The organism is Acidobacteriota bacterium, from assembly GCA_003696075.1.
Classification (GTDB): Bacteria; Acidobacteriota; Polarisedimenticolia; order J045; family J045; genus J045.
Map to the genome: position 1 here is coordinate 1 of RFHH01000164.1, position 57671 is coordinate 57671.

46 protein-coding genes and 2 pseudogenes (1 of these 48 running past the window's edge) are annotated in these 57671 nt (G+C 70.8%); 20 read left to right on the plus strand and 28 right to left on the minus strand.

From position 1 onward, the window contains the following. Positions 1-271 precede the first annotated feature (271 nt). Both D6718_10785 and D6718_10790 read left to right on the plus strand, forming a co-directional pair. Positions 272-511 (plus strand): annotated as a pseudogene (locus D6718_10785) (hypothetical protein). 690 nt (positions 512-1201) lie between these two features. Further along, positions 1202-2200 (plus strand): hypothetical protein, encoded by a 999-nt coding sequence (locus tag D6718_10790; protein ID RMG43968.1) that lies wholly within the window; start codon positions 1202-1204, stop codon positions 2198-2200. A 276-nt stretch (positions 2201-2476) separates the two neighbouring features. Here D6718_10790 and had read toward each other — a convergent pair whose 3' ends face one another. From had to D6718_10865, 15 genes are read right to left on the minus strand one after another with little or no spacing between them, the layout of a single operon-like run. Next, positions 2477-3556, minus strand: coding sequence for a 6-hydroxycyclohex-1-ene-1-carbonyl-CoA dehydrogenase (gene had / locus D6718_10795; GenBank protein RMG43912.1), 1080 nt, complete (start codon positions 3554-3556; stop codon positions 2477-2479). Next, positions 3553-5445, minus strand: coding sequence for a hypothetical protein (locus D6718_10800; protein RMG43913.1), 1893 nt, complete (start codon positions 5443-5445; stop codon positions 3553-3555). The genes had and D6718_10800 overlap by 4 nt, the downstream gene beginning before the upstream one ends. Next, a complete protein-coding gene (locus D6718_10805; GenBank protein ID RMG43914.1) occupies positions 5442-6254 on the minus strand; it encodes an ATPase in 813 nt (270 codons plus the stop codon). Before D6718_10805 ends, D6718_10800 begins: the two co-directional genes overlap by 4 nt. Next, the gene (locus tag D6718_10810) at positions 6251-7453 is read right to left on the minus strand and encodes a 2-hydroxyacyl-CoA dehydratase (protein ID RMG43969.1); all 1203 of its coding nucleotides are present in this window, start codon (positions 7451-7453) and stop codon (positions 6251-6253) included. The genes D6718_10805 and D6718_10810 overlap by 4 nt, the downstream gene beginning before the upstream one ends. Before the next feature lie 22 nt (positions 7454-7475). Beyond that, entirely contained in the window at positions 7476-8312 is an 837-nt protein-coding gene (locus D6718_10815) for a 2-hydroxyglutaryl-CoA dehydratase (GenBank protein ID RMG43915.1), read from the minus strand. Continuing rightward, positions 8299-10587 (minus strand): 2-dehydropantoate 2-reductase, encoded by a 2289-nt coding sequence (locus D6718_10820; GenBank protein RMG43916.1) that lies wholly within the window; start codon positions 10585-10587, stop codon positions 8299-8301. Before D6718_10820 ends, D6718_10815 begins: the two co-directional genes overlap by 14 nt. A 24-nt stretch (positions 10588-10611) precedes the next feature. Further along, a complete protein-coding gene (locus D6718_10825; protein ID RMG43917.1) occupies positions 10612-11379 on the minus strand; it encodes an enoyl-CoA hydratase/isomerase family protein in 768 nt (255 codons plus the stop codon). Between the two features lie 34 nt (positions 11380-11413). After that, a complete protein-coding gene (locus D6718_10830) occupies positions 11414-12157 on the minus strand; it encodes an SDR family oxidoreductase (protein ID RMG43918.1) in 744 nt (247 codons plus the stop codon). 15 nt (positions 12158-12172) lie between these two features. Continuing rightward, on the minus strand, positions 12173-13135 hold the full coding sequence (locus D6718_10835) for a hypothetical protein (GenBank protein ID RMG43919.1): 963 nt from the start codon (positions 13133-13135) through the stop codon (positions 12173-12175). Between the two features lie 21 nt (positions 13136-13156). Beyond that, the gene (locus tag D6718_10840) at positions 13157-14368 is read right to left on the minus strand and encodes a thiolase family protein (GenBank protein ID RMG43920.1); all 1212 of its coding nucleotides are present in this window, start codon (positions 14366-14368) and stop codon (positions 13157-13159) included. Positions 14369-14386: 18 nt separating this feature from the next. Then, positions 14387-15331: a xanthine dehydrogenase gene (locus tag D6718_10845; protein RMG43921.1), complete on the minus strand. Its 945-nt coding sequence runs from the start codon at positions 15329-15331 to the stop codon at positions 14387-14389. Next, the gene (locus D6718_10850; GenBank protein RMG43922.1) at positions 15279-15932 is read right to left on the minus strand and encodes a hypothetical protein; all 654 of its coding nucleotides are present in this window, start codon (positions 15930-15932) and stop codon (positions 15279-15281) included. Before D6718_10850 ends, D6718_10845 begins: the two co-directional genes overlap by 53 nt. Positions 15933-15934: 2 nt before the next feature. Continuing rightward, entirely contained in the window at positions 15935-16579 is a 645-nt protein-coding gene (locus D6718_10855; protein RMG43923.1) for a TetR/AcrR family transcriptional regulator, read from the minus strand. Between the two features lie 16 nt (positions 16580-16595). Continuing rightward, the gene (locus D6718_10860; protein RMG43924.1) at positions 16596-19451 is read right to left on the minus strand and encodes a 4-hydroxybenzoyl-CoA reductase subunit alpha; all 2856 of its coding nucleotides are present in this window, start codon (positions 19449-19451) and stop codon (positions 16596-16598) included. Continuing rightward, on the minus strand, positions 19448-20326 hold the full coding sequence (locus D6718_10865; GenBank protein ID RMG43925.1) for a xanthine dehydrogenase family protein subunit M: 879 nt from the start codon (positions 20324-20326) through the stop codon (positions 19448-19450). Before D6718_10865 ends, D6718_10860 begins: the two co-directional genes overlap by 4 nt. A 189-nt stretch (positions 20327-20515) precedes the next feature. Between D6718_10865 and D6718_10870 the strand changes: the two genes are divergently transcribed. Continuing rightward, on the plus strand, positions 20516-22564 hold the full coding sequence (locus tag D6718_10870) for an exo-alpha-sialidase (GenBank protein ID RMG43926.1): 2049 nt from the start codon (positions 20516-20518) through the stop codon (positions 22562-22564). Here D6718_10870 and D6718_10875 read toward each other — a convergent pair. Together D6718_10875 and D6718_10880 are read right to left on the minus strand one after the other, a co-directional pair. After that, positions 22483-23412 (minus strand): hypothetical protein, encoded by a 930-nt coding sequence (locus tag D6718_10875; GenBank protein RMG43927.1) that lies wholly within the window; start codon positions 23410-23412, stop codon positions 22483-22485. The two genes, D6718_10870 and D6718_10875, sit on opposite strands and share 82 nt — an antisense overlap. Before the next feature lie 1040 nt (positions 23413-24452). Beyond that, positions 24453-25061, minus strand: a complete 609-nt coding sequence (locus D6718_10880; protein RMG43928.1) for a LuxR family transcriptional regulator — start codon at positions 25059-25061, stop codon at positions 24453-24455. A 35-nt stretch (positions 25062-25096) separates the two neighbouring features. On the opposite strand from D6718_10880, the gene D6718_10885 reads away from it, so the two are divergent. The 4 genes from D6718_10885 to D6718_10900 are packed head-to-tail and all read left to right on the plus strand — an operon-like array spanning position 25097 to position 28200. Next, entirely contained in the window at positions 25097-25762 is a 666-nt protein-coding gene (locus D6718_10885) for a sigma-70 family RNA polymerase sigma factor (protein ID RMG43929.1), read from the plus strand. Next, positions 25759-26148 carry a hypothetical protein gene (locus D6718_10890; GenBank protein RMG43930.1) on the plus strand — a complete coding sequence of 130 codons (390 nt, stop codon included), beginning with the start codon at positions 25759-25761 and terminating at the stop codon, positions 26146-26148. The genes D6718_10885 and D6718_10890 overlap by 4 nt, the downstream gene beginning before the upstream one ends. Continuing rightward, the gene (locus D6718_10895; protein RMG43931.1) at positions 26145-26663 is read left to right on the plus strand and encodes a periplasmic heavy metal sensor; all 519 of its coding nucleotides are present in this window, start codon (positions 26145-26147) and stop codon (positions 26661-26663) included. The genes D6718_10890 and D6718_10895 overlap by 4 nt, the downstream gene beginning before the upstream one ends. A gap of 7 nt (positions 26664-26670) precedes the next feature. Then, a complete protein-coding gene (locus D6718_10900; GenBank protein RMG43932.1) occupies positions 26671-28200 on the plus strand; it encodes a M23 family metallopeptidase in 1530 nt (509 codons plus the stop codon). Positions 28201-28248: 48 nt separating this feature from the next. On the opposite strand, the gene D6718_10905 is transcribed toward D6718_10900, so the two are convergent. Continuing rightward, positions 28249-30459: a hypothetical protein gene (locus D6718_10905; GenBank protein RMG43933.1), complete on the minus strand. Its 2211-nt coding sequence runs from the start codon at positions 30457-30459 to the stop codon at positions 28249-28251. Between the two features lie 323 nt (positions 30460-30782). On the opposite strand from D6718_10905, the gene D6718_10910 reads away from it, so the two are divergent. Together D6718_10910 and D6718_10915 are read left to right on the plus strand one after the other, a co-directional pair. Next, positions 30783-31184 carry a hypothetical protein gene (locus tag D6718_10910; protein ID RMG43934.1) on the plus strand — a complete coding sequence of 134 codons (402 nt, stop codon included), beginning with the start codon at positions 30783-30785 and terminating at the stop codon, positions 31182-31184. Between the two features lie 128 nt (positions 31185-31312). After that, complete coding sequence (locus D6718_10915; protein RMG43935.1) at positions 31313-32239, plus strand: SAM-dependent methyltransferase; 927 nt, start codon at positions 31313-31315, stop codon at positions 32237-32239. A 16-nt stretch (positions 32240-32255) separates the two neighbouring features. Here the strand turns inward: D6718_10915 and glk are convergent, their stop codons facing one another. The 3 genes from glk to pabB are packed head-to-tail and all read right to left on the minus strand — an operon-like array spanning position 32256 to position 35607. Beyond that, positions 32256-33230: a glucokinase gene (gene glk, locus D6718_10920; protein RMG43936.1), complete on the minus strand. Its 975-nt coding sequence runs from the start codon at positions 33228-33230 to the stop codon at positions 32256-32258. Then, a complete protein-coding gene (locus D6718_10925; GenBank protein ID RMG43937.1) occupies positions 33227-34054 on the minus strand; it encodes a hypothetical protein in 828 nt (275 codons plus the stop codon). Before D6718_10925 ends, glk begins: the two co-directional genes overlap by 4 nt. Further along, positions 34051-35607, minus strand: a complete 1557-nt coding sequence (gene pabB / locus D6718_10930; protein ID RMG43938.1) for an aminodeoxychorismate synthase component I — start codon at positions 35605-35607, stop codon at positions 34051-34053. Before pabB ends, D6718_10925 begins: the two co-directional genes overlap by 4 nt. Between pabB and D6718_10935 the strand changes: the two are divergent. Further along, a pseudogene (locus D6718_10935) lies at positions 35387-36172 on the plus strand (hypothetical protein). The gene pabB and the pseudogene D6718_10935 overlap by 221 nt on opposite strands. An 11-nt stretch (positions 36173-36183) precedes the next feature. Here D6718_10935 and D6718_10940 read toward each other — a convergent pair. The 6 genes from D6718_10940 to D6718_10965 form a co-directional block, all read right to left on the minus strand. After that, complete coding sequence (locus D6718_10940; protein RMG43939.1) at positions 36184-36405, minus strand: hypothetical protein; 222 nt, start codon at positions 36403-36405, stop codon at positions 36184-36186. 362 nt (positions 36406-36767) lie between these two features. Beyond that, positions 36768-37913, minus strand: a complete 1146-nt coding sequence (locus tag D6718_10945) for a glycosyltransferase (GenBank protein RMG43940.1) — start codon at positions 37911-37913, stop codon at positions 36768-36770. After that, a complete protein-coding gene (locus tag D6718_10950; GenBank protein RMG43941.1) occupies positions 37910-38842 on the minus strand; it encodes a hypothetical protein in 933 nt (310 codons plus the stop codon). The genes D6718_10945 and D6718_10950 overlap by 4 nt, the downstream gene beginning before the upstream one ends. Further along, positions 38839-39888 carry a glycosyltransferase family 2 protein gene (locus D6718_10955; GenBank protein RMG43942.1) on the minus strand — a complete coding sequence of 350 codons (1050 nt, stop codon included), beginning with the start codon at positions 39886-39888 and terminating at the stop codon, positions 38839-38841. The genes D6718_10950 and D6718_10955 overlap by 4 nt, the downstream gene beginning before the upstream one ends. Further along, positions 39885-41102 carry a glycosyltransferase family 1 protein gene (locus D6718_10960; protein ID RMG43943.1) on the minus strand — a complete coding sequence of 406 codons (1218 nt, stop codon included), beginning with the start codon at positions 41100-41102 and terminating at the stop codon, positions 39885-39887. The genes D6718_10955 and D6718_10960 overlap by 4 nt, the downstream gene beginning before the upstream one ends. After that, complete coding sequence (locus D6718_10965; GenBank protein ID RMG43970.1) at positions 41099-42712, minus strand: DUF3473 domain-containing protein; 1614 nt, start codon at positions 42710-42712, stop codon at positions 41099-41101. The genes D6718_10960 and D6718_10965 overlap by 4 nt, the downstream gene beginning before the upstream one ends. On the opposite strand from D6718_10965, the gene D6718_10970 reads away from it, so the two are divergent. Both D6718_10970 and D6718_10975 read left to right on the plus strand, forming a co-directional pair. Beyond that, on the plus strand, positions 42261-43370 hold the full coding sequence (locus D6718_10970) for a GNAT family N-acetyltransferase (GenBank protein ID RMG43944.1): 1110 nt from the start codon (positions 42261-42263) through the stop codon (positions 43368-43370). The genes D6718_10965 and D6718_10970 overlap by 452 nt on opposite strands. Next, a complete protein-coding gene (locus tag D6718_10975) occupies positions 43367-44374 on the plus strand; it encodes a hypothetical protein (GenBank protein RMG43945.1) in 1008 nt (335 codons plus the stop codon). The genes D6718_10970 and D6718_10975 overlap by 4 nt, the downstream gene beginning before the upstream one ends. Here D6718_10975 and D6718_10980 read toward each other — a convergent pair. Beyond that, a complete protein-coding gene (locus D6718_10980; GenBank protein RMG43946.1) occupies positions 44292-45845 on the minus strand; it encodes a hypothetical protein in 1554 nt (517 codons plus the stop codon). The genes D6718_10975 and D6718_10980 overlap by 83 nt on opposite strands. Before the next feature lie 128 nt (positions 45846-45973). Between D6718_10980 and D6718_10985 the strand changes: the two genes are divergently transcribed. The 8 genes from D6718_10985 to D6718_11020 form a co-directional block, all read left to right on the plus strand. Continuing rightward, entirely contained in the window at positions 45974-46891 is a 918-nt protein-coding gene (locus D6718_10985) for a glycosyltransferase family 2 protein (GenBank protein RMG43947.1), read from the plus strand. Positions 46892-47195: 304 nt separating this feature from the next. After that, positions 47196-49460 carry a right-handed parallel beta-helix repeat-containing protein gene (locus D6718_10990; protein RMG43948.1) on the plus strand — a complete coding sequence of 755 codons (2265 nt, stop codon included), beginning with the start codon at positions 47196-47198 and terminating at the stop codon, positions 49458-49460. A 164-nt stretch (positions 49461-49624) separates the two neighbouring features. Beyond that, on the plus strand, positions 49625-51007 hold the full coding sequence (locus tag D6718_10995; GenBank protein ID RMG43949.1) for a phenylacetate--CoA ligase family protein: 1383 nt from the start codon (positions 49625-49627) through the stop codon (positions 51005-51007). After that, positions 51000-52535 (plus strand): hypothetical protein, encoded by a 1536-nt coding sequence (locus D6718_11000; GenBank protein RMG43950.1) that lies wholly within the window; start codon positions 51000-51002, stop codon positions 52533-52535. Before D6718_10995 ends, D6718_11000 begins: the two co-directional genes overlap by 8 nt. 36 nt (positions 52536-52571) lie before the next feature. Further along, positions 52572-53777, plus strand: a complete 1206-nt coding sequence (locus D6718_11005; protein ID RMG43951.1) for a UDP-N-acetylglucosamine 2-epimerase (non-hydrolyzing) — start codon at positions 52572-52574, stop codon at positions 53775-53777. After that, a complete protein-coding gene (locus tag D6718_11010) occupies positions 53774-55549 on the plus strand; it encodes a glycosyltransferase (GenBank protein RMG43952.1) in 1776 nt (591 codons plus the stop codon). The genes D6718_11005 and D6718_11010 overlap by 4 nt, the downstream gene beginning before the upstream one ends. After that, positions 55479-56702 carry a DegT/DnrJ/EryC1/StrS family aminotransferase gene (locus tag D6718_11015; GenBank protein ID RMG43953.1) on the plus strand — a complete coding sequence of 408 codons (1224 nt, stop codon included), beginning with the start codon at positions 55479-55481 and terminating at the stop codon, positions 56700-56702. Before D6718_11010 ends, D6718_11015 begins: the two co-directional genes overlap by 71 nt. Beyond that, on the plus strand, positions 56699-57671 hold the 5' portion of the coding sequence (locus D6718_11020) for a gfo/Idh/MocA family oxidoreductase (GenBank protein ID RMG43954.1). Its footprint extends 68 nt past the window's final position; 973 of the gene's 1041 nt are visible here — the first part of the coding sequence; it begins with the start codon at positions 56699-56701; the stop codon falls past the right edge of the window. The genes D6718_11015 and D6718_11020 overlap by 4 nt, the downstream gene beginning before the upstream one ends.

Consider the following 57671-nt stretch of genomic DNA (forward strand, 5'->3'; position numbering starts at 1 on the left):
CGCCGCCACCCAGGCCCGATCCGGGGGCACGAGCCGGGGATCCGCGTCCCGCTCCCGCACAGCCGTCCTCCCGGCGCCGGCAGGCGATTCTTCGAGGGCCCGGCGGGTTCCGGCTCCTCGAGCGCACCTTGCGACCGGCCCGGTTGTCCCCGGCGAGCGGTAGGGGTAGGTTTCCGGCGCGCGGCCGGTGCCCGCCCGGCGGAGGGTGTGGGTGCCGCTTCCCCACGTCGACCCTCTCCGCGCCGACTGCGGCCGCCGCCGGGGAGGGACGATGTCACCGAGAAGGTCTCCGGGAGGCGATGGCGCGAAGGCGCTCTGCCGGCTGCTGCTCGCGTTCTGTTTGCAGGCGGCCGTCCTCGCCGCCGACTTTCCCGCCTGCGAGGACCTCGACGGAGACGGTTTTCTCCGGCCCGCCCGGTGCGGAGCGGTCGCCGACTGCAACGACGACGATCCGAACTCTCATCCCGGCGCCCCGGAGGTCTGCGACGGCGCCGACAACGACTGCAACGGGCTGATCGACGACGCGCCCGATTGCGACACGACCTGCGACAATCCCGAGGTCGTCCAGCCGTTCCGGCTCGCGAGCCCCGGCATCAGCGTGATCGGACCGGCCGCGACCCAGGTCGTTTGGGCCGGCGACTCGTGGATCGTTCTTTTCCTCACCCAGCCCGAGGGGCACTGCTCGAGTCTCTACGGTGTGCGCCTCGACCGCACGGGGAACGTGCTCGGATCTCCCGTCCGTCTCGCGGGCTTTCCCGAAACCGGTGTCAACAGCGGGTCGCTCTCGGCCGTCTGGACCGGCCGTCAGCTGGGCGTGTCGTGGAACGAGCAGGCGCTGGATCTCGGCGACTGTCAGAGCTACGCGGGCGAGACGTGGGTCAAGTTCCGCCGGTTCCATCGCGACCTTTCGGCTGCCGGCTCCGAGCGCCGGTATCCGCAGGCGGGCTGCCCGGAGTCCGCCTCGAAGTTCGACCACGGGTACCCGTTCGTCTCCTGGAACGGCCAGGTTTTCGGATGTCTGCGCACGAGCTGGTCCGACGAGACCCGGGAGGTGAAGCTCGACCTGGTCGACCGGAGCGACAGGAACGGGCTTGCGTGTGGGTCCCTCGTCAGTCACCTGCCCTCGTCAGGGGCGGGTCTCGACTCCGACGGCGATCTGTTCGGTGTCCTGTTTCGCACGGACGCGATCTACTTCCGCCGGATGGCGGAGGACGGCACTGCCCTGGACGGCACGCCGCTGCTCGTCACCGATGTCGCCTCCTACAAGACCGGGCCGTCGGTCACCTGGGCCTCGGGCGAGTGGGCGCCCGTCTGGGCGGACGCCCGCGATTCCCAGATCGGTTACACGGAGGTCTACATGTGTCGCCTCACCAGCGGCGGCGAGAAGATCGATCCGCCCGGGGACATCCGCGTGACCTGCTGCAACGACGCGTACCATGGAATCTATCGCGTGCCCGCTCGGCCGGCGTGGACCGGCGCCGAGTACGGCCTCGTCTACAGCGAGGCGCTGAGCGGAACGATCGACGGGGACCTGTTCTTCCAGAGGATCGACGCGTCGGGCGACGATGTCGGACCGCCGTTGCCGGTGACGACCGGCGGGCGGCGGTCATCCAGCGACCCGGCGATCGCCTGGAACGGGCGCGAATTCGGCGTCGCGTGGCGTGACAAGCAGGCAGCCGATCCCGCTGCGCCGTACCGGATCTACTTCACCAGGATCGGCTGCAACTGCACCGACACGGACGCCGATCACTACAGCACCTGCGCGGGCAACGACTGCGACGACTCCGATCCCCTGGTCAATCCAGGAGCGCTCGAGGATTGCGTCAACGGCACCGACGACAATTGCGATGCGGCGATCGATTGCCAGGATCAGACGGCTTGCCCGCCCGGACCGGGGACGACCCCGGGCGAGGTCGCGGGCGTCGCGTTCGAGGGGCAGACGATTCTCTCGTGGGCTGCCCAGCCCTCGGCCGATGTCTACGACGTCCTGCACGGAACGACGAGCGAGCTCCGTGCGGATGGAGACTTCGGCCGCGCGAGCTGCCTCGCCTGGCGCGTGGCCGCCACGAGTCTCGAGGTGCCGGAGATCCCGCCGGCCGGCGACGGTACGTACTACCTCGTCCGCGCCAAGACCGATCCCTGCCTCCTCGGCACCTGGGGCGATCCGCTGCGGGACGAGGCGAGGCTGACCTGCCCGTGAATCGCGCAGGGTCCGGGCCCGAGGCGCCCGGCCACGGGAAGGGGCGGCGAGCGGCGGGGTGCGAAAGGACGCATCGCGCGGGGCCGGCGACGCGAGCTGCACCTCCCGGGTCCGACCGAACCGACAGCGACGCCTGCGGAGGCTCGGGGCCAGGGGCCGGGCCGGGCGCCGCGGAACCCGGCCACGGGAAGGGGGGAACGGACGGCGGGATGCGAAGGCACGCACGGCGCGAACCGGACTCCCGTCCGGGGCGCCGTGCGTGCGAGCGGCCGCAGCCTACGCCGGGACGAGGACGGCGCGGCGCGACAGGCGCCCGTGGTGGGCGGCCTCGAGCACGGCGTTCGCCTCGGCGAGCGGGTGCCGCTCGACGAACGGTTCGATCTTGATCCGGCCGTCCGCGACCCATTCGAGGATTTCGGGATAGAGCAGCGGATCACAGCCCCAGTTGCCGAACGCGGTCGCGTCGAACGCCATCAGATTGCTCAGCCGGACGCTCGGCTTGTCCATCGTGAAACCGACGACGGCGAGCGTGGCGCCGAATCCGAGCAGCGCGAACGCGGTTTCCTGGCCCGCTGCCGTTCCGGAGGTCTCGAAGATCTTCCACATGTGCGCGGGCGCGCCCGCCTGCGCGGCGTGCGCTGCGACCTGTTTCCGGATTTCCTTCGGGCTCATTCCCGAGACGTCGAGGACGGAGTCCGCGCCGGCCGTCATCGCCTGCTCGAGCTTCGCGGCATCGACGTCGAGCGCGATCACGTGCGCCCCGCTCGCGGCCGCCGCCTGGACACCGTGGACGCCGATTCCCCCGACGCCGATGAAGATCGCGAGGTCGCCCCGCTTCACCCCGGCCCGGCGCACCGCCTGGAACGGGGTGCTGACCGCATCCGACACGACGGCGAGCTGCCACAGTTCGTGGCGCGCCAGCGCCGCCTCCGGGACGGGGCAGAGAAAGCGCGCCGGCACGCAGACATGCGACGCGAAGCCGCCGTCCCTGTCGTTGCCCGGCATCACCTGCTTGCGGCAGATGCGCCGCTGATCCCGGGTGCAGAGGTCGCATCGCCCGCACGGCAGCACCGCCGGCACGATGACCGGCCGGCCGACGAGACCGGCCGAGACCCCTTCCCCCACCTGCAGGACCGTTCCGCTGATCTCGTGCCCGAGCACGAGCGGCGGGTCCTTCCGGGTCCGCACTCCCATATAGAGGAACGACACGTCGGTGTGGCACACGCCGCACCCGGCGACCTCGACCAGCGCCTCGCCCGCGCCGGGCTCCGGCAGGGGCCGTTCCTGGCGCTCCAGCGGCGCCTGCGGCGCCGTCATCACCCAGGCTTCGCAGCGACCGTCCTTTCCCGTACTCATCCGACGCTCCCCTCCCCGACACCCGGGGCGCCCTCGGCGAAGACGACACGCCCGCAGGTGTGGCACTGGTCCAGGGTCTTGTCCTTGCCCAGGAAACACTTTCTCGAGTCGGGCACCAGGCGGAATACCTTCCGCAGGAACCGGCAATCGCAATCGCTGGACGGGTCGTAGATCGCGTCGATCACCGGTTCGTTGCGGTCCAGGACGTTCTTCACGCGGACCTTCAGCGACGGCGTCAACTCCTCGTCGTCGACGGTGAGTTCCCGGCTGACGACGGCGAACGCGCGGATGCGCTCGTACTTCACCGGGTGCTCCGCGTTGAACGCCTCGATCGTCTTCCGCAGAGACTCCCTCACCTCCCGCTCGGCCCGCTCGATGTCGTCGCCGAACCGCTCCCGGATGAGGTAATAGTTGGGAAAAATCAATGCCGCGAGGAAGTCCTGCCCGCTCCCGACGACAATGACATGACGGATATAGGGGTTCATGCCGGCCAGCTTGTTCTCGAGCAAGGTCGGCACGACCTTCTCGGCGTTGAGCAGCTTGAAAACCCTGTCCTTGCGCGAGACGAGCTTCAGGGCCTTCCCGTAGAACTCTCCCAGGTCGCCGGTGTGGAACCACCCGTCACCGGGCAGGGCTTTCCGCGTCGCCTCTTCGTCGCGGAAGTAGCCCCGCATGACGTTCGGCCCGCGGACGAGGATCTCGCCGTCCTCCGCGATCCGGATTGCGACGCCGGGAATCGGATACCCCACCACACCCGGGATGCTGCGACTCTCCGCCATGTCGGTGATCGTACAGCAGGGGGACGTTTCGGTGAGTCCCCACCCTTCCAGGACCGGAATCTTCCGATCGGCGAAGAAACGGGAGATCGACTCCGGCAGCGGCGCCGCCGCGGTGAACACGAACCGCAGTTCCTCGTGGAACACCTCCCGCTCCTGCTCCGGGTGGGTGACCACGTGGTCATAGAGCTGCTGGTACACCTTCGGAACGCTGAAGTAGACGGTGGGCTTGACCTCTTTCCAGTTTTCGAGCAGCCGGTCGAAATCCTTTCCAAGGCTGTCGTCGAGCGTGAGAAGGGCTCCGTTGTACAGGGCGGTCGTCTTCTCGAAGATCCCGCCGAAGCTGTGGTGCCAGGGAAGGTAGCTCAGGAAGCGGTCGTTCTCCGACACGTCCCACAGCATCGACAGCGCGCGCTGCTGCGACAGCATGTTGTCGTGCGTGAGCAGCACGCCCTTCTGCCTTCCGGTCGTCCCCGACGTGTACATCATCAGGCACGGCTCGAACGGGTCGACCGCGGCGGCACGCTCGAGAAAGCGCCGCACCTCCGCATCCCCCGGGTCGGAGAACGCCGCGCGAGCCAGCGCCTCCGCGAATGGGACGGCCCCGCCCGAGGCGCGACCGCTGTAGTCCACGACCACCTCCGGCCTGCGATCGAGCGGTACCTTCTCCAGCTCTTCGGGCCCGCCGGCGAACAGCACGCGGGGGGCGGCATGCTCGAGCAAGCGGCCGATCTCTTCCGTCCCGTAACCGGCGAAGATGGGCACGTACACGGCACCGAGACCCATCACCGCCAGCTCGGTGACGATCATCTCGGCGCGGTTCCGCGAAATGACCGCCGCCCGCTCGCCGGCCCGCAGTCCCGCGTCCTCCATGAAGCGGGCGAGCCGCGCCGCGTCGAGCGCGAGCCGGGCCCACGTCAGCTCGCTCCACCCCTCCCCGGAGCGGTGGCGCACGGCCGCCTTTTCCCCGAATCGGGCGGCGTTCCGGGCCAGCATCGAACCGATCGGCTCCGGGGCGCCCGCCGGCTCGAGCGACGAACGGACCGTGTCGTTCTCGCGAACCGCCGCCCGCGCGGGGCTGTGCCGGGCCACCGGTCCTCCGTCGGCACTCACTCTTCGTCCTCCCTTCCGGCCCTGGCCGGCGCGCCGGCCTGCGCGGCGGCCCGCGCCGCCAGCGCCGCGCCGAAAGCTCCCATCTCCTGAGGGTGCGGCGGAACGGTGACGCGCACCCCGAGACTCTCCTCCATCAGCTCGACGACCATCGGGTGATGCGCCACCACTCCTCCGGTCGCGACCACCTCTCCCCGGAAGACATCCATCGCCAGCACGCGCTTGACGAGCGAGCGGTAGGCCGCACGAACCAGATCGGCCGGCGGCGTCCCCCGGCGGATGGCGGCCAGCAGCTCGGTGGCGGCGAACACCGTGCAAAAGCTCCCCAGCTCCAGATCCTCCCGGTACTCCCGGGCGATCCCGTCGAGCTCTCCGACGTCGACCTCCAGGCGGAGGGCGATCTCGTCGAGAAAGCTGCCGGTGCCGGCGGCGCACTTGCGGTTCATTTTGTGCGAGACGCGGCGTCCCTTCTCGTCCAGCCGAATGACCTTGGTGTCCTGTCCGCCGATGTCGACGATCGTCAGCGGACCCTGAACGTAGTGCGCCACGCCGCGGGCGTGGCAATCCAGCTCCGTGCGGCGCCCGTCGGCGAAGTCGACGTTGTCCCGGCCGAAGCCCGTCGCCCAGACGGAGGAAAGGTCCCCGTCCGAAAGACCCGAGGCCGCGAGCGCCTCGTCGAGCGCGCGGCGTGCCGCGGAGCGGATGTCCGCGCCCGTGCGGACGGCCGCCCGGCCGAGAAGGTTTCCGGACGCGTCGATCACGGCGGCCTTCGTGAACCAAGAGCCGCAATCGACACCGCCGAACCGGCTCATGCGGCGCCCCCCGGGCGGCCCGCCGCCGCCTCCTCGAGTTGCTCGACGAACCCCTCGAGGCTCGTTCTCGTCTGCTCTTCGGAGAAGCAGCGCAGATCGTTCAGATCGCCGTCGACCACGATCGTGGGGATGCCCGTCCGCTCCTGGAACCGCCGCGGCATGCCGAATCGGGTGTTCGAGTTGTGCGGGCAGGTTCGCGCGTCGTGGAACAGCACCCCGTCGACGCTGAACCGCCGGCACATCTCCTCCAGATACCGCTCCTTGACGGCCTCCGCGCGCGCGATGAAAAGCTCCAGCGAAGCGCGCGCCATGGAGCGCAGCGGGTCGCCGGGGTCGAGCGCGTCGAACACCCAGCTCGAGCAGTAGGTCGAGGCGACCACCGCCGTCCGCAGGGAAGCGAACAATTCGGAAAGGCTCCGCAGCTTGCCCCAGATCGGCATGCCCTCCCAGTAGAGGCGGTAGCGCTCGCCTTCCACCGCCGCGACCCCCTCGTCCACCCTCTCGCGGAGCTCGGCCAGCAACGCCTGGTAGTAGCGGTTCGCCTCGGGCGCGCCCCGAAGAACCACGGCCGGCCCCATGTGGATCGTCCCGTCGAAGAATGTCAGCGGAGCGGGGCGTGCCGCGGCCGTGTCGAGGCAGGCCTTCCAGAGATCGCTGCACTCCCTCGCCAATCGAACGGTCTCTTCGAGGGCGGCGGCGTCGAGGCGGCGACCGGCCACCGACTCGAGGGTGGGGACCAGGGCCTCGAGCTGGCGGGTCACCGCATCGACGTGCGAGTCGTCGATCGTCTCCAGGGCCCGAAACGAGTCGACGCCGATCACCGGAACGCCCCACTCGCGGCCGTAGAACTCGAACCAGTCCCTCACCTCGCGGCATTGGTTCGTGTTGTAGACGAGAACGTCGGCGCGCGGAATCCCGTTGAGGCCGTGGGCGGCGAGCGGGGTCTCCCCGCAGAGGTACGCCCCGATGTCGCTGGTCAGATACGAGCAGATGTCGGGAGAGTAGCCGAGGGCGTGCGCGTGGGGCATCGTCCGGTTGGCCCGGCGCGACGCGCCCAGCATCGCTCCGTGATTCTCGGGGAAATAGACGGCGAAGCCGAGCGCCCGCAGCAACTCGGCCGGCCCGACGCTGGTGCACCACGCGACGGGCGCCGAGCGCTTCTCGGCGGCCTCGCCGAGGGCGCGAAAGTAGTCCCCCATCACCCGGCGCAGCAGGTCCGTGCTACGAAGAGGCTTGCGCGGCACCGTCGCCTCCTTTCCTCTCTCCCTCTCCCGCCTCCAGGGCAAGGAGAGCCGCACCGACCGCCCCGGCCACGATGGGCTCGGGAATCACCTCCACCTCCGAGCCCAGCAGGCGCGAGAGCTCCCGCACCACACCTGGGAAGTACTCCGGAACACCTCCGGTCGCCACCAGCGGCGGTTCGAGGGCGCCGATCTCGATGATGCGCTCGGCGATCGAGTGAATGCATCCGAGGGCGATCTCCTCCCGTCGGGCTCCGTTCCGCAGCCGCTCGAGGACCTCCGTACCGGCGAACACGGAACAGTAGCTGCTGATCACCGCCGGGGACTCCGCCGTGGCCGCCAGCTCCTGGAGCCTCGAGGGATGGACGTCGAGATGGCGGGCGGTGAACGCGAGGAACGTCCCGATTCCCATGGCGCAGCGCCGCGTGGTGCGCGCGTCCACCCGCCGGCCGCGCGCATCCACCGTGATCGCTTTCGGATCCCGGCCCCCGATGTCGATCACCGTCATCGGCGAACGGCGGTGGGCGAAGGCTCCCCTCGCGTGCGCCGCGGTTTCTGCGACGGTCACCACCGCGTTCGGCACGCACTCCGCCCCGAACCCTGTCGCCGCCACCACCGCGAGATCGCCGAGGTCGAGCTGCGCGTCCTCGAGCGCCGCGGCAAGCGCCGCCTGAGCGGCGGTCTCGAAGTAGCCGGTGGTCGGGACGACGGCGCGACCCCGGATCCGTCCCGAGGGCTCGACGACGACCGCCTTCACGCATTCGGTCCCGGCGTCGATCCCCGCACCCAACCGATGGCTCCGATCAGGCATCGGCACCCCCCCGGCCGGCCCGCGCGCCCTCGCGGCGCGCCGGGCCGTCGATGAAATCCTCGAGCTGCCGGCGGATGCCGTCGATCGAGAAGAGCCTCAGGTCGTGACTGTCCGCCTCCAGGAACAGCGACGGGAGGCCCGTCCTCCGGGCGACGCGGGCCCCCAGTCCGTAACGGACGTTGCTGTACTCGGGCGTGGTCCGCCCGTCGTGGTAGACCACGGCATCGACGCCGAACCGCTCGAATTCGGTCATCAGGAAATCGGCCTTGTAGTCGTCCGACCTGTTGGTGAAAACACTCGTGTAGGTCCGCGCGAGCGATTCGATCGGGTTGTCCGGATCCATACCGGTGAGGGCGAACTTGCCCGAGAACGTCGACGCGACGACGACCGCCTTGTGATCGAGAAACAGCTTGGCGAGCACGCGGAGGGCGCCCCACACCGGCGGGCCTTCCCAGTACAGCCGGTGCCGCTCTCCCGGGACCGCCTCGATGCGCTGGGCGACGCGGTCCTCCAGTTCCGCCTTGAGGATCTCGTAGTACTCCACGGCTTCGGGCGTCCCGCGCATCATCACGATCGGCGCCATGTGGACCAAGAGATCGAACAGCGTCAGGGGCGAGGGAACGTGTGCGCCGAGCTCGATGATCTCCTCCCACAGCGCGGCGGCGCGCGCGCTGTGCGCGGTGACCTCCGCCAGCCGGTCCATGTCCAGCTTCTCTCCCGTCAGCCTCTCCAGCCTCTCGATCAGGCGCAGGTGCTGCTGGACGGCGGCATCCACATCGAGCGGTTCGACGGTCCCGAGCAGCGCCGGGGGGTGGAGGCCGAGCACCGGGATGCCGTAGTGCTCGCCGTAGAATCCGAACCAGGGGATCAGGCTGAGTCCGTCGGCGGTGTTGTAGACCGCCACCTGCGGCCGCGGCGGCCCATCGATCCCGTACGCGGTCACCAGGGGGCTGTCCCCGGCGAGAAGGGCCCCGATGTCGCAGGCCATGCCCGAGTTGACGAACTGGGTGAACCCCTCGGCGAGCGCGCGCGGGATGTAGCGACTCGCCTGGCGGCTCGCCCCGATCAGGGCCGCGTGGTTTTCCGGGAAGTAGGGGACGTATCCGAAGGCGCGAACGATCTCCACCGGTCCCAGCGTGGAGCAGCAGGCTACGCGGCGCTTGGGGTCGCGGTCGGCCTCGGCCAGGTCCCGGTAGTAGGCCCGGACCATCTCCTTGAGCCGGGGCGCCGTCCGCAGGGGCACCCGCCCCTCCGGCATCCCCCCTCCGGCCCCGGCGCGCAGCGGCCGGGCCGGGCCGGGCCGCGCCGCGCGGGCCGCCGCTTGCTCGACCCTCTGCGCCATCTCCCGTTTCTTCAGGATCTTCTGGCGTTCCCGCGAGTGGATGAAGCGCGTCAGCGCCCAGCAGTGAGGCGCGTCGAGCCCCAGCCGCCGTGCCTCCTTGACGATGGCGCCGTTGATCGCGTCGATCTCGGTGAGCTGCCCGCGGGCGAGATCCTGCCACATCGACGGGCGGTTCTTTCCCAGCGCCTTCAGCGAGCCGATCACCGGGCGGAACGGATCCTCCTCGTCCACGATCGGCACCCCGCGCGCGCGCATGACCGCCACGATCTCGTCGCAAAGCGCCCGCATGAACGCCATCAGGTCCTCGTCGGCCAGCATCTCGCGGCAGGTGAGGCCCGTGACCGCCGACGTGGGGTTCACCACCGCGTTGTGCAGGAGCTTCTGCCAGATCACGTGGTCGATGTCGGGGACGACATTCGTCTCGAGGCCCGCGCGGCGGAACACCTCGCCGACCGCCTCGACCTCGGGCCGAATCCGGCGGTCGTAGGGGGCGATCTGGATCGGCTTGATGCCGGCGCGGTAGCGAAGGCGGTTCGGGCCGACATGCTGAATGCTGTGGTACGTGATCCCGCAGAGAACCCGCTCCGGTCCCACGATCCCGGCCATCGTCTCCGTGTTGCCGATACCGTTCTGCATCGACAGGAAGAGGGTCGAGGGCTTGGCTGCGGGGAGCGCGGCGCGGGTCGCGTTCTCGGTCTGATGGCTCTTGACCGAGATGAACACGAGATCGACCGGTTCGATGCCGTCGAGCGAAGAAACGACCTGGAGGTGCACCCGCCGTTCCGGCTGCCCCTCCTGCGAGATCAGCAACCCTTCCTCGGAGAGCAGCCGGACGCGGGCCTGGTTGATCTCCAGCAGCACCACATCCTCGCCTGCCTCGGCGAGGTGCGCGCCCACCAGTCCGCCCAGCGCTCCCGCTCCGACGATCAGGATCCGCATCCGCTCACCGTCCTCCCGGGATCGTCAGCGGTTTCGCCATTGCGGCGCCCGTTTCTCGAAGAACGAAGCGATCCCCTCCCGCACGTCCTCCGTGGCCATCAACTCGTCGAGGAATCGGCGCTCGGCCTCGTGGCGCGCCTCGGTCGCCGCCCGCATCTGCGCGCGGATCCGCCGGACGTTCATGCGCATCACCAGAGGACTCGCGCGGCGGAGATCGGCCAAGACCTCCTCGAGGGCCGCATCCAACCCGTCGCGCGGGACGACCCGGGACACGAGTCCCATCCGGTGCATCTCTTCAGCGGTGTAGGTCCTTCCGGTCGCGGTGATCTCGACCGCGCGCGCGGGCCCCACGAGGTACGGCAGGCGCGCGACCGCCAGGGGGGCGAAAAAGCCGAGTCGGATCTCCGGCTGGCCGAACTTCGCCGAGTCGGCCGCGACCACGATGTCCGCCGACATCGCGAGCTCGAACCCCGCGCCGAGGGCCGCCCCGCCGACCGCCGCCACCAGCGGGACTTCCAGCGCGTCGATGGTGTCGAACAGCGCGCTGAACGCGGCGATCATGTCGCGCGCTTGTTCCGGGCGGTGCTCGCCCACGTCGGCGCCGGCGCTGAAGGCCCGCCCCTCCGCGGCCAGCGCCACGGCCTTGACCTCCCGATCCTCGCCCGCCCGCCGGAGCGCCGCGTCCAGCTCGCGCATCAGCGCGGCCGTGAGGATGTTGAGGGGCGGGGCGGCGAGCGTGAGCCTTGCGATACCCTCGTCGACCGTCAGCCGAACTTCCTGCCGCGTCTCCATCGTCCCCTCCGGGCTACCCGCCGGCGGCCGCCGGTCAGGTGATCTGTCCCCCGTCCACTTTCAGCACGTCGCCGGTGATGTGCCGGGCACGGTCCGAGCAGAGGAAAACCACCGCCCAGGCGACGTCCTCCGGCGCCCCCAGACGCCCGAGCGCCGCCTCCCGGCGCGCCTCCTCGAGGAACTCCGGAGGCACGCTGCGGGCCATCGCCGTCTCGATCATTCCCGGCGCGACGGCGTTCACCGTCACACCGTAACGGCCCAGCTCGCGCGCCATCGTCCGGGTGAGACCCACCACGCCCGCCTTGGACGCCGAGTAGTTCGCCTGGCCGAACTTGCCGCGAAGGCCGTTGATCGAAGAGATGTTGACGATCCGGCCGCTCCCTTGCTCCTTGAAGAGCCGTCCCGCCGCCCGGTTGTAGTTGAACACTCCTTTGAGGTTCACGGCGAGCACGGCGTCCCAGCTTTCCTCCGGCATTTTCCACGAGACATGGTCGCGCGTGATGCCGGCGCAGCACACGAGGATGTCGAGGCGCCCGAAGGCGCGCTTCGCCTCGCCGACCGCGCGCTCGGCGCCCTGGAAGTCCGTCACGTCCGCGTCGAGCGCGACGGTGGCCTCCCCGCCGGGATCGAGTTCGCGGCAGGCGGCGGCCGCGCGTCCCTCGGCGTCGAGAACGGCGACGCGGCACCCCTCGTCGAGGAGAGCTCGCACGATCGCCCGGCCGATCCCGCCCGCGCCTCCCGTGACGAGCGCCGCCTTTCCTTCGAGTCCGAGATCCATGCCGGCCTCCGCCGGTCACTCCCGCGACAGCTCGGCCCCGCACTGGCCGCAGTAGCGGAACTCCGCGGGGATCCCCTTCGCGCCGCACTTTCCGCACTCGTGCCGGTACGGACCCCACAAGAACTCGCTGCTCCCCCCCTCGGCCGCACGCCGGCGCACCCCCCGGTAGTCCGCGCGCCGCTTCTCCACGAATGCGCGCATGCCTTCGTACGGCTCGAGGCACGCGAAGTGGAGGCTGAGCCAGTCCTGGGCGTGAGCGATCGTCTGGTGCCAGGCCATCTCCTTCCAGAAGTTGATCTGGGCCTTCGTGTAGCGCGTGCACTCGGGGAATTTGTCCAGGCACTTCTCGACGATCTCGTCGACCGCTTCGTCCAGCTTCTCCCGCGGGACCACCCGGTTGACCAGACCCCACTCGAGGGCTTGCTTGGCCGGAATCCGCGGGTTCAGGAACAGCATCTCGCGCGCCCGCCGGTCGCCGACATGGATCGACAGCCATTGCGTCGCGCCGCCACAGGCGACACTACCCACGCTCGTCCCCACCTGGGCGATGTAGGTGTCGTCGGCCATCACCGCCAGGTCGCAAGCGAGCTGGGACTCGTTGCCGCCGCCCACCGCCATGCCGTTCAGCCGGGCGATCGTCACCTTGCCGCTTTTCACGATGCTCTCGATGTAGCGGCTGAACAGGCTCATGTACTTCCAGTAATCCCGCGGGCGCTGCGTGTAGACGGCGGCGTACTCCTTGACGTCGCCTCCGGTGCAGAAGGCCTTGTCTCCCGCTCCGGTGAACACGATCACCCCGACCTTGTCGTCGTGCGAGGCGTCGGTGAAGGCGGCCGTCAGCTCGCGAAGGGTGTTCGTCGTGTAGGCGTTGTACGCGTGCGGCCGGTTGATGGTGATCCTCGCCACCATGTCCCGCTTTTCGTAGAGGATATCCTTGAAGTCGAACTCTTCCGCCGGCTTCGAAGCAAAGTACTCCATCGGTCGCCCTCCTCCGATTTCTCAGTGCACGGTCACTCGGATCACCAGCGCCGCCGCGCTGTCGCCCGCGGCGCACCCCGTGAACAGGCCGTAACCCCCGCCCGCGCCCGCGAGGTCCTCGATCAGCTCCATCAGGGCGCGCAGACCCGTCGGGCCCTGGGGGTGGCCCCAGATGAGCGAACATCCGTAGCGGTTCATCTTCTCCGGGTCGATCCCCAGCTCGCGCGCCAGGTAGACGTCGTTGACGGCGAACGGCACGTGGGTCGTCACGGCGGTGAGGTCCGCGACGTCGATGCCCGCCGCCTCGAGGGCCTTCCGCGAGGCGGGAACGTTGGCCATCGGCATCAGCCCCTTGCCGACGCGGGCCTGCGCGAACGCGAGCACGCGGATCTCGATGGCGGGATCGCGGCTCAGCTCCTTGGCAGCCTCCTTGCCGCAAATCAGCATCCCGGCGTTGCCGTCGGCGGGGTAGGTCTGGGTGCCGAAGGTGACCGTTCCTCCGGGAAGAACCGGCTTCAGTTTCTGGAGCCCTTCTCGCGTGGTGGGATAGACCCCTTCGTCTCCCTCCACGGTCGCCACGACCTTCCGCCCGCGGGGATCCCTGACCTCGACGGGAAGGAGCATGTACCGGCGCTGGAAAGCGGCGCCGTCGGCGAGCGCCCGCTGATATTGCCGGTGGCGCAGCAGCGTGAGCTCCTCCTGTTCCTCGCGGCTGATGCCGGCCTCCTTCGCCACGTTCTCCGCGGTCTGGATCATCGAGTTCTTGGCGAAGGGGTCGTGACCGAAGCTGTCCAGGACCCAGTCCTCGTGCTCACCCGTTCCGCCCGGACCGGCGGGGTTCGGGTAGTAGACGTGCGGGCCGTTGCTCGTGCGGTCGGCGGCCACCGCGAGAAAAACCTTCGACTGGCCGGTAGCGACCTCCTGGGCGCCCAGGGCGACGCAACGGGCGGACGTCGCGCAGGCCTGGTTGATCGTCGGTCCGGTGAGCGTCTCGAGACCGGCCAGGCCGGCGAGCCACGGTGCGCCGTAGAACGAATGGTGCGACGGGATCGTCAGCCCCAGACAGAGGCCGTCGATCCGCTTGCGGTCGATCTCTCGCTCCTCGAGCGCCCTGCGGGTCATCTCCGCGGCGAACGGAATCGGCGGCAGCGTGGCGAAGCTGCCCTGCCATTTGCAGAACGGCGTCGACCAGTAGCCGCCGTAGGGGATGTAGACATTGTCGAATGCGGCCACTTTCACCCTCCTCCTCGATCACGTGCCCCGTTCCGCCTCCGCGGGGCGCAGCGCCGCGGGTCGGAACTGCTCGCTCATCTTTTCGATTTTCCGCCGCCCGTAGCGAACCGCCTGGATCTCCGCCGCGATCGCCAGGGCGATCTCCCCGGGCGTTCGCCCGCCGAGATCGAGCCCGATCGGCGCGTGGACGCGAGCCAGGCGGCGCCGGGCCTCCTCGCTCGTCGCGACCGCCCGGAAGAGCCGCGCGACCTTGGCCCGGCTCCCGATCATGCCCAGGTAGGCCCAGGGTCGCGGCAAGCAGGCGCGCAGGACCGCCTCGTCCTCGGTGTGCCCGTGTGTGACGATGACCGCGTAGGTCCGCTCGTCGAAGGGCAGTTCCGCGATCACTTCCTGGAACGGCCCCTCCCGCAGCTCCACCTCCGCGGGAAACCGGTCCCGCACCGCGAAGCCGGGCCGCGGATCGACCACCGTCACGCGGAAGCCCGCACCCGCGGCGATGGGGGCCAGCGCGCGGCCGATGTGACCGGCGCCGAAGATGAACAGCTTCGGGCGCGGGAGCGCCGGCTGGATGAAGAAGTCGGTCTTCCCGGTGCAGGCCTTGTCGAGGTTCTGTTCCGGGCCGCCGGAGAAATCGTAGTGGAGGAGCCGGGCCCTTCCGTCCCGCAGCGCCTCGAGGGCCTGTTCGATGACGAGCAGCTCCAGGCTCCCCCCGCCCACGGTGCCAACGATGCTGCCGTCGGCCCGGACGGCCATGGCGCCGCCCATGCCTCGCGGCGCCGAACCTTCCGCGTCGACCACCGTGACGAGAGCGACCGGGCGGCCGGCGTCGGCGAGGCGCACGAACTCGCGGTAGGCGTCCAGTTCGACCTGCTCGCGACCGTCGGAGATCCGGCGGAGCGGATCGTGCGGATCAACTCGCCCGCGCATCCGCCACCTCCCGGCCCTCCAGTGCCCGGCGGACATCCCCGGGACGGTTGAGGTTGTCCAGGACGGCCCGATCGAGGACCTCGAGCCGCACCGGTGTTCGGCCCCCCGACCGCATCAGCTCGCGCAGGTGTCCCCGGTCGGGGGCCGACGCGAGCCTCTCGAGCGTCGGGCGGCCCAGGACGACCGGGTGCCCGCCGCGCCCGCGGTAGACCGGCACCACGTCGGCACCGGGCCGCCGCCGCGCCGCACCGGCGAGGGCGGCGACCGTCTCCGTCGCCACCGCCGGGCAGTCCACCGGCCAGAGCACCAGCGCGAGCGGACGGGTAGCGTGGCCGGCCCGGGTCAGCGCCCACCGAGCCGCGAGCCGCACGGAAGTGAAGCGGCCCCGGTCCGCGTGAGGGTTGACGAGGGGGAACCCGCCGGCGCGGAGAGCTTCGATGCGCACGGCCTCGGCGCCAGGAGCGACCACGACCGCCGGGCGGAGGATCCCCGCCGCGCGGAGCGTGTGCAGGATGGTCCCGAGGAAAGTTCCGCCGTTCCAGGCGACCAGCGGCTTCGGGACGCCCATGCGTGCCGAGTGGCCGGCGGCGGTGATCGCCGCAAGGACGAGGAGATCGCCGCCCGTGCGGGTTCGCACCGTCAGCTCCTCCCCCGCGCCACCGCGCGCACGCCGTGGAGCACGAGATCGACGACCTCGTCGGCAAGAGCGTCGACCGGGCCGTCCCGTTCGGGGTCGAACCACATGAAAATCCAGTTCAGGCTGCCGAAGACGAACAGCGTGGCGTGCCGGACGGCCCGGTCCGTTTCCGGGTTCCCGCCGTCACGCCCCATCAGCTCCGCGATCACGCCGGCCGCCAGGCGGTAGTACCGGCGCCGAACCGCCTCGATCTCGCGGTACGCCTCCTCGCTCAGCGACTCGAGCTCGAAGGTGCAGACCTTCAGTTCGTTGAAATGCTCGACGAAGAAGCCGAGATGGCCCCTGACGAACCGGCGGAGCCGTTCCTCCGCTGTTCCGCCGCGGGCGAGTGCCTCCTGCTGCTGCTCCAGGAGCGAGGTGAACGTCCTCAACTGGATCTGGAACAGCAGATCCTCTTTGCTCTTGAAGTAGTAGTACATGCCGGCCAGGCTGTAGCCGGTGGCCCGCGCCACGTCGCGGATCGTCGTCTGGCTGAAGCCCTGCCGCGCCATCAGCTCGGCCGCGGCGGCGAGGAGGCGGTCGAGCTTCTGCTCCGTCCGCGACGGCTCCGCCTCGCCCTGTGGCGTCGGGCCCGCATCCTGGCTCATGCCGCCCCCCCGGCCGTCATCGCTTCTTCTTCTCCAGCTCGGCCAGCCCGCGCAGGATCTTCTCCGGCGTGATCGGCAGCGACGTCACCCTCACACCGGTCGCGTCGTAGATGGCGTTGGCGATCGCGGGGATCACGGGTAGCAGGCATCCCTCCCCGATCTCCTTGGCGCCGAAGGGCCCGCGCGGCTCGTAGCTCTCCACCGCCTTCGTCATGATCTTCGGGGTCTCGCAGATCGTCGGGACCAGATAATCGTGAAGGGTGGGATTGATCAGCTCGCCCCGCTCGTCGGCCAGCGTGTCCTCGAGAAGGGTCTCTCCGAGGCCCATGACGATGCCGCCCTCGACCTGGCCGTGGAACGTGACCGGGTTGATCACGGTACCGGCGTCGCTGAAGTCGGTGAAACGGTCCACCTGGACGTAACCCGTCTCGAGGTCGACCGTCACTTCCGCCACCGCGGTGGAGAAACTGTAGGCCGGCGAGGTGCCGACGGTCCCGCCCTTGAAATCCCCGCCGAGGTTCTTCGGCGGTTGGTAGTAGCCGGTGCCCACCACCGGTCCGCTCTGGGAGAAGGCGATCCGGGCCGCCTCGGCCCATTCCATGCCGACGTCGGGGTGCTCCGCGACGAAGATCCGCCCGTTTCTCGCCACCAGCGCCCCGGGGTCGCAGCCAAGCTTCCGGCCGGCCACCTGCAGCAGCTTCCGGCGGACCTCGGCTGCCGCCATGCGGACGGCATTGCCACCCATCAGCGTGACGCGGCTCGAGTACGAGCCGAGATCCGTGGGGCTCAGGACCGAATCGCAGTCCACCAGCCATACCCGGTCGTACGGGATCCCGAGCTCCTCGGCGGCGATCTGCGTCAGGATGGTGTCGCAACCCTGGCCGATCTCGGCGGCCGCGATGTGAAGCGAGACCCCCGTGCCGTCCTCGTGGACGCGAATCATCGCGTTCGAGTGGGGGAAATCGGAGCGGTAGATCGGATACCCGGCACCGGAGACGAAACCGCCGCAGCCGACGCCGATTCCCTTTCCGCGCGGCAGCTTGCCCTTCTTCTCCCGCCAGCCGCTCGCCTCCCTCGCCCGTTCGAGGGTCGCCTTGAACTCGCAGGAGGAGATATCGAGCGCGTTGCAGGTGCGCGTGTTCGGCTCCATCGCGTTGCGCAGCCGGATCTCGAAGGGATCGAGCCCGAGATCCTCCGCGATCATGTCGAGGAGGCACTCGAACGCGAACCTCGGCTGCGGAACGCCGTGCCCGCGCATGGCCCCACTCGCGGGCAAGTTCGTGTAGACGCGGAACCCGTCGTACTTGAAATTCGGGATCTTGTACAGCGTCGGCAGCATCGAGCCGGCGTAGTAGGCGGTGATCACCCCGAACGACGTGTAGGCCCCTCCGTCGAGGATGGTCCGCGACTGGACGGCGGTGATCGTGCCGTCCTTCTTGACGCCGACCTTGAGATCGACGATCTGCTTGTGGCGCCCGCGGAAGTGGAGGAACATCTCCCTCCGCGAGTACTTCATCATCACGGGCCGGCCGGTTCTCTTCGCCAGAATCGCGGCGCAGAAGTCGAGCGGTGTCGTCTCCGCCTTCCCTCCGAAGCCGCCGCCCACCGCCGGCTTGATCACCCGGATGTCGCCTTTCGGCACCCCGAGAACGCGGGAGAGCATGTGCTGCACGTAGTGCGGCACCTGCGTCGCCGACCAGAGCGTCAGCTTGGAGCCGTGGTGTTCCCAGCGGGCGAGCGCCGCGTGCGGCTCGATCGGCGCCTGGTAGGTGCGGTTCCCGACGAACCTCTCCTCCCGGATGTGGTCGGCCTCGGCGAAGCCGCGCTCCACGTCGCCGAAGTGCCACTCCACCCGCGTGTTGATGTTCCGCGCGAACCGGGGGTTCTCCGGGTGGATCAGCGGGGCGTCGGGCTCCATCGCCTTCTCGGCGTCGAACACCGCCGGGAGCTCCTCGTACTCCACCTCGATCAGCTCGAGGGCCCTCTCGGCCGTCTCCTCGTCGACGGCCGCCACGGCGGCGACCTCGTCGCCGACGTAACGGACACGGTCCTTGGCCAGAACGTGCTCGTCGTACCTCGCCGGGCTCACGCCGTAGGTCACGTCGGGGACGTCCGCGCCGGTGATCACGTCGACCACGCCGGGGAGCTCCCGCGCCCGGCTCGTGTCGATACGCTTGATCAATCCGTGCGGGATGGGGCTGCCCAGGATCTTCCCGTAGAGCATCCCGGGCAGCCGGAGATCCGCCGTGTACTTCGCCCGCCCGGTGACCTTGTCCGGCGCGTCGTAGCGCGGCACGCCCCGGCTGACCACCTCCAGATCGCGCTCCTGGTCGCGTTCCCGATCGTCGAGGGGCGCGGTGTCGAGCGGTTCCTTCGCGAACGAGCGCCAGTCCCGAACGGCCCGGATGATGCGCTCGTACGTGCCGCACCGGCACAGGTTGCCCGCGAGCGCCTCCCGGATCTCCTCCTCGCTCGGGTCGGGATTCCGGTCGATCAAGGCCTTCGCGGCCATGATCATCCCCGGCGTGCAGAAACCGCACTGAAGCGCACCGTGCTTGACGAATGCCTTCTGCAACGGGTGGAGATCGCCGCCCCGCGACAGGCCCTCGATCGTCACGACCTCCGATCCCTCGGCATCGGCGGCGAGGACCAGGCAGGAGGCGACCGGATCGCCGTTCATCAGGACGGTGCACGCCCCGCAGTCGCCCATGCCGCACCCGTCCTTCGTCCCGGTGAGACCCAGCTCCTCCCTCAGGAGCTGCTGGAGCGTGGTGTTGGGCTTCACCGCGAGCGTGTGCGGCTGTCCGTTGACCGTCAGCGAGACCATCACCCGCCCGGTCGCCTGGCCCCCGTCCGTCGGACGAACGCTCATCGTCCCGCCTCCACCGCCCGAGCCGACGCCTCCTCCAGCGCCCTCCGGGTGAGCACCTCCACCAGCCGCCGCCGGAATTCCGCCGAGCCGCGCACGTCGCAGATCGGCCGCGCCTCCTCCGCGGCGGCCCGCGCCGCCTTGGCGAAGATCTCCGGGCCGGGCCGCCCTCCCTCGAGTTCGCGCGCGGCGGCGCGGGCGAGCAGCGGCGTCGGGGCGACCGCACCGAGGGCGATGCGCGCGCCCGCGATCGTTCCCGAGGAGATCACCAGGCGGACGGCCACCGACGCCACGGCGACCGCCGAGCCTCGCCGGAGACCGAACCGCTGGAAGGACGCCCCCGCGCCCGCCGGCTGGGGCGGTATCCGGATCTCGGCGAGGATCTCGCCTTGCCGGAGAGCGGTCTGCCGCGGCCCGGTGAACAGATCCTCGGCGGGGATCTCCCGCGAGCCCTCCGGCCCGGCGATCCGCACCGAGGCCTCGCCCACCAGGCAGGGCGGCGGCGTGTCGGCACACGGGACCGCGCCGCAGAAGTTGCCGCCGATCGTCGCCCGGCTCCGGATCTGCTCGCTGCCGAGAAGCGCGGCGGCTTCGGCGAGCACCGGGAACTGTTCGCGGACCAGAGGTGAGCGCGCCACGTCCCGGATCGTCGTCAGCGCGCCGATGACGAGCGTCCCGCTCTCGACGCGGATTCCGCGCAGCTCGTCGAGACGCGCGAGGGAGATGACATCGCTCGGCACCGGCTCGCCGGGCTTGCGCCGGACGAGAAGTTCCGTGCCCCCCGCCAGAACACGCGCCCGGTCGCCGAGTTCGCGCGCGAGTCTGCAGGCCTCGGCGAGACTCTCCGGGCGGTGGTAGCGCTCGATCGGCAACCGCATGGCGCAGGCTCCCACCGGCCCCACCGCGGGGCGGACGCGGCGAAGACTCGAACGAACGTTCGACAGGATAGGCTTTCGAGTAACCGCCCGCAACAGGGCGGATCGTTGCGTCCGGGCGCGGGTTGACAGGGTTGGAACGGCGGGTTATCCAGGGGCGGGGAACCGGGTGGAGTCGGCGGGAGACTCTCGATGAAAAAGCTGTGGCCCTTGGCGGCCGGGCTTTTCGGCCTGGGGTCGGCCGCGGTGTCGGCGCAGACCTATGTGGACGAAGCGCGGACCGTCGCCATCGACGTTCGCCGCGGGGCGGACGAACTGGTGGACTACGCCGCCCTCGTGCGGATCGGCCCCTGGGACGACCGCAACTACGACCTGACGCGAGCCGACCTCGCGCTCCTTCCCCCGAACGAGGCGGAGCTGCGCTCGCCCATCCCCGCCTTCTTCCGGGTGGGATTGCGCCGTGCGCTTCCATCCCTAAGGGGCGATCCGGCGGCGCGCTACCCGCTGAGCGCGTTCAACGCCTTCCGCCTCAGGTTCGGCGGCTACCTCGTCGACGGCCGGCTCTACACCGAAGCCCACCGGAAAGGCGGCCGTTACTACGTGGTTCTCGAAAAGCCCGCGGCCGCCGGGCCCACGGGATCCGGGAACGACTTCGTCTCGGGCGACGTCCGGGTGACCTCCCCGGAGGGAGCAGCGGAGTCGGCGATCGCCGTGGATCCCGCCGACACCAACCGACTCGTGGCCGGGACCAACGGGCCGAACGGTGGGCAACGCATGCACTACTCGACGGACGGGGGGGCGAGCTGGACACAGGTGGAGCTGCCGCAAGGCGGAACCTGCTGTGACCCCACCGTCGAGTGGTCTTCGGACGGGCGGTACGCCTACACCGCTACGCTCGGCGGCTGCTTCTTTTTCTGCCGCTTGTGGTTCTACCGCTCGGACGACGGCGGACTCACCTGGAACGGCCTCGAGAACGTGACGCCGGGGAACCCGCGCCGGGAGATCAGCAACAACGCCGACCGGGAATACCTCCACGTCGACCGGTCGGCAGCGTCGCCCTACAAGGACAGCATCTACCTCATGTATCACGAGGGAAACGTGATGCAGTTCGCCCGATCGACCGATTTCGGGAACACCTGGTCCACGCTGTCCTTTTCGAACGCGTCGGCCGACCGGGGCATCGCAGGGGACATCGCCACCGACCGCGGGGGAACGATCTACTACGCCTGGCCCGCCTTCAACAGCCGGACGATCCGCCTCCGCGTGTCGCACGACGGCGGGGCGACTTTCGGACCGGTATCGGTCGTCGCCGACACCAATGCCTCGTTCTCCTACCCGCTACCGTCGCAGGAGAGCCGCGAGGTCGCCGTCTACCTGGCGATGGATGCCGATACCTCGAGCGGACCCTACACCGACTCGGTCTACATCGCCTGGCCGGACACCACGGCGCCGCCCTCCGGCGTTCCTGCCGACAACCACTCGCAGATCCACGTCGCGTACTCGCGGGACGGTGGCGCCACCTGGCACGAGTCGATCCCTCACGAGACGGCCGACGTGCTCACGGTCGACCGGTGGCAGCCATTCCTCGCGGTGGGTCCCGACGGCACCGTGCACGTGATCTACAACGACACCCGGATCGGGGACCGGACCAGCTCCGATGTCTTCTACAGCTACTCCACGGACGGGGCTCGGACATGGTCCGCCCCCCGGCGCGTCACGGGGGCGACCTCCCCCAACATCGCGGACGGCTTCGAGTTCGGCGACTACTCCGGACTCGACATCGTGATGAACGACTTGATCGCCATCTTCACCGACAACCGGAACGAGGCGGGCGGCGGGGGGGACTCCATCGACGTCTACGCCTCCGGGATCGCGCCGGGAGGTGGGGGTGGCGGCGCCGGCCGGATACCCGGCGCGCGGGGTGTCTCCGGAGGCGCCCCGCTCACGGTCGCCCGGAGCGGTGGGGACCTCCAGCTCGACTGGTCGCCCGCCTGCGGCGCCGGTTCCGACTACGGCGTCTACGAGGGGGAACTCGGCCTTCCAGACAGCGCCGCCCCCGTGCAGTGCACGACGGGAGGCCAGACCTCGGCCACGATCACGCCCTCGATGGGACAGCGGTTCTACCTCGTCGTGGCCCAGTCCGGTGGCAATGAGGGTTCCTACGGGCGCCGGAGCGACGACACCGAACGCCCACCCGCCGCGAACGCCTGCCTGCCCCAGGCCATCGGCACCTGCCCGTAGGCCGCCCCGGCGCCGAAGTCGATTCGCAGAGCGATTCCCCCGGGAAGCGGCTCCCACCGCCACCGGAGCCGGGCCGGCGGCGGCCGCGGCGTGAAGTGGCTGACCTTCCGCCGGGCGTGCGCCTCGCACAGCGCCCGGCCCGCGCCGAGGCCGGCCATCATCCCGAGGAAGGCATCGGGCGCCCAATGTTTGTCCTGATCGATTCGCTGGTAGGCCGTGAGCGCTGCCCCGGCGTAGAGCAGGCCGAGCGTGCCGCGGCGAATGGCGCGATGGGCGCGGCCTTCACCGGCGCGGGGCAGCAGGTATTGGCACCGGAGCGGCCACACGAGCGAAGCCGCGAGCGCGGCGTCTCCGGAGACCCCGTGGCCACCGGCGCGCAGGAAGCGGATCGCCTCCCCCCTCTCGGGCCTCTCCGTTGCGAGGACGAGTTGGCCGGCACCGGCCAGCATCTGTGAGAGCGCCGCCGACTCCAGCAGAAGCGTTGCCGTTTCCCGTTCGCGGTCCTCATGGGTTGCGAGCGACGCGGCCCAGGCGGCAGCGGCGCCGAGCGGGGCGACCGCACCTTTTCCCAGCGTCCTCACGTCAGTCAGAAAGCGCGTGAGTCCCGGGCTCGCGTGATCGCGCGCGAAAGACCGGATCCCGTCACGGGCGAGGTACAGCGCGCCGGTGCCGGCGGCGATCCACAGCCAGCGCCGCCGCCGCGCGCGGCCGGGGTGAATCAGCATCGAGGCCAGATCGCGCGCGTCGGCGCGCACCGCCCGGAGTCCGTGCGACGCGTCCGTTCGCATGGGCGGCGCGTCCGAAAGTCCCGGGAGCGACGCGGCGAGCGCGGCGATCGACGTGGCCACGGCTCGCCCGACGCCGGCGAACGACGGGCGGGGAGGCGGGCCCCACCGCCGACACGGCCCCTCGGCCCCGCTCCAGCTTGGTGGCGGGCCGCCGATGGCGCCTTTCCGCGTCCCGGCCATCTCGACGATTCCGGCCGGCGTCTCGCCGCCTCTCCCGCGTGCCGGCGGGCCGATCGTACAGCGAGTCGGCAGCGGAGGCGCCATGCCGGGGACTCCCCCCGGCCGCGTGCGCAACCCGGCTGCGCCATCGGCGGGCACGCGCACCCGATGATGAGGCGGGTGGTTCAGCGACCACAGCGGATGGCCCCGCCGCTTCCGACACTTCTTCGGCGACACCGTGGCCGGCGGCACCCGCGGGCGCCGCCGGATCACGCGGGAACGGACTGGGAGGCCGCTGCTCGAGGAGGGGCGGCCGCGGAAGCCGCCTTCAGGGGCCGGGCCCATCGGCCGTCGATCCGGCGGACCGCATCGACCGGGGGTGGCAGGGGCGCCGCCCGCCTCGAGGACACTCCGGGTTGCCCCCAAGCGGTCCCACCGGCCCGCGCGCCGTCGGCCTCGCCTCGGGACGCGCCCGCCGGGAACCGCCCGCGAAGGCGGCAGGAAGGCCGGACGCCCACGGAAGGGATCGAACGTCAGGCGGAGAGGGCTCGTCCGAGCCCGGCACCCCCTCGTCCAACACGTTGAAACGCGGGTGGTTCGCCGAGTCGAACGTTTGCCGGATGGATCGGCGCGCGGTGCCGCCGCACACTGCGCGTGGTACCGGACCCTTGAGTCAGGCGGGTGTGGGCCCGTCGGGTTTCGCCCTCGACTCAGCCAGTACCGGCATGCTGCGCTCCCCAACGTGCCACTGCCCTGGCTCGCGGCTGGCTCGCCCGGGGGGAAGCGGGACGGAGGAGAAGCCTCCGGCCGCTCCGACGGATCGCAGCTCCGGTCGCCGACGGGCGCCGCACCCGCCGTCGTTCCTTTCCCCTCCTCTGCAACCCTCCCGGAACGAATGACCCGCCCCCCGGGGGCGGGTCCGTCTGTTCGGGAGGGATGCCTCATCCCCTTCGCTTCCCCTCCCTGCGCTCCGCGGCGCCCGTGCCGGTGGGCGCGGGCGACCGGTCACCGCCCGGCGCCCCCGCTCCTTCGGTGCGGACCGGAAGGAGGTCCTCGAGGAAGAAGGCCGACAGCTCGGACCGCCCGCTGAGCCCCGCCTTGAGATAGAGGGAGCGGGCTTGCTGGCGCACGGTCCGCTCGCTCGTGTCGCGCAGGGCCGCGATCTCCTTGTGACTCAACCCCTTGAGAAGGAGCAGCCCGATCTCCATCTCGGCGGGCGTGAGCTTCCAGCGCCGGAACTGCCGCTCGATCGCCTCGCCGAGCCCGCGGAGAATCTCCCGGCTCTCCTCGCGCCACCTCCTGGCCTCTTCCCGCGCTGCGTCGAGATCCCGCTCCAGCAGCCGGGCGGCCTCCCGGGCATCGTCGAGTCGCCGCCAGATCAGCCCGAAGCCGAAGGCGGCCGAAACCATCAGGACCGCCTCCATGAGGACGTGCCACTTCGTGACCACCCCCACATACTCCGTCAGCAGGTCGATGGTCACGAGGATGCCGATCAACGCGAAGATCCCGAGGAGGACCGCCGAGGTCCGCCGGTCGCCGGGTTCAGCCATGCCTCGATCGCCCCTTCGCGGCCCTCGTCCCGCGGATGCCGGCCGGGACCCGCCTCCCGTCGCCGCCGCCCGCCCCGCCCGGGGCCCGCGGGGTCAGGCTAGAACGCGGTCCCGGCGGGCGGCAAGCGCTCCGGGTGTCACACGGAATCGTGCCCATGGCGACCAAGCGAACGGAGCTGGACGGGTGGACACCGATGCACTCTGACGCGCTGGCCGAGAGGTTGGAGGAACTCCACCCCGACAGCTTCGGCTGGGCCCTGAGCGTTTGCGGCGGGGATCCCGACCTCGCCGAGGAGGCGCTGCAGATGGCATACCTCAAGATCATCGAAGGCCGCGCGCGCTTCCACGGCCGGTCCAGCCTGAAGACGTGGCTGTTCGCGGTGATCCGCCACACGGCGCTGGACCTCCTCAGGCGGCGGGGCCGCGAGGCGGCCCGCCTGCGGCCGGTGGCCGCGGAGGCCCCGGGCCGCGGCGACCCGGAAGAGCACGCCCTCGCCCGCGAGCGCTCCGATGCGATCCGGCGCGGTCTCGACCGGCTTTCCGACCGGCAGCGCGCCATCCTGCATCTGGTCTTCTACCAGGGGCTCACCCTGGACGACGCGGCGCAGGTGCTGGGCATCTCCCCCGGCGCGGCACGCGTGCACTACGCGCGGGCCAAGGCTCGCCTCGCCGACCTGATTCCCTGCGAGGTGGCACGATGAGCGGACGGGATCTCGAGCGTGAGCTGGAACGCTACTTCGCCGCCGAGCGCGCGGCCGTCCGGGCGCAGGCCCCCCCCTTCTCCCGCGTGTGGGGCGAGGCGCGAAGGGCGGCGGCGGGTCGGAAGACGTGGAGGGTCGCCGCGGCCCTCGGAGCCCTGGCAGCCGCCGCCGCGGGCTTGGCGATCCTCGTGACCGGCACGCGGCCGCCCATCGAGGAAGAAGTCGTGCAGCGGGCCCGCCGGCTGTCCGAGTGGGAGGCGCCCACCGACGAGATCTGGAACCTCGGGAATCTTGCATCTCTCCCCGGGGTTCCCGACCTGAACCTGAGCACGCTGACGTTCGAGCAAACCGCACCGGAGCCGTCGGCGTCGGACGGCGACGCATGACCGGGCTCCGGCCCACCCTTCCCCAAGGAAAGGAGGCACGTACGATGAAGCGAACGCTCCTCGTCCTCACCGCCGCGCTGGCGCTGTCCGCGCCGGTGTTCGCCTTCCCGGGAGGCCCCGGACCGCACGGCGGCCCGCACGGGATGATGGGACCGCACGGTCCCGGAATCGAGCGGTTCCTGTTCCCTCCCGAGATGGTGCTCCAGAACCAGATCGCGCTCGGCCTGACCGACGAGCAGCTCGAGGCGATCAAGAAGATGATCAACGAGACCCACTCCCAGGTGCTCGACTATCAGACCGAACTCCAGCGGCTCAGCGAGCAGCTCCGGGGGATCCTCGATTCCCCGACGGTCGACGAAGCCGCAGCGCTCGAGACGGCGGGCCGGGCGATGCAGCTCGAGTCCGAGGTGAAAAAGGCGCATCTGTCGCTGGCCATCAGGATCAAGAATCTCCTGACGCCCGAGCAGCAGGAGAAGCTGCGCGCGATGCGGAAGCCGCCGCACCCGGAGCGGTAGGATCCCGGTGACGGTCCGTTCCGGTTCCGGACTGCTGTTCGCCGCGGCGGTCCTCTTGGGGCCGGCGGCCGCCCTCCCCGCGGCCGCCGGCCCGTCTTCGTTCCGCCTTCTCTGCGGGCGCCCGCCGGACGGCCACAGCGGGGGCAGCGACGGGCCGGCCGCTCCGCTCGAACCGCTCGACCCGGCGGAGAGGACGCGGTTCGAGGAACGGGTCCGGAGAAACGTCGCGCGCCTGCGCGCCGAGGGACGCCTCGAGGCGGCGTCGGCCGGCCAACCGGTCCTCTTCTCCTGGCCGCTGGCGCTCGCCCGCGGACTCTCCGACCCCGGCTACCACGGCGTTTCGGGGTTCGTGGACCACGATCCGTCTTTCCCCGATGCCCTGTTGGACTACGAATGCGGAGACAGGACCTACGACACCGCGGGCGGCTACAACCACCGCGGGACCGATTACTTTCCGTCTCCGCACGGCTGGTACAAGATGGAGCACGAGCATGTGCTCGTGGTTGCAGCGGCGGACGGCCAGATCGTCGTCCGCGAGGACGGCCACGAGGACCACAACTGCCAGGGAGGCGGCACCTGGAACGCGATCGTGCTCCGCCATGCGGACGGCAGCGAGAGCTGGTACGGACACCTGAAGAAGGGGTCTCTCACGCCAAAGCAGGTCGGGGGTACGGTCGCGGAGGGGGAGTATCTGGGGGTCATCGGCAGTTCGGGCAACTCCAGCGGTCCTCACCTCCACTTCGAGGTCCACGATTCGACCGGGAAGGTCGTCGATCCTTACTCAGGTCCCTGCAACAACGCGCCATCGCGCTGGCAGGACCAGCGCCCGTACGACGACTCGGCACTCAACAAGATCACCACTGGTGATGCCGCGCCGGAAAAGCCGCCGTGCCCGGGCGTCGAGAACCCCCACGCCCGGGCGACGTTCCCCATCCCGGCGACCATCTACTTCACCGCCTACTACCGGGATCAGCTCGCGGGGCAGGTCTCCCACTACACCATCCGCCGTCCCGACGGCAGCGTCTTCGCCGAGTGGGATCACAGCAGCCCCGCCCCTCACCTCGCGTCCTCTCACTGGACCTGGTTCTGGCATATCGGCACCGACGAGCCCGCGGGACGCTGGCGCTTCGAGGTGACCTATCTCGGGAGGACGCTCGCGCGCGAGTTCGTCCGCGGTAGCCCTGTCGCGAGCGGCCGTGTCCCCCAATTCCCGGTCCAGGGAGCGCTGCTGGAGGTTTCGCGCGCCGCCGGCGGCCGGCTGAGACTGACCTGGGGACCCTCCTGCGTCGCCTCCGACGACGACTTCGCCGTCTATGAGGGCCGGCTTGGCGATTTCCAAAGCCACCGGCCGGTCCTGTGCAGCACGGGCGGTCAGCGGAGCGCCTCGATCACTCCCGCCCTCGGGTCGACCTACTACCTCGTCGCTCCCCGCAACGCCGAACGGGAGGGGTCGCTGGGAGTCACCGGGGATGAGACACCGCGCGCGGAGGGGGCCGGCCGTTGCCTGCCGCGCGACGTGATTGCGTGTCCCTATTGAAGACCGGGGGTGCGGGAGCCGGGTGATCCCGGCTCCCGCGCCCGATCGTCAGCGGTGGGAGGTGAAGCTGACGACGTCCACCGGGCCGAAGCGGTCGCCCGGCGACAGCGGCTCGGAGCAGGAGGTGTGGATGCGCACCTCGCCGAGCACCTCTCCGGTCGCCGCAATGCTCACCCGGAACACGAGATCGCCGGGCAGGCGCTTCTTGTGCTTCTTCTCGCGCTTGCGCTTCTCCGGCTTGTTCGCGCTCTCGGGCTTCGGCGGCACGTCGTAGTAGTGGACCGTGACCTGGTCCCCGATCATCACGTTGGGCTGCTCGAGGATCACCCGTCCCTTCTTGTCGAGCACCGTGATCTGCACGCCGTCGGTGAACAGCGCGTCACCCTCGCAGACCACCTTGCCGTTCTGGTCCTGTGTCATCGTGGTGCAGGGCTCGCCGGTGTAGGCAACGGTGATGTCCTCGAGCCCGTCCTCGCAGAACTGCCCCTCGAGCGCATCGTCCTCGTCCGGCACGACGGGCGGCGGCAGGAAGGTCTGCGTGACGGTCCCCGTCGCCTGGCAGTCCGCCGAGCCGTCGGCCACCGCGTCGTAGGTCTGGGTCTTCCAGGTCGTCGCCGTGTGGGTGAGGACCGCCTGCTCGCCGGGAGCGAGATTGCTGATGCGTCCCACCTCGCCGAACAGGTCGTCGGTCACCACCACCTCGCCGGAATCGGCGGTGCCGTTGTTCGTCACCGTGTAGGTCAGCGTGGTCGTCGTCTCGAGCGTCGACGTCGTGCCGGACATGGAGGTGAAGCCGACGAGCAGGAAGCTGCCGAACTGGTCGCCGAGGACCAGCTCGTCGTCGCACTCGGTCTTCGCCTCGACCGTCTCCAGCAGCTCGCCGGTATCCGGATCGATCACCCGCCACTCGACCTTGCCCAGCCGGTCGAGACCGGCCTCGGCGGCGTTGAAGGTGAGGAGGTCACCCAGCATGACGTTCGAGCGGGTGCCGATCAGGGCACCGTTCTTCTGGTAGAGCTCGACGGTGACCGGCTCCCGGAACTGTGCGTTGCCGCTGCACTTCGCATCGAACGCCTGCTGGTGCTCGCTGGCGATGCAACCCTGGCCGGTGTACTCGACGCGGACCTCCTGGAGCGGGCCGTCGCAGTCGACGACCGGCGGCGCCGGAACCTCGAGCGGATCGACCGACATGTCCATCGCGAGCTCGCAGGTTCCCGTGGTCGGCGTGCCGGTGCCGCACGCGCGGTCGTACTCGAGCGTGGCCGCGAACGTCACGAAGTTCTGGGCGAACTCGTTGGTCCGCATCTTCGGCAGCATCTCGTGCTGGAAGCAGGCGTGGGTGCTGCCCTGGGTCAGCGGCACATTGGCGGAAAAGATGCCGATCTGCATTCCCCGGAAGCCGAACTGGCTGTTCGTGAACTTGTTCGCCTCGAGAAGCTGGGTGGTGCCCAGCAGCGAGGCCGGCGGGGTCGTGGAGGTCGTCGTGAACCAGGTCTGCTCCGGCGAGCCGTAGGCGATCCGGGTCGTGCCCGGCACCGGGTGGACGTCCTCCATGACCCCGCCCGCGGCGATGCTGAGGATTCCGACCTGATCGCAAGCGAGCGGCTGGAAGTCGAAGCAGATCACCTCGCTGTGAGTCTGGTCCTGGTAACCGGGCATCCGGTAGTAGCGATCGTAGTTCGAGATGTCCGCCCCCTCGAGCGCGATCACCTCCCGGTCCCCGACTCCTGCGGGCACCTGGTAGGCGACCACCATCGCCACACCGTACTGCTGGCGGTAGATGCGGAGCAGAGTGGTCGGATCGCGTTCGTTGAAGTTGCTGATGACGAAGACGTTCACGCCCTGCTGGAACGCATACACCGGCACGTCCGCCTTCATGACGACCTCACCGGCGGTGTTCGTCTCGTCGGCGAAGACGGTGTAGCGCCGGCCGACCTCGTAGCCGTACAGATCCTCCGGCTGCACGAGCGCCCCCCCGGAAAGGGTGACCGCCGGATCGACGGCCCCGGTCTCCCGGGTACTCCCGGCCCAGTACAGCCAGGCGGCGAGCGGCTCGCCGGGCACGTTGATCTCGAAGACGTGATCCCCTTCCTGCGTGCCGACCCCCGAGACCGCGACGTGGACCTCCCCGCCCGCGAGACGGTAGAACTCGGTCAGGGGAGTGTCGAAGGAGCCGGACGGCGGCGGCACGGTGGCGAACGCCGCCGGACCCACGGTCAGGGCCAGCGCGACGGTACCGGCAAATATGCGATGACGCATCAACCCTCCTCCCTCCGGCGGGGATGGCGTGGATGCGCAAGCATCTCGCGCCGCCCGCGGGTGGCGGCTTGAGCCCGACTCCACCTTCCCGGGAAAAGCCCCTCCGAACGGGCTAGGTACCCCGTCGGCAGCAGAATGCAACAGGAATTTCCCGCCCGGCGGAGGGCGGTCCGGCCGGGCGGTCCCCGGCCGGAGCGCGGCGAAAGAATCCGGACTATCTCGGACCCGGGAGGCCGCGATACAATGGGCGCCGCGAAGGGGAAGGCCCGAACGGCAGACATGGGCGCTTCCCGCGAGGACGCCCCTACTAAAGGAGAAGGATCGTGAGACATCTCATCGCCCTGTGCGGCGCCCTGTTGGTGGTCGCTGCCGCGGCCTGCAGCGGGCAGAAGTCGGAGCCGGAAGCGCAGGCGCCTGCCGCCATGGAGCAGCCCGCCGAGTCCGCGGCCCCGGCGGCCGCGACCGAGGCGCCGGCCCTCGAGGTCGGGCAGGCCCTGTCGATCGAAGGCACGATGGGCTGCGGCCACTGCACGTTCCACAAGACCGACGACTGCGCCGCGGCCGTCCAGACCGCCGACGGCCGGGTCTTCATTCTCGATGTCGGCGAGGACCACGAGCTGTTCACGTCGCGAACCGACGGGAAGGCGGTGAGGATCGAGGGGACGGTGGTCGACGCCGGTGATCCGCCCCATCTCACCGTCACGAACTACTCCATCGGGTCCTGAGGTTCCGGGCGGCGGCCGGAGCGCCTCCGGCCGCCCGACCGGCCCGCCGGGCGCGATTGCCGGACGGGAACCGCCCCCCTAGATTCGACCCTGCCGTAAGAGAGGTTCTCCGCTCGGCAGAGGGCCCGATGCCGGTCGATTCGACGACGGAGCAGGAACGCGTCCTCGGCGGTAGCCCGCTCGAGTACGAGGGCCGGACGTTCGACGAATGGTTCCGGCTGATCTGCGTACCCGAGCTGGTGCCGAGGGCGCGATCGGTCCGGATCTTGCTGCGGGATCCGCGCTCGCGGCTGAGGCGACCGCGGCCGCTTTCCTGGGAAGTCTGCCACGAGATCCTCGCCTATCGGGAGTACTCCGGGCGGCGGTACTCCGTGCGGCGACTGATCCGAATGTCGAACGACCGGTACCGCCGTCTCGCAGCCCTCTGGCCCGGCGAGGCCCCCACCCGCGAGGAGCTGGACGCCTTCTACGAGCGGAGCGCCGAGGTGCTCCCCTGGGGGCACGGCGTGTTCCTTTTCGATCACGACGTCGAAGGCCGACGCCGCTGCTGGATGCGGCGCGTCGTGCTGCTGCGGGAACTCCAGCGCCGCGGCGCTCGCAGCCTGCTCGACTTCGGCGCCGGGGGTGGTCACACGAGCCTGCTAGCGCTGGCGCTCGGCTTTCGGCGCGTCGTGCACCACGAGTACCCTGTTTTCCACGACTACGTTCTGTGGAGAGCGCACCGGCTCGCGGCCCCGGCCGGAGGCCGCTTCGAGGTGTCGAGCGCGCGGCGCGCCCTCGAGTTGGCCGAGCCGGTCGACGCAGCCTGCTGTCTCGACGTGGCCGAGCACGTCGCGGACCCCGAGCGGATGCTGGACGAGATCGCGCGCGCCCTCCGGCCGGGCGGGCTCCTCGTCTGGGTCGCCTGCTTCGAGCCGAGCATCGCGTGTCACCTGCACTTCCACCTGCGCGGCTGCGAGGAGGATCTGCTCGACCGCCACGGCTTCGAGAGAATCGGCGATTTGCCGGTGCGCTACCTGGGCCACACCGGGCTCTACCGGCGCCGGCGCGCCTGAGGGCGTCTCCCGGAATTCAGGCCGGCGCGCCGCCGTCCGCCTCGGCGACGGCCCGGGCCGCCCCTTTGAGAGCCAGGGTCCCGTCCAGCACCACACGGACCGGCACGCGCTCGAGCAACTCCCGGTAGCGTCCCTTGTCCCGGAAGGCCTGAAGGAACGGGCCGGAGCGGAGCCGCTCGAGGATGGCCGGCGCGATGCCCCCGGCGACGTAGACGCCACCCCGCGCGAGCGCCTTCAGCGCGAGGTTCCCCGCCTCCGCACCGTAGATGGAACAGAACCGGTCCAGAGCCGCGACCGCCGCGGGGCAGGCGCCGCTGAGTCCGGCGCGGCTGATCGCGGCGGCGCGGTCCTCGCCTTCCCGGAAGGGGATGGGGGAAACCGAACGCCTTTCGGTTTCGAACGCGTAGAGGTCGACCAGCCCGGGCCCGGAAACGATCCTCTCGTAGGAAACGTGCCCGTGGCGCTTCCTGAGAAACCGCCAGAGCTCGACCTCTTCCTCGTCCCGAGGGCCGAAGTCGGTGTGGCCACCCTCCGAGGCGCAGGGGAACCACCGCCCGCCGTGCCGCAGGATCAGCGCTTCGCCGAGTCCCGTGCCGGCCGCGATCACCGCGCGGTTTCCCTCCGCCGGCTCCCCCTCCTGGAGCGTGGCCAGATCTTCGGGGGCGGCGAGGAGCACGCCGTGCGCCGCCGCCTCGAGGTCGTTGACCAGCACCACGCGGCACCCGAGCTTTCGCTGGAGCTCGTCGGCGTCGACGACCCACGGGAGATTCGTCGTTCGGACGCGGCGTCCGGTGACCGGACCGGGGATTCCGAATCCGGCGGCTTCCACCGCCCCGCTCCAGCCCTCCAGATAGCGCTCCACGAGGCGAGCCAGGCCCGCCGCGGGATCGGAGGGGAAGACCTTCGTGCCGTGCAGGCGGAATCGGCCGCCGACGCGCTCCGCCAGGGCCAGGCGCGTGTGGGTTCCGCCGACGTCGCCGCAGAGGATCATTGACCGAGTTCTTCCCGCACTCTCCGCCGGTAGGCGCGCGAGAGTGCCCGCGTGACCGGACCCGGACGGCCGATCTCGCGTTGGCCGATCTTCGCCACGGGAACGATCTCCATCATCGAGCTGGTGACGAACACCTCGTCCGACGCGACCAGCCGGCGCAATGACAACGGACGTTCCACGATCGCGAGACCCTCCCCGGCGGCGAGGTCGAGAACGACGCGCCGGGTCACGCCGGGCAGGATACCGGATGCGGGCGGCGTGAGAAGCGCACCTCTGCGCACCGCGAACAGGTTCGAGCGCGTTCCCTCGAGCACGTGACCGGAGGGAGAGAGAAGGATCGCGTCGATGGCCCCCGCCCGCTCCGCCTGGCGGCGCGCCAGCATCAGCTCGTGATAGCTGAGGCTCTTGTGGCCGGCGAGGGGGGCTCGCGGATCGCGGCGCCACGGCGCCACCTCCAGGCGGGCACCCTCCCGGTAGACACGCCGCGGCGGCAGGCGACAGGGTTCCGCGCTCACCAGCACACGCCCGCCGCCCGTGCAGACGATCCGGACCCGCGCCTCCCGGAGCCCGTTGCGCCGGAGCAGGCCGGCGACGACCGGCTCCAGCGCCGGAATCTCGACCTCGAGGCCGATCGCCGCCGCCGAGCGGCGGAGCCGGTCGACGTGATCGGCCAGCCGGAAGCAGCGGCCTTTGTACGCCCGCACCGTTTCGAAAAGACCGACGCCCCGGCGAACCGCCGGATCGTCCACCGGGATCCGAGCCCGATCCCGGCGGAGATACCGCCCGTCGAGCCAGACGACCGGCTTCCGGTCCCTCGCCGTCATCGCAGCTCGAGCCCCAGCGCGGCGGCCATCCCCCGCGACTTGACCAGCGTCTCCTCGTACTCCGCCTCGGGGCGGGAGTCCCAGACGATCCCCCCGCCCACCTGAAACGTCGCCACTCCGCCCTGCCAGAGAATCGTCCGGATCGCGATGCTCGTCACCATCTCGCCGGCCGGGGTCAGGTAGCCGATCGCGCCGGTGAACAGCGCCCGCCGTGTCGGCTCCAACTCGTCGAGCACGGCCATCGCCCGCAGTTTCGGGGCCCCCGTGACCGACCCGCCGGGAAAGGCGGCCTCGACCAGATCGAGCGCGTCCCTTCCCCGCGCCAGCCTCCCTTCCACCGTGGCGACGAGGTGAAGGACGTGGGGGTGTTTTTCGAGTTCGCGCAGTCGGGTGACGCGCACGCTCCCCGGCTCGCAGACGCGGCCGAGGTCGTTCCGCTCGAGATCGACGATCATCGTGAGCTCGGCCGCATCCTTGGCGCTGCCGAGCAGCTCCCGTTGCAGCCGCGCGTCCTCCTCGGATGTGTGACCCCGGGGACGCGTGCCCTTGATCGGCCTCGTGCGCACGGAGGATCCGCGGACCTCGAGAAACAGCTCCGGCGACGACGAGATCACCGCCCGCTCGCCGAAGCGGAGGTAGGCGGCGTAGGGGGCCGGGCTGACCGCCCGCAGGCGCCGGTAGAGTTCCAGCGGCGGGGCGTCCCATCGCGCGGCGAACCGCTGCGACAGGTTGGCCTGATAGATCTCGCCCCGAGCGATGAGACGCCGCACCTCCTCCACCGCCGCAAGGTAGCGCCGCCGGTCGAAGTTCCTCTCCGGCAGAGCGGGAGGCGGTCCCCCGAACGCGGCCATCTCGCCGGACCTGTCGAGCGCGGGCGGCTGCGGCCGGCCCGCTCGAACCTCGACGAACCTTCGCTCCACGGGAATCCAGCGGATCCACCGGTCGTAAGCCGCGAAGAGGAGATCGGGGAAGTCCTGATCGCGGACGGCCCTTTGCGGGGGAAGCCGTTCGAGTTCCCACGCGAGGTCGTAGCCGAAGAATCCGACGAGGAGGGCCTCGCGGTGCCCGCGCGCGGCGCAGTCCAAGAGCAAGCGGCGCAACGCCTCCAGAGGCGGCAGCTCCACCTCGCTCGCGGCGCCGCGGCTCCACAGCCGCACCCTTCCCTGCCGCGCCTCGAGCACCGCGAAGGGGGAGGCGCCCATCAGGACGCGCCCCGGTGCCGCGCCCGCCGTTTCGAGGAGGAAGGGGAGAGGCAGCCGTTCGAGGCCGGCGAACCGGTCCAGGATCTCCTTTCTCGGAGCGGCCGCGACGCGGGTTCGGAGCGCTCGGGGCATGGGGCGGTGCATTATAGGTGCGAGCGCCGAGTCTCCGGCGGGCCGCGTTGCCCCCCCTGCCCGGCGCGGCCATCTTGACCGGAGAGACATGACCAGCGGATCCGAGAGCGCCGAAGCCCGCCCGTCCCGCGGAGACGGACCGGACCGGTCGCGGCCGCGCGTGCTGGTGCTCGACGAGGAGCCGCCCGTCCCGCCCCACACGGGGAAGAAGATCCGCACGCTGGCGCTGTTGTCCCGCCTGGCGGACAGGTACGAGATCGACTTGCTCGTTCACGGGCGAGGCGTTTCGCCGGATCAAATCGAGGCGATGCGCCGGATCGGCGTGGCGCTCCACCTCGCTCCCGGCGGGCTGCCGCCGAAGCGCGGGCCGGCCTTCGTGGCGCGGGTCGCGCTCAGCCTCGCGTCGCCCTATCCCTACAGCGTCTCCAGCCATCACCGGCCCGGCTACCGCCGCGCGCTCCGTTCGATGCTCCGGCGGAACCGCTACGACGTGTTGCACTGCGAGTGGACACCGTACGCGCGCTACCTCGTGGACCGGCTGCCGCAGGCCGTCGTCTCGGCTCACAACGTGGAGTGCGAGGTGTGGCGGCGCTTGTCCAGAAGCGAACGCTTCCCTCTCCGGCGGTGGCTGTTCGCGCTGCAGGCGAAGAGGATGGAGAACTTCGAGCGGGCGGTCTTCGCGCGGGCCGGCTGGGCGACAGCGGTGTCCGAGCGCGACGCCGGCACTCTCCGTTCTTTCGGCTGCCGGCGCGTGACCGTGGTTCCCAACGGCGTCGATCTCGACTACTTCCAGCCTCAGGGACCGCCGCCGGCGGGCCGCGACCTCGTCTTCACCGGCTCGCTCGATTGGCGGCCGAACCAGGAAGCGGTGGAGTGGTTCGTGCGGGAGGTCTTCCCGCGCCTGCGCACGCTGGGCTGCCGCTTTTCGATCGTCGGCCGCCGGCCGCCGCCCGAACTGGATCGTCTCGCGCGCGCCTCGGGCGGCGCGATCGAGCTCGCCGCGGACGTGCCCGACATCAGGCCTTACGTCCGCCGGGCCGCCGCCTACGTCGTCCCGCTCCTCTCGGGGGGCGGCTCGCGGCTCAAGATCCTCGAGGCGATGGCCATGGAGCGCCCCGTGATCTCGACCCCGGTCGGCGCCGAAGGTCCCGACCTGGCGCCGGGGCGGCACTACCTCGCGGCGGCCGACGCCGCCGGGTTCGCGGCCGCGGTGGAGCGCGTGCTGGTCGACCGGGAGCTCGCCCTTCGCCTGGCGGCCGAGGGCCGGAGGTTCGTCACGGCGCACCACGGATGGGACTCGATCGCCGGCCGCCTCGCCTCGGTCTGGGAGGAGGCCGCGGGGGCCCCTGGAGGGTGAGGCCCGCCGGCCGGAACGGCTTTCAGCGCGGCGACACCTGGCCGAGGAGTGCGGCGATGTGCTCGCGATAGCGGCGCGCCACCCGGCTCGCCTCGAACTCCGCGGCCTTTTCTCTCGCCGCGTCCCCGAACCGCCCGCGCAGCTCCGGCTCGGCGACGAGCCGCCGCCAGGCAGCAGCCAAGGCCTCCGGATCGCCGGCCGGGACGAGAAACCCGGTCGCTCCGTGCTCGACGAGTTCCGGGTTTCCTCCGGTATCGGTGGCCACCACCGGCAGGCCGGCCGCCATGTACTCGAGGATCGTGTTCGACAGGCCCTCCGTGTCGGAGGTGAGCGTTCCGATCTGCCACGTCGCCATGAGGCTCCGGCTGTCCTCGCGCTGTCCCCGGAAAGCGACGCGGCCGGCGATCCCCAGCTCGCGGGCGAGCCGCTCCAGCCGGACGCGCTCCGGCCCGTCGCCGACCACTTCGAACCGCGCCTCTTCCGGTCCGAGACGCCTCGCGGCTTCGAGGAAGATGTCGACGCGCTTCACCGGCCGCAGGTTGGCCGCGATCCCGATCGTCACCGGCGAGCCCGCCGCGGGCGCGGCCCGGGGAACGCCGTCGATCTCGACGAGGTTGGGCAAGTAGGCGACGGGAGGGGCCCACGCCGGCGCCTCGCCGGCGAGGATCTCGGCGGCCCGGCGGCTGTTGCACAGGATCTCGGTGGCGTGGCGGCTCACCCGCCACCGGGCTCGCAGGAACCACGGCGGCTCGGTGGCCCCGAAGTTTCTCTGCGCGAAGATTCGGACCGGAACGGCGGCTTCACGCGCCGCCTTGAGCCCGACCCACCGCCCCATCGGAAAGAACGCGATGAGTGCGTCGGGGCGGAGGTCCCGAAGCCAGCTCGCGATCCGGCGCTGCGCGAGGGGGTAGAGGTAGCGCTTGAGGGAGACGCCCAGCACGACGCTCCCTTCCGGAAGTTGCAGCCTCGGGGAAGGCGCCCGCATGAGCGCCAGCACGGGCGCGACGCCCCACCGGGGTAGATGCCGGCAGAGGAGCAGCACCTGGCGTTCCGTCCCGGCCGTCCACCCGCAGATCTCGTCGATCAGCAGGACGAGCACGATGCGGCCGGGCCTACCGGGCCGCGCGCCGGCGGCGGTCGCGCCGCGAGTGGGTCGGACGTCGATCATCGCCTCGCGGGAATCAGCCGCACGTTGTCGATCCACAGGCTCGCCGGCGGCGACTCCGGAAGGATGAAAACTAGCGCATCCAGGCGGCCGAGGTCGAGATCCCTGCCCGAGGGCGTGCGGCGAAGCCGCGCGATCGGCAGGCGCACCGAGGAGCCCCCCACCGGAATCTCGATCGTCTCCTCGTGACGGGTCGCCGGGTTCGCGTAACCGCGACGGTCCGTCAGGCGTAAGCGGAGAGGAACGGTGTGCGGGCCGGGGTTCCACGCTTCGAAAGCGAGGCTTTCGGCCGAGCCCCAGTCTCCGGGCGGATCGTGGAGGACCAGGTAGGCCGGTCCCGGTCCCGCGCGGCGGATCTTCAGGCTGCTCCGGCCCTCTGCCGACCAGAGCGCCGAGAGAGAGGCCCGGCACCGGCCTCGCGCCATCCAGGCGTACAGTTCCGCCCGGCGCTCGAAGCGTCCCAGCAGCGGGACCTCCGCGTGGCGGAGCCGCTCCGATCGGAACAGCGCGGCGCCTTCCGCGACCGGGACGAGGGCCGCGGCGGCCGCGGCGGCCACCGCGAGGCGCGACGCCCCGCCGGCCATCCACAAGGCGGCGGCCACGGCCCCGACGATGTCATGGGCGACGTCCAGCAAAGAAGGGGTCCCCCAAGCGGTGAGCGCCTGGATCGCCTCGACGGCGATGCCGGCCGAAACGGCGGCGGCCGCGGCGCGGGCGGCCCGCCGCCGCCCCGACCCGGGCCCGAAACCGAGGAGGAGAACCAGCGCCGCCGCCCACGGGATGTGCGCCAGGTCGCGCATGAGGGCCAGCGCGGGAATCCTCGACGGGCCGAGGGGATCCAGAATCGGGGCGAGTCCGAGCGCGGCTGCCGCTACGATGCGCGCGGGCCCGGTCCGCCGGCGTCCCGGCGCCGCCGCCAGGGGGCCGCTCATCGGGGTGGCGGAAGGTGGCCGCGCCTGAGGAGCGACCAGAGAAACCCGGTGCCGAGCCCGAAGTGGATCACCGGGAAGATCGCCGCGAAGTGGGGCCAGCGCCACCACCCGTGCCGCCGGGCCAGGCGGGTCGACTCGATCAGCACGAGGAGTCCGTAGGCGGCTACGGGCACGGCCCACAGTGCCGCCGCGGGTAGGCCCCCGAGGAGGAAGGCGGGGCCGCTCAGGGTCCAGGCCACGAATCCCGGCAACGCCGCCTGCTCCCAAGTCAGACGGCGTGGGTGCTTGAGCAGGAACTTGCAGCGGCCGAACCCGTAGCGGAACATCTGCCGCCACAGCCCCGGAAGGTCCCGGCGCGCGTGGTAGAAGACGGTCAGGCGCGGGCTGATGTAGCAGCGCATCCCCGCCTCGTCGAGTCTCGTGTTGAACTCGACGTCCTCGCAGGCGTCGAAATCCTCGTCCAGGTAACCGATCTTCTCGAAGACCTCCCGCCGGTAGGCTGCGCCGACGCTCGCCGCGGGAACGAACCCCTCCGCGTCGCTGTAGATGAACGAACTCCGGCTGTGTCCCAGCCAGGAAGCCCTCGCCAAGGCGATCGATTCCGACCAGCGGCTTCCGGGCACCGGGATCAGCGGCTGCGGCCGGCCGAGGCACTCCGCGCCGGTCCTCTCGAAGATCTCCGCCACGGTGCGGAGAAGATCACGTCCCGGAATCTCCACGTGCCCGTCGATGACGAGGGCGTAGTCTCCCCGCGCGTTCCGGAAACCGACGTTCCTTCCGGCGGAGCTGCGGATGCCCGGATTGTCGAGCAGGCGGACGCGCGTGTCGCGAGCGGCGACCGCCGCGACGACTCGACGGGTTCCGTCCGTGCTCCTTCCGTCGCACACCAGAATCTCGAAGCGGTCCTCCGGGTAGTCCTGCTCCAGGAGTCGCTCGAGGACCCTGCCGACCGTCGCCTCCTCGTTCCGCACCGGAACGACGACGGAAATGAAGGGCGGCCCGCTCCCCTGCCGCGAGGGACGGTCCCGTGGCACGCGCGCGCTCATCCGCCGCCCGACAGCCGCTCGGCAGCGCGCGCGACGGCGGCGTGGCCGGCGGCCCGAGGAGCGAGGGCGTCGTAGATGGCGGCGAGGGCCCTGGTCTGCCGCTCCGGATCGAACTCGCGCGACAGACGTTCCCGGGCGCGTTCCGCGCGCCGCTGCGCCTCCGCCGGCGATCGCAGGGCCTGCTCGATCGCCCCCGCGAGCGCCTCCGGATCGTCGGGGGGGACCGTCCACCCGGTTTCCCCGTCCACGACCGCTTCGGGGACCCCCCCGACCTCGGTGGCCACCACCGGGGTTCCCACGCGGAACGCCTCCAGGATCACGTTCGGCAGCCCCTCGCTTCGGGAGGGATTCACCAGCAGGTCGGCACCCGCGATCCAGCGGGGAAGCTCGTGTCGGAACCCGGCGAGCCGAACCGAGTCGGCGAGCCGCTCGCGCCGAATGAGCCGCTCCAGGCGGCGGCGCCGCGCCCCTTCCCCGAGAATCGCCGCGAGGACCGGCCTTCCCCGTTCCCGCAGGTGCGCGACGGCGCGAACCAACACGTCCTGTCCCTTCTCGGGGCTCAGCCGTCCCGCGGCGATCAACACCGGCCGCGGATCTCCTTCCCATCCCAGCGCTCGCCGCACGTCGATCGGGGCACCGAAGCCGTCTTCCCGGACGTCGGCGTTTCGGACCACGCAGATGCGCTCCGCCCGTACGCCGATCCGCAACGCCAGCCGCCGCATCGCCTCCGATACCGCCACGACCCGGTCCGCCCGCCGGAGCGACCAGCGGTAGGCGCGCTCGTACAACCTCACCTTGAGATTCTCGCCGGTGAGGCCGCGGAGGAAGGCGATGCGCGGTATCCCGACCTTCGCCGCCGCGAGGTGCCCGTAGATGTCCGCCTTGTAGCCGTGGGTCGCGAGGACCTCGACGCGCATCTCGCTCAGGAAACGGGCCAACTGGCGCGCATTGTCGGGGCTGAACGGCGAGGCGGTATCGACGAGGAACGCCGGCCGCCCGCGTTCTCGGGCCCTTTCGACGATCTCGACCGCCGGCCGGCCCTCCCTGAACGAGCCGATCACCGCCTCCCAGCCGTAGCGGCCGAGACGCGCGGCGTGCCCCAGGATCTGCCTCTCCGGACCGCCGAAGAAATTGCTGGCGATCAGGTGCGCGACGCGCCTCCGCGCAGGAGGGGTCTGTGGGCCGGGGCGCGCGGGCGAACGACGTCGCGTCATGGCGCCGCCGTCCCCGCTGCGGCCCAGCCGGGAACGAGGGCGTTCCCTCGGACGCTGTACACGGCGAGGTGGCGGCTCTCGGGAGAGGCGAGCCACTCGCCGATCGGCATCGCTCTCAGCACCGAGAGCAGAGCATCCAGCCTTGTCTCCATGCGGGAGAGATTACGGTAGTGGCGCACGCGCGTCACCGGCCCGACGGGCAACCGCGGCTGCCCCGGATCGAGTTCCCACGGGTGAAGGTAGAGGACGGCGGGTCGCCGGTGCGCCCGGGTCATTCGCCGCAGGCCCCATCGGACGAGGACGAACGGGAGATGCCGCCAGTAGGCGCCCCCGGCGAGAGGAATCCGCAGCCTCCCCACGCGCAGGGTCGCGGGCGGCAGCTCGAGCAGGTCTCCCCCCGGCGTCAGGGCCACGAACGGCTCGGTGGGGGCCGCGGGAAGGCGGCACCGGCGATAGACCGGAAAGATGCTGGAATCGTAGCGGAAGCCGTGCGCGGCGAGAACCTCCAGAGCCCAGAGGTTTTCCTTCCCGATCGAGAAGGACGGCGCGCGGTAGCCGGCCGGCCTCGCGCCGCAAGCCGATCCGATCGCTTCCACCGCGAGGGCGGTGTCCTCCGCGAACCGTTCCGGATCGAGGGAATCGACCCGCCGGTGGTGGTAGGAGTGGCACGCGATTTCGTGACCGGCCTCGGCGATTTCGCGCACGAGATCGGGGTAGCGGTCGGCGATCCACCCCAGGACGAACCATGTGGCCCGCGCTTCGTGGCGCGCCAGGATTTCCAGGAGCTTGCGGACGTTGCGCGCCACCCGGGCCGGATACCACTCCCAGTCATCGCGCTGGACGATGGACCGGAACGCCTCGACCTGGAAGTAGTCCTCGAGATCGATCGAGAGAAGAGCCGGCGCGGCCGCGTTGCCGTCCAGGACTCCCGCCGGCCGGGGCCGCCCGCTGTCCCGCGACGCCTGCAGACCAGCCGGGTCGAGCTCCACGACTCGCCTCCATGTTTCGCGGGATCCCGGGCGCCGGCGCGGCGGCGCCGTCGCCGCTGGGGCTATATATATGTGCCGATGATCCGGATCAACGCTCGTCCCGAACGGCCTCGCCCCGTCGCGCCAGCGGCGCGATGTCTCTAGGCTCTCCCCGGAACGCCCACCGCCGATGGAAGCGTTCGCCCTGGAGACCCTCGAGAGCGTCGGGTCTCTCCGCGCCGAGTGGGACGACCTGCTCGCACGCTGTCCCGGCTCGCCGCTGTTTCGGACCCCCGAGTGGGTGCTCACCTGGTACGAGGTCCTGGCGGACCGCTTCCGACCGCTGGTCCTCGCCTTCCGCGAGTCCGGGCGGCTGATCGGGCTCCTCCCGCTGGCACGGCGCCGGGACGGCCGGAGGATCGAATTCGCGGGGGAGGCGCTCGCCTCCGGCGACCACCTCGGTCTCGTCGCGAGAGCGGAGGAGCTGGATCGACTCTGGGACGCGGCGGCGGGCCTCCTCGAGCCGGAGCTCCGGCGGGCGCGCGTCCTCAGGCTGGCGATGCTCGATCGCGGACCCGAGGTGGAGGCCGCACGTCGAGCGGCGGACCGGCGCGGCTGGACCGTCGTCGCCTCCGCCGGCATCGAGGCGCCCGTGGCGCGGCTTCCCTCCGATCCGGAAGACCTCCTCCGCCGGCTCCGAAAGAAGCGGCGGGCCGACGTGAGACGGCGCCGGCGGGATCTCGAACAGCGGGAAGGCGCCGCCTTTTCCACGATCACCGGCGCCGAGGACGTCGGCACGGGCCTGGAGATCCTGTTCGCGCTTCATGCGGCCCGCTGGCGGAGCCGTGGCAGCGAAGGGACGCTCGGCGACCCTGTCAAGCGCCGCTTCCTCGGCACCTTCTGCCGGTCGGCCGCGGAACGTGGATGGCTGCGCCTCCACGTGTGCCGCGCGCGCGGGAGACCGATCGGCGCTCTGCTCGCCTTTCACCGCGACGGCACCGCGAGCTATCTGCAATCGGGCTGGGATCCGGAGTTCCGCCGCTACGGAGTGGGAGAACTGCTCGTGCTCTTCGGCATGGAGGAGGCGGTCCGCGAGGGCCTGCGGTGGTTCGACTTCCTGCGCGGCGACGAGCCGTACAAGGCGCGCTGGTCCACCGAGACCCGCACGCTGGTCACGCTGGAAGCCGCGTGCCGCCTCCCCGGGCGGGCCGAACTCCGCCTGCGCGCGCTCGCCTCCGGCCTCCGGCGCCGCCTGCGTGCCCGACTCGCGGGTGACCGCCGCGCGGAGGGCGGCCGGTGAGCTCGCTCGGACGCTCAGCCACGGCGCGTCTGCTCCGCCACGCCTTCTGGTGGCTGCGCGTCGCCCTCGGTGCCCGGAGGGCCCGTCAGGAGGGCGCGCTGCGGATCCTCACCTACCACGGGGTCGTCGCCGACGCCGCGGCGGCGGAGCCGCTGGTGCCGCCTTACTACGTCACGGAACGGCAGCTCGCCCGGCAGTTGCGGGCCCTGCGCCGCTGGGCTCGGTTCGCCTCGGCCGAAGAGCTCCGGTTCGACGCGCGGGAGGGCCTCGTCTGGGACCCGGACGGACTGAGCGTGCTCGTCACGTTCGACGATGGGGCGCGGAACGTCGTCGAACTCGCGCAACCGGTCCTCGACTCCTGCGGCGTCCACGCGGTGCTGTTCGTGACCACGGGTCACATCGGAACGGACCGCCCGTTCCCGGCGGACGCTCTCCGCGCTCTCCGCCTCCTCGGCGCACCGGGGAGGAGCGGCGCGGCGGCGAGCGATCCGTGCCTCCGCGAGCTGCTGGAGCGGCCGGCGGCTTGGAAGGAGTTGCCCTCCGCCCGGTACCGGGAGCGGTTGCAGCGGGCGTGGGAAGAGCTTCCGCCGGAGGAACGCTCGCGCGTGCTGCGCCTCCTCGGCCCCGCCCACTGGGACGAACTCCTCGCCTTCGCCGCCGCGGGGCACACGTTGGGGGCGCACACCGCCCACCATGCCATCCTGTCGCGGGAACCCTTGGAGACGATGCAGCGGGAGATCGAGGATTCGTTCGCCGAGCTTCGATCGCGAGGCGTGACGGGTCGAATTCCGTTCGCCTACCCCAACGGCTCCCGCGGCGACTACACGGACGATTGCATCGCGGTTCTCCGTGCCTTGGATGCCGCCTGGGCGGCCACCACCGTCCCCGGCCCCAACCGATCCGGTAGCCCGCGCTTCGAGCTCAGGAGGAACCCGGTGGCGATGGGCTATCCGCTGAGCCGCCTCCGCGCCGAGCTGCTCGGACTCGCGGACGGGTGGGAATGAGGTGCCGCGAGCGGGCCGCCGTGTCCCCGGCATCGCGGGCCAGTTCCGCGCCGGCACCCAGGAAGGCCCCCAACCAGAACCAGTTGTACTCGTACAGGTTGTGGCCGGGAACTCCGAACAGGAGCATCAAGAGGAAACTCGCTCCCGCGGCGTCGACCAGCTCCGCGAGCCGCTCTGCCGGATCGCCTCGCGCGCTCCGCGCGGCGCGCCGCAGCCTGTGCCGGGCACGGCCCCACGTTCCCAGACAGGCGGCGCAGAACGCCGCGAACCCGACGAGGCCGACCAGGCCGGTTTCCCCGAGCAGCTGGCCCGGAAGGTTGTGGGGCTGCAAGCCGACCACCTCGAAGGACAGCCGGCCGAGATAGAGATGGCTGATGGTGAAGCAGTTCGGCCCGACCCCGGCGAGCGGCCGCATCTTGAACAGCGCCCACCCTTTGAGCAGCCCGATCCGCCGGCCTTCGGCCGACTCGTGGGCCGACTTGTTCAACTCAGGATCGAGGAGCGTCTGGTAGCGCTCGACGATGGGATCGGGAATCCAGATGACGAGAACCAGCGCCGCCGCGCCGAGGGCCAGGGCCGCGCGCCACCTCCGCCGGGACGACCAGAAGGCGGCAAGCGCCCAGGCGGCGAGCCCGATCAGCCCCGCCCGCGAACCGGTCAGCACGACGACCGCCACCGACTGGACCGCGGCCGCGGCCAGGACCCACCGGAGCCAGCGCCGCTGCTCGGTCCGCCACAGGGCGAGAAGGAAGGGCATCACGAGGACGGTCTTCGCCGCGAAGGTGTTCGGATCGCCGTAGGTGGTCTCGATGCCGATCAGCCGCCAGATCCCCATGCGGTAGACGCCGCGCCCGTGCATCGCGTATTCCCAGAGCGCCTTCGACTGGTAGAGGGCCATCCAGCCCACCCAGCACAGGGCGAGCCCCCGCATGTCGGCGGGCCGCCGGATCGCCCCCCACATCGCCAGCGCGAACAGCGCCGTCTTCGCCGTCTGCGACGTGGTCGCCCAGCTCCTCCCGGGCTCGAGGGCCAGCGCCGTGGCGACCAGCAACGCCGCGAGGAAACCGGCGGCCGCCCAGGGAATCGATCCCCGCCGCCAGCGCCACTCGCGCCCGACGAAGACGCGCGCGAGAACGACGAGCGCGACCACCTTCTCGAAGGGAATCGCCTGAAGCGAAGGGACGAGGCTCTCCCACGGGCGGATGAGGAACACGCCCATGTACAGGGCGAGCCAGGGAACGGCCGCGTTGACCGGCCCGTCGCCGCCGCCGAGGAGCGTGCGGAGCCAGCCCGCGGTGCGGCGCCGCCCCGGGCGCGTTCCCGGCTCCCGGCGGGGGTCCGTCTCGAAGGAGCGGACCGCCATCGCGTCAGTGCGTCGCATCCGCCGGTCGCCGGCCCTGGCACCGTGCGACCCGGACCGGATGTCCGCCCCCCGTGGGTCCGATCGTGGAACGCCTGTCCATCGTGGCATTACTACCTTCGGCAAGCCGTTCGCGCCAGAGACGGCTCGGAAGCGCGTGCCGGGCGGAGGATGTGGTGGATAATCCGCAGCGCCCGCCAGACCGCCGGTGGCCGGCGGCCGCGGGGCATGGACCCTCGATGAACGAGATCGACGTCGTCATCCCGGCCCACAACGCAGAGCCTTTCCTGGCGGAAGCGGTGCGATCGGCTCTCCGGCAGACTCTCGCTCCGAAACGGGTGATCGTCGTGGATGACGGATCGACCGACCGCACCGCGGAGGTCGCCGCATCGTTCGGCGAGCGCGTGATCCTGGTCCGGCACGAGAGGTGCCGAGGGCTGCCGGCAGCCCGCAACTCGGGCATCCGCGCCGGTGATGCGCCGCTGGTGGCGCTGCTCGACGCCGATGACGCCTGGCTCGAACGGCACCTGGAGAGGGCCGCTGCCGAGTTCGCCCGGCATCCCCACATCGGCCTCTGCTACGCGCAGGTCGTCGACTGCGACGAGAACCTGCGGCCGATTTCGACCCGGAAATTCCGCCGCCGCGAAGCCGAGGACGTGTTCGATGAGCTCTACATGAGCGCGTTTCCGATCCCCCCGAGCGCGGCGGTCCTCCGGCGGGAGGCCCTCGAACGCTGCGGGATGTTCGACGAGCGGCTGCTCAAAGCGCAGGACTTCGAATGCTGGCTGCGGATCGCCATGCTCTATCCGATCTCCTGCATCGACGAACCGCTCTGCCTGAGGCGGAACCACGCCCGGTCGATCACGCAGGGAAGCGATCCGGAGCGGGTGCTCCACTACGACGCGCTCTGCTTCAAGGCCTGCGAGGAAGCCGCAGCCCGGCTCGGACGGCGGCTCCCCATCCCGGCGGAGCGCCGGATCGTCATCGGCCGCCGGCGCCGGATGCGCGAGGCCCTCGCCGGAGGCGACCTCGAGGCGGCTCGGGTCTTCCGCGAGACTCTCCGGCGGGAAGGCGCGCTCCGCGCGGCCGACCGGGTCCGGTTCGCGGCGGGAGCGGCCCTCGTGCTCGCCCGGCGGGCCGTGCGCCGGTTTCGCTGAGAGCTCCGGAACACACGGGGTTACGCTCTCGTCCCGCCGGTTACGATCCTGCCACCCGACGGCGGCCTGCCTCGGGGCACCGCCGCGCAGGCGACGACCGACCATCGAACCTCGAAACGAAACCCCGCCGGTGCCGCCGGTCGACCCGCACCTCGATCCGGGTCCCGCGGACGTGCCGCCTCGCCCGCGGACTCGCGCTCGTAGCCCGCGCCCTCGCCGATGACTCCGGGATCGCCGCGATTGGCCTGCGGAAGGCGGTTGGCAGTAGTTTTGCTTAATCGGATAGGATCCGGCGCCGGACCGGGTGGGCGGACCCCTGGATTCCGGCGACCGAACGGCGAGGACCGAGAGGGTGAATCGGACGAGGATCGAGTCCTTCCGGCGCGCGTTGCGTCTCGATCGCCGGCGGTTCCTGGCCGGCACCGCCGTCACGATCGCGGCGGCGATCGCACCCGTGGCGGGTCAGACGCCGGTGAGCGGGCCGGCGGTCCTCGACCAGCCCGGCGAAACCTACGTCGTCACCGCCGATTTCACCGCCCCGGGCACGGCGTTCGTCATCGCGGCCGACGACATCACCCTCGACCTCAACGGCCACACCGTCGTGTTCGGCGACGCTCCCGTGGTCCGCGTCCCGAACGCGGGCTTCGAGCAAGGCAGCGGCGCGACGCCGGCCGAGTGGGACCTGAGCGCGGCCCCGGGAGCGCGGCGCACCGCCCGCCAGTGGTACTGGGAGAACTGGGAACTCCATGTGGACATGACGGCGTCGTCCGTCCAGACGCTGCGGTCGGCGCCGGTCACCCTGCCGGGCGACCAGACCTACATCGCCTTCGGTTGGGTCCGCGGAACGAGCAGCGACAGCGCCACGCTCCGGGTGCGGCGCACGTCGGACGGGGCCGTCGTCGCGGAGAGCAGCCGCACCGGCATCAACAGGGGCTTCGCCCTCGAGGCGCGCTTCAAACCTGCGGCGGCGACCGAGGTCTACGTGGAGCTGGAACTGCACGGCTCGTCGGAGATGTGGTGCGACGAGATCGACATCAAGCCGGCGTTCCAGTACGGGGTGGCCAGCTACGATTGGCAGGATCCCGACCTGTTCCCCGACCTGCCGCCGGGCCAGGTGAAGCACGGAGCGAGACTCACGATCAAGAACGGCGTGCTGCGGCAGGGCCGCGCTCAGGCCGTCCGCTCGGCGGCGGTGAAGTCCAAGGGGCCCGACCTGACCATCACGGGTGTGACCCTCGAGACGAACTCCATCAACTCGAACACGCTCGATTACTACTGGGGCGGCGGACTCACGATCGAAAACTCCACGATCACCGCGACATCGCTCGGGGTGTTCAACCGCATGTCGCCGGTGGCCCTCGTGAACGCCACCCGCACCAAGGGCGACGTCGTTATCCGCAACAGCACGATCGAGGGCGGCGCCCAGCAGGGAATCGCGCTCTACCGCCGGTATGCGGAGAGCGGCTCCGGGTCGCGGATCTTGATCGAAAACAACACGATCAAGAACCACGAGAAAGTGACCAACGGGTACGGGATCGGGATGACGGGATGCCGGAACTTCACCATTCGCAACAACGTCATCGCCCCCGTCTTCGGCAGAGGCCTCCTGATCGACACGGCCGGCACCGACGGTACCAACAGCGACGGTGAGATCTACGGCAACACGATCAGCGTCAAGGAGAAAGCCAATCACGAGTTCGGCCCCGAGTCGCTGCAGGTGGCCGGCATCCGGCTGCGGACCTACCCGCCGAAGGGCAACTTCCGGATCCACATCCACGACAACGAGATCACCGCGTACACGGACGAATCGCTCGTCTCCCAGGCCAACGGCATCACCGCGACGCTGCGGTCCTCCGGGGAGGACGTGGTCATCGAGAACAACGTCATCCGCTCCCAGGTGGTCGGCGCCGGCCGGACCGGACAGGCGTTGCTGTTCGAGGAGACGCTGGCCGTTTCGAACACCGTGGCCCGCAACAATGTTCTCGAGGGCAATCACACGATCGTCCGGTTCGGGGACTTCGACGGCAAGTCGACCAGCGGAATCCTCCTCGACGGCAACACTCTCCGCCGCGGAACCCCTGCGCGAGCGGACTTCCGGAGCGTGCGCATCGGTTACTGGAACGGCACCGAGAGCGGCCTGGAGCTGCGCGACACGTCCTACGAATCGGGCGCCGACGTCGACGACATGGAGTTCATCGGCTCCGGAACCAAGGACGTGACCGTGAGCTGGTATCTGACCGTGAGGGTGACCGATGGGAGCGGAGCGCCCCTCGGCGGGGCCCAGGTGACGGTCACGGACGCCAGCGGCGGCACGACCACCGGAACGACCGGCTCCGACGGGACCTGGACCACGGCTCTTCCGGAATACCGGCGGGCCGGGGCCTCCGGCGCCGACCGAACCGAGTACAATCCTTACACCGTCACGGTCCGGTACGGCTCGGCATCGTCGACGCAGAACGTGACTCTCGACCGCAGTCAAGCCGTCGATTTCGTCTTCGAAGACACCGGAGGCAACGCGCCTCCCAGCCCCGTGCGCAATAACCGGCGAGGGGACGTCGAGACGCCCTGACGGGTGCCACGCGTCCGGGGAAACACCGCCGGTCGCACCGTTGGTTCACGAGGCGCGAGGCACTATGCTTGCCGTGCGGAACGGCGCCGGGTGAGCTCCGGCCGCGGGGCGCGGGAGCTCCGCGCCGGCCGGCGGAGGCGCGCGCGCCACGTCCTGGCGGACGAATGACGACTCCTCAGCCGAAAGGCCGCATCGCCGCCGCCGTGGTCAGGGGAATCGTCGCCCCCCTGTGGGCGCGTTGGGAATCCTCGCCGTACCTCCGGGTGGCCCGCGAACTGGCCGGTCGCGAAGCGGAGGGCCTGGAATCCCGGCTCGCGCGGCAGTGGGAGCGGTTGAGGGAGATCGTCGCCCACGCCTACCGGGAAACCCCGTTCTATCGCCGCCGCTTCGACGAGATCGGCTTCGCCCCCGAGGACCTGCGGGAGTGGGACGACCTGCGCCGGCTCCCGGTGCTCCGCAAGTCGGACATCCAGCGTTCCGCGGCGGAGCTGCGGGCCAGGACCATCCCCGACGAGCGTACCGAGCCGAGGAAGACCTCGGGCTCGACCGGCTCGCCGCTCCGGTTGGTGGTCGACATCCCCTCGTCGCAGTGGAAACGGGGCGTGACCCTCTATCGGGACGGCTGGACCGGGTGGCGCCTCGGGGAGTGGCGTGCGGCGCTGTGGGGCAATCCCGAACATCTGGCCCATTGGCGCGGGCGTCTTCGCAACCGCCTGCTCGAGAGGATGATCTTTCTCGACACTCTCAAGATGGACTCCGCCGAGGTCGCTGCCTTCGCTTCCCGCGTGCGAAAGATCGCTCCGACGCTCCTCTTCGGACACGCCCACAGCCTGTACCTGCTGGCGCGCGAATGGCGGAACGCGGGCTGGCCGACCTTCCGCCCGCGAGCCGTCCTCAGCACCGCCATGGTTCTCCACGAACACGAGCGGCGGCTCATCGGTGAGGTCTTCGAGTGCCCCGTCTTCGACCGCTACGGCTGTGAGGAGGTCAGCCTGATCGCGAGCGAATGCGAGGCCCACAGCGGCTTGCACGTGAACACCGACACCCTGGTCGTGGAGGTCGTCGACGCCGACGGGCGGCCGGCGGGGCCCGGCGTTCCCGGGAGGGTCCTCGTGACCGACCTGACCAATCGCGCCATGCCGGTGATCCGGTACGAAGTCGGGGACATGGCGGTCCCGGCGGCAGGATCTTGCCCCTGCGGCCGGAGCTATCCGCTCCTCTCCCGCATCGCTGGCCGCGTGGCCGACTACCTTGTCACGCCCGAAGGCGAACTGATCTCCGGGATCTCCCTCACGGAGAACTTCGCCAACATGGTGCCCGGGATCGAGCAGATGCAGATCGTGCAAGACCGGCGGGATCACCTCCGGATCCGGGTGGTCCCGGCGCCGTCGTTCGGCGAAGGGTCGGTCTCGACGATCGCCGAGTTGGTGCGGCGGCGGTTCGGAGATCGCATGCGTTTCGACCTCGAGAAGGTCGGACGGATCGCGCCCACCCCCGGCGGCAAGTATCGCTTCACCATCCGGGAGATTCCTCTCGACGATGCCTGATCGGCCCGCGGCGCCGCGCGCGCCCTCGGAAAACTCCCCGGGACCCTCCCGGGCCGCCCGCGAGACGGCCACGATCGCGCGGCACGCCGCCGTGTACGGCCTGGCGAACGTTCTCAACCGCGCCGTGGCCTTTCTGATGCTACCCGTCTACACGCGGTTCCTGACGCCGGCCGACTACGGCACCCTCGAGATCCTCTACCTGCTGACGGCCGTGCTGGCGATCCTGCTGGGGATCGGGGTCGGCGACGTCGTGATCCGCTTCTACGTCGAGGGACGATCCGAGCGGGAGAGATTCCATACGGTGGCGACGGTGTTCTGCGGCCTGGCCCTCGTCAGCGCCGCACCGATCGGAGCCGCCGCCGCGGGAAGCCCGGCGCTGGCCCGGGCGATCCTCGACGACGCCGGCAAGTCCGGACTGGTCCTCCTCGCCCTCGGCGGGCTCTACTTCGATCTCCTGCTCGCCGTGTGGCTGAGCTACCTGCGCGCCTCCCAGAGGAGCGTCGCGCTGTTGACGGTGGCATCGGCGCGGCTCGGGCTGAACGTCGTCCTCAACGTCTGGCTTCTCGTCTCGGGGTGGAAGGTCGCCGCGATCCTCACCTCGACACTCGCCACCAACATCGTTCTGGTAGCGGTGCTCTCGGCGATCTTCTTCCTGCGGTGGGGGTTGACGCCACACTGGCGGCTCGTGCCGCAGATGCTTCGCTTCGGGCTTCCGCTGATACCCTCCAACCTCGCCTCGTACATTCTCGTCGCCGCGGATCGCTACCTTTTGAAGGAATTCCGCTCCTTCGCGGATGCCGGTCTCTATGCGCTGGGCTACAAGCTCGGAAGCGTCATCCACGAGTTCGTCACGGTCCCCTTCCGGCAGATCTGGGCGCCGCGGCGGCTGGACAACTGGGGACCCGAGGCCGAGGGCCTCTACGGCCGGATCTTCTCCTACTTCACCGCGCTCCTCGCCTGGGCCGCCCTCGCCGCATCCGTTCTGGCGACCGACGTGGTGCGGCTCGCAGCCAGCGATCCCGCATACTGGCCGGCGGCCCGGGTGGTGCCGCTGGTGGCCTGCGCCCACGTGCTGATGGGCCTTTACTACCACTTCGACATCAACGTTCTGGCCCGGCGCCGGACCGAGTACCTCATGCTGGTGAACGGCGCGAGCGCCGTGTTCAACATCGGGGCCAACCTCTTTCTGATTCCGCGCTATGGGGCCATGGGGGCGGCGGGGGCCACCGTGGCCACCTATGCGGTCCGATCCGGCCTCGTCTTTTTCATCTCGCGCGCGCTCGGCCCGCTGTCGTTCTCCTGGCTGCGCTTCGCCCACCTCGCGGCCTCCGCAACGGCGGTGTGGTGGGTCGCCGAGCGGATGATTCGGGGCCACGGAATCGGCTCGGTGGCGCTTCGCCTCCTCGCCGTCGCCTCGCTCCCCCTTTTGCTGGCGGCGACCGGTTACGTGCGGGCCGGAGATGCGAAACGCGCGCTGGCGCTGTGGCGCGCGCGGCGGGCCGCCCCCGCGGGGTCCGGGGAGGGCTGATCCGGCGGCCCTTGCCCGCCCTCCCGCCGCTGCCGAATATTGCCGGGGGGGCCGCGGCCCGATTCCGGAGGGTGGGCGTTGTCGAAGGGGCCGGCGTCACCGAGACCGGACGTGATCCTGCTGGCCGGGACGCGCCCGGAAGTGATCAAGCTCGCTCCGGTGCTGTGGTCGCTGCGGCGGCTGTCTCGCTCCGTTCGAGCCTCCTTCGTCCTCACCGGCCAGCATCACGACCTCGTCGCCCCCCTGCTCGGGCCGCTCGGGATCACCCCGGAAGCGGACCTCGGGGTCATGACGGAGGGCCAGCGGCCCACCGAGGTGCTGTCCGCGATCCTGGCCGGCCTGGCCCCCCTGCTCCGGAGCCGCCGCCCCTCGCTCCTCGTCGTGCAGGGAGACACCACCTCGGCCTTCGCCGGCGCGGTGGCCGGCTACTACGAGAGGATCCCGGTGGCCCATGTCGAGGCGGGGCTGCGGTCGGGGAACGACGACCACCCGTTCCCGGAGGAGATGCAGCGTTCCCTCATCACGCGGCTGGCGACGATTCACTTCGCTCCGACCGCCGGGAACGCCGAGAGGCTCGTCGCGGAGGGGGTGCCGCGCGAGGCGGTGCTGGTCACCGGCAATCCGGTCGTCTCCGCGCTCGACGCGGTGCTCGAGCGCTTTCCACCGTCGCCGGCGGTCCAGGACCTGGTCGCGGAGGCGGAGGGGCGCAAACTCCTTCTCGTCACCACCCACCGGCGGGAGAGCTTCGGCCGCGTGATGCGGGAGCGACTGGCCTGCCTGCGGGAGTTCGTGGACCGGCACCCGGACGTCGTCCTGATCCTGCCGGTGCACCCGAACCCCGAGGTCCGGCGCGCGGTGCGGGAAGCGCTAGCCGGAGCCCCGCGGTGCCGGACCATCGATCCGGTGCCGTATCCCGATTTCCTGCACCTCGCGAGGCACGCCTGGCTCATCGTCAGCGACTCGGGAGGGATCCAGGAAGAGGCGCCGTCGTTGGGCGTGCCTCTCCTGGTGATCCGGGAACACACGGAAAGACCGGAAGCCGTCAGCAGCGGTCACGCGAGGCTCATCGGCGGCGGCACCGAGCCGCTGCGCCGGGCGCTGGAGTCGGCCCATGCGGAAGGCTGGCGGCCGGAGCCGGCGCCGGGGGCGAATCCCTTCGGCCGGCCGGACAGCGCCGAGGCGATCGCCCGTGCTATCGTCCGGTTCCTCGAAACGGGAACCCTCGGGGAAGCGGGGCGATGAAGGGAAGCGCGGTGGACGGTGGCGGTGGAGGCGCGGACGTCCTCCTCACGGTGGCCGTCGAGGAGTACTTCCAGGTCCAGGCCCTGCGCGCTTACATCCCGGCCAGCCGGTGGGATCGCTTCGAGTCGCGCGTCCGGCGCAACACCGAGAGAACCCTCGAACTCCTCGAATCGGTGGGTGCCACGGCGACGTTTTTCGTCTCGGGATGGATCGCGGAGCGGCATCCGGCCGTCGTCCGCGAGGTCGCGGAGGCAGGCCACGAGGTAGCGTGCCTCGGGTACGATCACCGTCCCCTGCGGGAATTCGACGCCGCAGGCTTCCGCGCCGACGTCCGGAAGGGGAAGGCCGCCGTCGAGCAGGCGTCCGGTCGGGAGGCCATCGGCTACCGAATCCCCCACGGTTGGTTCGGCCCTGCGGACCTCTGGGCGCTCGACATCCTCGCCGAGGAGGGATTCCTCTACGACTCCAGCCTGTGCCCGGCGTTCAGGCGGTTCGCGGACGAGCCCTGGCGGCGCTTCATCCACGCCATCGAGCGGGGAGAAAGGCGCCTGATCGAGGTCCCGCCCGGAACGGTCCGGCTCGCCGGCTTGGACTGGCCGATCGCCGGGGGCAACTACCTGCGCCAACTGCCGCGCGCCTGGCTGCGCTTCGGGATGGCCGCCTGGCGGCGTTCCACGACACAGCCCTTCGTGATGTACTTCCATGTCTGGGACCTCGACCCCGACCAGCCGCGCATCACCGCCGCGGGCTGGCTGCCCCGCCTGCGCCAGTACCGGAACCTGCACCGCATGCGGGACTTTCTGCAACGGCACCTGGAAGGCGCCACGGCCACGAGCATCGCGGAGCACCTGCGCATGGCCGCCGGACGCCGCACCTTCGCCGAGCCCGCGGCCAGGCCGGCGGCCCGGCCCGCCGCGGCGGCGCGGGAAGAACGCCCGGCCGAGCGGGTCACGGTGGTGGTGCCCTGCTACAACGAGGAGGCGGTCCTCCCTTACCTCGCCCAGACCCTCGCCAGCGTTCGGAAGGCCTACCGCGGCCGGTACCGGTTGTCCTTCGTCTTCGTCGACGACGCCAGCACCGATCGCACCTGGGAGGTTCTGCAGTCGCTCTTCGGCGGGAGCGACGACTGCCGGCTCCTCCGGCACGACACCAACCGCGGCGTCGCGGCCGCGGTGCTCACCGGGTTGCGCAACGCGGACACCGAACTGGTCGTGTCGATCGATTGCGACTGCAGTTACGATCCGCACGAGATCGGGCGCCTTCTCGATCGCCTGCGCCCCGGCGTGGCCCTGGTCACCGCCTCCCCGTATCACCTCCTGGGCGAAGTGCGGAACGTCCCGGGCTGGCGGCTCTTCCTGTCGCGGTCGCTGTCGCGCCTGTACCGGGCGCTGTTCCGGCAGAAACTGCACACCTACACCAGCTGTTTCAGGGCCTACAGGAGGTCGCTGGTCCTTCCGCTGGAACTCGAGCGGGGGGACTTCATGGGCATGACCGAGATGTTGGTGCGTCTCGATCTGCGGGGCGCCCGACTCGCCGAGGTGCCGGCGGTCCTCGAAGCGCGCCTGCTGGGACACTCGAAGCTGCGCGCGCTCCCGACGATCCTGCGCCATCTGGCGCTCCTGGCCCAGTTGGTCTGGTGGAAACTGACACGCCGCGCCGGCAAGGGACCCGCTCCCGGCGGCGAGGCCGAGGAGATTTCCTATGAGCGAAGCGAGCCCGCCCCCACGGGTGCTCCCGAGCGACCAGAACGCCAGCGGAAGGTCGTTCGGTGAGGAGGAGAGGAAAGCGCTCGCCGAGGTGCTGGCGGCCGGAACCCTGATCTCCACCAAGGGGTCGGTGGTCAAAGAGTTCGAGTCGGAATTCGCCGCCTGGCTCGGCGTCCGGCACGCCGTGGCCTGCTCCTCGGGCACCGCGGCGGTGCACACGGCGCTGGCCGCGCTCGATCTGGAACCGGGTGACGAGGTGATCACCACCCCGATCACCGACATGGGCGCGTTGACTCCGATCCTCTACCAAGGGCTGATCCCGGTTTTCGCCGACGTCGATCCGAGCACCGGGCTTCTCGATCCCGCCAGCGTGGAGGACCGGATCGGCCCGCGCACCCGGGCGGTGATCGCCACCCATCTGTTCGGGCATCCCGGCTCGGCGGAACCCCTGGCCCGCGTCGCCGCCGATCGCGGCCTCGCCCTGATCGAGGACTGCGCCCAGGCCTACGGAGCGAGCACGCGGGGACGGAAGGTGGGCACCTTCGGGGCCCTCGCCTGCTTCAGCCTCCAGCAGGGGAAGCACATCACGTGCGGCGAAGGGGGCCTGGTCGTGACCGGCGACGACAGGCTCGCCCGCCGGTGCCGCCTGTTCGTGAACAAGGCGTGGCCCTACGGAGAGCCGGATCCCGACCACGAGTTCCTCGCGCCCAACTACCGCATGACGGAGCTTCAGGGAGCAGTGGCGCTGGCGCAGCTACGGAAGCTCGACCGCCTGCTCGACGCGCGCACCGAGACCGCCGAGGCGTTCTGCCGGAGCGCCCGCAATCTCCGGGGGGTGGCCGCACCGGTCCTCGGGCCGGAAGACCGGCACGCCTACTGGCGCATCCCGCTCACCGTTTCCGGGGACGCGACGCGGCGCTCTCTGAAGGAGGTCGCGCGGGACCTGCAACGGGCGGGCATCGCGGCGAGCGCCGGCTACACGGGGCGGCCGGCGTTCGCCTGCCGTCTGTTTCGCGAGCAGGCGACTTTCGGCCGCAGCCGCTATCCCTTCACCCTGGCCCGACCGGAGGCGGTCGACTACCGCCCGGAGCGCTTTCCCGGCACCATGGAGTTCATCCGGCGCGTCCTCGTGATCGGTTGGAACGAGCGCATGGACCACGAGGACACCCGGTATGTCCTCGAGCGCCTGGAGGAGGCGCTCGGCCAGGGGGGCCGATGACGGGCCGGGCGTCCGATCCACTGCGCCTCGCATTGATCGGCGCGGGGCGGATCGGTTCGGCGTACGCCGCGGCGGCTGCGGGCCTGAGGGAAGTGCGCCTCGTGGCGGTCGCCGACGTCGATCCCAGGCGAGCGGCGGCGGTGGCGGACATCTGCGGGGCGGAGCCGCGATCCGACTGGCGCGACGCGCTGGGGTCCGGGGCGGAAGCGGTGCTCATCTGCACGCCCCCCTGCTGGCATGCCGAGCAGGCGATGGCCGCAGCGGAACGAGGGCTGCATGTCCTGTGCGAAAAGCCTCTCGCGCTGAACGTTCGCGAGGCCATGGAGATGATCGACACCGCGCGCCGGCGCGGTGTTCTGCTCACCATGGCCTCGAAGTTCCGCTACGTCGACGACATTCCGAAAGCCAGGGCGCTGATCGACAGCGGTGAGATCGGTGACGTGGTGCTGCTCGAGAACTCCTTCACCTCGCGCCTCGACCTCACCGGCCGCTGGAACGCCGATCCCGCGATCAGCGGTGGTGGTGTCCTCATCGACAACGGAACCCACTCGGTGGACATCGTCCGGTGCCTGCTGGGACCGATCGAAGCCGTCCGCGCGGTCGTGATCTCCCTCACCGCCCCCGGCGGGGTGGAGGACACGGTGCACATGTTCGCGCGGTGCGCCGCCGGCCCGATGGCGAGCGTCCACTTGTCGTGGCGATTCGACCGGCGCTCCCGGTCGTATCTCGACATCTACGGTTCCGCAGGGGTCGTGCGCGTCGGCTGGCGCGGCTCCTGGTACCGCCGGGACAGGGACGAGAAGTGGATCCGGTTCGGCCGTGGCTACGACAAGATCCGCGCGCTGCGGAAGCAGCTCGCGGGATTCGCTCGCGCCGTGCGCGGCCGGGAACCGCTGGCCGTCTCGGACCAGGACGCCCTCGCTTCGGTCGAGGTGATCGCCGCCGCCTACCGCGCCGTCCGGTCGGGTG

Excerpts from the sequence above, each read along its gene's own strand:
- D6718_10915 (RMG43935.1), top strand. The coding sequence starts at position 31,313 with ATGCCGGTCGATTCGACGACGGAGCAGGAACGCGTCCTCGGCGGTAGC.
- had (RMG43912.1), bottom strand. The coding sequence starts at position 3,556 with ATGAGTACGGGAAAGGACGGTCGCTGCGAAGCCTGGGTGATGACGGCG.
- D6718_10845 (RMG43921.1), bottom strand. The coding sequence starts at position 15,331 with ATGTCCGCCGGGCACTGGAGGGCCGGGAGGTGGCGGATGCGCGGGCGA.
- D6718_10805 (RMG43914.1), bottom strand. The coding sequence starts at position 6,254 with ATGAGCCGGTTCGGCGGTGTCGATTGCGGCTCTTGGTTCACGAAGGCC.
- D6718_11000 (RMG43950.1), top strand. The coding sequence starts at position 51,000 with ATGCCTGATCGGCCCGCGGCGCCGCGCGCGCCCTCGGAAAACTCCCCG.
- glk (RMG43936.1), bottom strand. The coding sequence starts at position 33,230 with ATGATCCTCTGCGGCGACGTCGGCGGAACCCACACGCGCCTGGCCCTG.
- D6718_11010 (RMG43952.1), top strand. The coding sequence starts at position 53,774 with ATGAAGGGAAGCGCGGTGGACGGTGGCGGTGGAGGCGCGGACGTCCTC.
- D6718_10825 (RMG43917.1), bottom strand. The coding sequence starts at position 11,379 with ATGGAGACGCGGCAGGAAGTTCGGCTGACGGTCGACGAGGGTATCGCA.
- D6718_10895 (RMG43931.1), top strand. The coding sequence starts at position 26,145 with ATGACCGGGCTCCGGCCCACCCTTCCCCAAGGAAAGGAGGCACGTACG.
- D6718_10985 (RMG43947.1), top strand. The coding sequence starts at position 45,974 with ATGAACGAGATCGACGTCGTCATCCCGGCCCACAACGCAGAGCCTTTC.
- D6718_10945 (RMG43940.1), bottom strand. The coding sequence starts at position 37,913 with ATGATCGACGTCCGACCCACTCGCGGCGCGACCGCCGCCGGCGCGCGG.
- D6718_10790 (RMG43968.1), top strand. The coding sequence starts at position 1,202 with ATGGCGGAGGACGGCACTGCCCTGGACGGCACGCCGCTGCTCGTCACC.
- D6718_10870 (RMG43926.1), top strand. The coding sequence starts at position 20,516 with ATGAAAAAGCTGTGGCCCTTGGCGGCCGGGCTTTTCGGCCTGGGGTCG.
- D6718_10830 (RMG43918.1), bottom strand. The coding sequence starts at position 12,157 with ATGGATCTCGGACTCGAAGGAAAGGCGGCGCTCGTCACGGGAGGCGCG.
- D6718_10860 (RMG43924.1), bottom strand. The coding sequence starts at position 19,451 with ATGAGCGTTCGTCCGACGGACGGGGGCCAGGCGACCGGGCGGGTGATG.
- D6718_10995 (RMG43949.1), top strand. The coding sequence starts at position 49,625 with ATGACGACTCCTCAGCCGAAAGGCCGCATCGCCGCCGCCGTGGTCAGG.
- D6718_10820 (RMG43916.1), bottom strand. The coding sequence starts at position 10,587 with ATGCGGATCCTGATCGTCGGAGCGGGAGCGCTGGGCGGACTGGTGGGC.
- D6718_10880 (RMG43928.1), bottom strand. The coding sequence starts at position 25,061 with ATGGCTGAACCCGGCGACCGGCGGACCTCGGCGGTCCTCCTCGGGATC.
- D6718_10865 (RMG43925.1), bottom strand. The coding sequence starts at position 20,326 with ATGCGGTTGCCGATCGAGCGCTACCACCGCCCGGAGAGTCTCGCCGAG.
- D6718_10980 (RMG43946.1), bottom strand. The coding sequence starts at position 45,845 with ATGCCACGATGGACAGGCGTTCCACGATCGGACCCACGGGGGGCGGAC.
- D6718_10970 (RMG43944.1), top strand. The coding sequence starts at position 42,261 with ATGGAAGCGTTCGCCCTGGAGACCCTCGAGAGCGTCGGGTCTCTCCGC.
- D6718_10960 (RMG43943.1), bottom strand. The coding sequence starts at position 41,102 with ATGACGCGACGTCGTTCGCCCGCGCGCCCCGGCCCACAGACCCCTCCT.
- D6718_10890 (RMG43930.1), top strand. The coding sequence starts at position 25,759 with ATGAGCGGACGGGATCTCGAGCGTGAGCTGGAACGCTACTTCGCCGCC.
- D6718_10965 (RMG43970.1), bottom strand. The coding sequence starts at position 42,712 with ATGCCGGCGGAGGCGACGACGGTCCAGCCGCGCCGGTCCGCCGCTCGA.
- D6718_10940 (RMG43939.1), bottom strand. The coding sequence starts at position 36,405 with ATGTCGGGCACGTCCGCGGCGAGCTCGATCGCGCCGCCCGAGGCGCGC.
- D6718_10835 (RMG43919.1), bottom strand. The coding sequence starts at position 13,135 with ATGGAGTACTTTGCTTCGAAGCCGGCGGAAGAGTTCGACTTCAAGGAT.
- D6718_10810 (RMG43969.1), bottom strand. The coding sequence starts at position 7,453 with ATGGGGGACTACTTTCGCGCCCTCGGCGAGGCCGCCGAGAAGCGCTCG.
- D6718_10950 (RMG43941.1), bottom strand. The coding sequence starts at position 38,842 with ATGAGCGGCCCCCTGGCGGCGGCGCCGGGACGCCGGCGGACCGGGCCC.
- D6718_10855 (RMG43923.1), bottom strand. The coding sequence starts at position 16,579 with ATGAGCCAGGATGCGGGCCCGACGCCACAGGGCGAGGCGGAGCCGTCG.
- D6718_10955 (RMG43942.1), bottom strand. The coding sequence starts at position 39,888 with ATGAGCGCGCGCGTGCCACGGGACCGTCCCTCGCGGCAGGGGAGCGGG.
- D6718_10885 (RMG43929.1), top strand. The coding sequence starts at position 25,097 with ATGCCGGCCGGGACCCGCCTCCCGTCGCCGCCGCCCGCCCCGCCCGGG.
- D6718_10905 (RMG43933.1), bottom strand. The coding sequence starts at position 30,459 with ATGCGTCATCGCATATTTGCCGGTACCGTCGCGCTGGCCCTGACCGTG.
- D6718_10925 (RMG43937.1), bottom strand. The coding sequence starts at position 34,054 with ATGACGGCGAGGGACCGGAAGCCGGTCGTCTGGCTCGACGGGCGGTAT.
- D6718_11015 (RMG43953.1), top strand. The coding sequence starts at position 55,479 with ATGAGCGAAGCGAGCCCGCCCCCACGGGTGCTCCCGAGCGACCAGAAC.